At 67.9% G+C, this 56270-nt stretch carries 54 protein-coding genes and 2 tRNA genes (1 of these 56 running past the window's edge); 26 read left to right on the top strand and 30 right to left on the bottom strand.

Annotated elements, in window-relative coordinates; genetic code table 11:
• The 4 genes in view from ACL9RL_RS14590 to ACL9RL_RS14575 are tightly spaced (at most 7 nt apart) and all read left to right on the top strand, a layout consistent with a single transcriptional unit that may run on beyond the window.
• Window positions 1-553, top strand: the final stretch of a protein-coding gene (locus tag ACL9RL_RS14590) for an ABC transporter substrate-binding protein (protein ID WP_422780999.1). The gene continues 1109 nt to the left of window position 1, outside the view; only the last 553 of its 1662 coding nucleotides appear in the window; its start codon lies off the left edge, out of view; its stop codon occupies window positions 551-553.
• Window positions 554-560: 7 nt separating this feature from the next.
• The gene (locus ACL9RL_RS14585) at window positions 561-1538 is read left to right on the top strand and encodes an ABC transporter permease (protein ID WP_422780998.1); all 978 of its coding nucleotides are present in this window, start codon (window positions 561-563) and stop codon (window positions 1536-1538) included.
• Window positions 1535-2395 carry an ABC transporter permease gene (locus tag ACL9RL_RS14580; RefSeq protein WP_422780997.1) on the top strand — a complete coding sequence of 287 codons (861 nt, stop codon included), beginning with the start codon at window positions 1535-1537 and terminating at the stop codon, window positions 2393-2395. Before ACL9RL_RS14585 ends, ACL9RL_RS14580 begins: the two co-directional genes overlap by 4 nt.
• The gene (locus ACL9RL_RS14575) at window positions 2395-4125 is read left to right on the top strand and encodes a dipeptide ABC transporter ATP-binding protein (RefSeq protein ID WP_422780996.1); all 1731 of its coding nucleotides are present in this window, start codon (window positions 2395-2397) and stop codon (window positions 4123-4125) included. The genes ACL9RL_RS14580 and ACL9RL_RS14575 overlap by 1 nt, the downstream gene beginning before the upstream one ends.
• On the opposite strand, the gene ACL9RL_RS14570 is transcribed toward ACL9RL_RS14575, so the two are convergent.
• On the bottom strand, window positions 4112-6325 hold the full coding sequence (locus ACL9RL_RS14570) for an acyltransferase family protein (protein WP_422780995.1): 2214 nt from the start codon (window positions 6323-6325) through the stop codon (window positions 4112-4114). The genes ACL9RL_RS14575 and ACL9RL_RS14570 overlap by 14 nt on opposite strands.
• A 112-nt stretch (window positions 6326-6437) precedes the next feature.
• Between ACL9RL_RS14570 and valS the strand changes: the two genes are divergently transcribed.
• From valS to ACL9RL_RS14555, 3 genes are read left to right on the top strand one after another with little or no spacing between them, the layout of a single operon-like run.
• The gene (gene valS / locus ACL9RL_RS14565; protein ID WP_422780994.1) at window positions 6438-9029 is read left to right on the top strand and encodes a valine--tRNA ligase; all 2592 of its coding nucleotides are present in this window, start codon (window positions 6438-6440) and stop codon (window positions 9027-9029) included.
• Window positions 9026-9472 carry a GNAT family N-acetyltransferase gene (locus ACL9RL_RS14560; protein ID WP_422780993.1) on the top strand — a complete coding sequence of 149 codons (447 nt, stop codon included), beginning with the start codon at window positions 9026-9028 and terminating at the stop codon, window positions 9470-9472. The genes valS and ACL9RL_RS14560 overlap by 4 nt, the downstream gene beginning before the upstream one ends.
• Window positions 9472-9732 (top strand): hypothetical protein, encoded by a 261-nt coding sequence (locus tag ACL9RL_RS14555; protein ID WP_422781178.1) that lies wholly within the window; start codon window positions 9472-9474, stop codon window positions 9730-9732. The genes ACL9RL_RS14560 and ACL9RL_RS14555 overlap by 1 nt, the downstream gene beginning before the upstream one ends.
• Window positions 9733-9772: 40 nt before the next feature.
• Here the strand turns inward: ACL9RL_RS14555 and ACL9RL_RS14550 are convergent, their stop codons facing one another.
• Window positions 9773-10579, bottom strand: coding sequence for a methyltransferase domain-containing protein (locus ACL9RL_RS14550; RefSeq protein WP_422780992.1), 807 nt, complete (start codon window positions 10577-10579; stop codon window positions 9773-9775).
• A gap of 139 nt (window positions 10580-10718) precedes the next feature.
• On the opposite strand from ACL9RL_RS14550, the gene ACL9RL_RS14545 reads away from it, so the two are divergent.
• A complete protein-coding gene (locus ACL9RL_RS14545; RefSeq protein ID WP_422780991.1) occupies window positions 10719-12758 on the top strand; it encodes a M3 family metallopeptidase in 2040 nt (679 codons plus the stop codon).
• Here the strand turns inward: ACL9RL_RS14545 and ACL9RL_RS14540 are convergent.
• From ACL9RL_RS14540 to ACL9RL_RS14505, 8 genes are all read right to left on the bottom strand, one after another.
• A complete protein-coding gene (locus ACL9RL_RS14540; RefSeq protein ID WP_422780990.1) occupies window positions 12715-13710 on the bottom strand; it encodes a hypothetical protein in 996 nt (331 codons plus the stop codon). The genes ACL9RL_RS14545 and ACL9RL_RS14540 overlap by 44 nt on opposite strands.
• Before the next feature lie 215 nt (window positions 13711-13925).
• The gene (clpX, locus tag ACL9RL_RS14535) at window positions 13926-15203 is read right to left on the bottom strand and encodes an ATP-dependent Clp protease ATP-binding subunit ClpX (protein WP_422780989.1); all 1278 of its coding nucleotides are present in this window, start codon (window positions 15201-15203) and stop codon (window positions 13926-13928) included.
• A 110-nt stretch (window positions 15204-15313) separates the two neighbouring features.
• Window positions 15314-15979, bottom strand: a complete 666-nt coding sequence (locus tag ACL9RL_RS14530; protein ID WP_422780988.1) for an ATP-dependent Clp protease proteolytic subunit — start codon at window positions 15977-15979, stop codon at window positions 15314-15316.
• Between the two features lie 5 nt (window positions 15980-15984).
• Window positions 15985-16596, bottom strand: coding sequence for an ATP-dependent Clp protease proteolytic subunit (locus tag ACL9RL_RS14525; protein WP_422780987.1), 612 nt, complete (start codon window positions 16594-16596; stop codon window positions 15985-15987).
• A gap of 80 nt (window positions 16597-16676) precedes the next feature.
• The gene (locus ACL9RL_RS14520) at window positions 16677-17582 is read right to left on the bottom strand and encodes an EamA family transporter (RefSeq protein WP_422780986.1); all 906 of its coding nucleotides are present in this window, start codon (window positions 17580-17582) and stop codon (window positions 16677-16679) included.
• A gap of 243 nt (window positions 17583-17825) precedes the next feature.
• Entirely contained in the window at window positions 17826-18344 is a 519-nt protein-coding gene (locus ACL9RL_RS14515) for a tetratricopeptide repeat protein (protein WP_422780985.1), read from the bottom strand.
• A 130-nt stretch (window positions 18345-18474) separates the two neighbouring features.
• Entirely contained in the window at window positions 18475-19920 is a 1446-nt protein-coding gene (gene tig / locus ACL9RL_RS14510) for a trigger factor (RefSeq protein WP_422780984.1), read from the bottom strand.
• Window positions 19921-19970: 50 nt separating this feature from the next.
• Window positions 19971-20047, bottom strand: a tRNA-Pro gene (locus ACL9RL_RS14505).
• A gap of 248 nt (window positions 20048-20295) precedes the next feature.
• Here ACL9RL_RS14505 and ACL9RL_RS14500 point away from each other — a divergent pair.
• Both ACL9RL_RS14500 and ACL9RL_RS14495 read left to right on the top strand, forming a co-directional pair.
• Window positions 20296-20366 (top strand) — tRNA-Gly (locus ACL9RL_RS14500).
• Between the two features lie 154 nt (window positions 20367-20520).
• Window positions 20521-20694 carry a hypothetical protein gene (locus ACL9RL_RS14495; RefSeq protein ID WP_422780983.1) on the top strand — a complete coding sequence of 58 codons (174 nt, stop codon included), beginning with the start codon at window positions 20521-20523 and terminating at the stop codon, window positions 20692-20694.
• Between the two features lie 109 nt (window positions 20695-20803).
• Here the strand turns inward: ACL9RL_RS14495 and ACL9RL_RS14490 are convergent, their stop codons facing one another.
• Window positions 20804-21328: a gamma carbonic anhydrase family protein gene (locus ACL9RL_RS14490; RefSeq protein ID WP_422780982.1), complete on the bottom strand. Its 525-nt coding sequence runs from the start codon at window positions 21326-21328 to the stop codon at window positions 20804-20806.
• A gap of 160 nt (window positions 21329-21488) precedes the next feature.
• Between ACL9RL_RS14490 and ACL9RL_RS14485 the strand changes: the two genes are divergently transcribed.
• Window positions 21489-21974, top strand: a complete 486-nt coding sequence (locus tag ACL9RL_RS14485; protein ID WP_422780981.1) for a Dps family protein — start codon at window positions 21489-21491, stop codon at window positions 21972-21974.
• Between the two features lie 123 nt (window positions 21975-22097).
• Here ACL9RL_RS14485 and ACL9RL_RS14480 read toward each other — a convergent pair whose 3' ends face one another.
• The 7 genes from ACL9RL_RS14480 to ACL9RL_RS14450 form a co-directional block, all read right to left on the bottom strand.
• Window positions 22098-22769, bottom strand: a complete 672-nt coding sequence (locus ACL9RL_RS14480; RefSeq protein ID WP_422780980.1) for a response regulator — start codon at window positions 22767-22769, stop codon at window positions 22098-22100.
• A gap of 4 nt (window positions 22770-22773) precedes the next feature.
• The gene (locus ACL9RL_RS14475; protein WP_422780979.1) at window positions 22774-24318 is read right to left on the bottom strand and encodes a sensor histidine kinase; all 1545 of its coding nucleotides are present in this window, start codon (window positions 24316-24318) and stop codon (window positions 22774-22776) included.
• Between the two features lie 111 nt (window positions 24319-24429).
• Window positions 24430-25965: an amidohydrolase gene (locus tag ACL9RL_RS14470; protein ID WP_422780978.1), complete on the bottom strand. Its 1536-nt coding sequence runs from the start codon at window positions 25963-25965 to the stop codon at window positions 24430-24432.
• The gene (locus ACL9RL_RS14465; RefSeq protein ID WP_422780977.1) at window positions 25962-26582 is read right to left on the bottom strand and encodes an FMN-binding negative transcriptional regulator; all 621 of its coding nucleotides are present in this window, start codon (window positions 26580-26582) and stop codon (window positions 25962-25964) included. Before ACL9RL_RS14465 ends, ACL9RL_RS14470 begins: the two co-directional genes overlap by 4 nt.
• Before the next feature lie 69 nt (window positions 26583-26651).
• Window positions 26652-27662, bottom strand: a complete 1011-nt coding sequence (locus ACL9RL_RS14460) for an Fpg/Nei family DNA glycosylase (RefSeq protein ID WP_422780976.1) — start codon at window positions 27660-27662, stop codon at window positions 26652-26654.
• 56 nt (window positions 27663-27718) lie between these two features.
• Window positions 27719-28207, bottom strand: a complete 489-nt coding sequence (locus ACL9RL_RS14455; RefSeq protein ID WP_422780975.1) for a ribose-5-phosphate isomerase — start codon at window positions 28205-28207, stop codon at window positions 27719-27721.
• 54 nt (window positions 28208-28261) lie between these two features.
• Complete coding sequence (locus tag ACL9RL_RS14450; protein ID WP_422780974.1) at window positions 28262-28870, bottom strand: DsbA family protein; 609 nt, start codon at window positions 28868-28870, stop codon at window positions 28262-28264.
• A 181-nt stretch (window positions 28871-29051) separates the two neighbouring features.
• On the opposite strand from ACL9RL_RS14450, the gene pepN reads away from it, so the two are divergent.
• From pepN to ACL9RL_RS14410, 8 genes are all read left to right on the top strand, one after another.
• The gene (gene pepN, locus ACL9RL_RS14445) at window positions 29052-31595 is read left to right on the top strand and encodes an aminopeptidase N (RefSeq protein WP_422780973.1); all 2544 of its coding nucleotides are present in this window, start codon (window positions 29052-29054) and stop codon (window positions 31593-31595) included.
• A gap of 96 nt (window positions 31596-31691) precedes the next feature.
• Window positions 31692-32603, top strand: a complete 912-nt coding sequence (locus ACL9RL_RS14440; RefSeq protein WP_422780972.1) for an ABC transporter ATP-binding protein — start codon at window positions 31692-31694, stop codon at window positions 32601-32603.
• On the top strand, window positions 32600-33448 hold the full coding sequence (locus tag ACL9RL_RS14435; RefSeq protein WP_422780971.1) for an ABC transporter permease subunit: 849 nt from the start codon (window positions 32600-32602) through the stop codon (window positions 33446-33448). Before ACL9RL_RS14440 ends, ACL9RL_RS14435 begins: the two co-directional genes overlap by 4 nt.
• Window positions 33449-33458: 10 nt before the next feature.
• A complete protein-coding gene (locus tag ACL9RL_RS14430) occupies window positions 33459-34715 on the top strand; it encodes a sensor histidine kinase (RefSeq protein ID WP_422780970.1) in 1257 nt (418 codons plus the stop codon).
• Between the two features lie 80 nt (window positions 34716-34795).
• Window positions 34796-35479 carry a response regulator gene (locus ACL9RL_RS14425; protein ID WP_422780969.1) on the top strand — a complete coding sequence of 228 codons (684 nt, stop codon included), beginning with the start codon at window positions 34796-34798 and terminating at the stop codon, window positions 35477-35479.
• Window positions 35480-35551: 72 nt separating this feature from the next.
• Window positions 35552-36550 (top strand): mechanosensitive ion channel family protein, encoded by a 999-nt coding sequence (locus ACL9RL_RS14420; protein ID WP_422780968.1) that lies wholly within the window; start codon window positions 35552-35554, stop codon window positions 36548-36550.
• 1 nt (window position 36551) lies between these two features.
• Window positions 36552-36971: a globin gene (locus ACL9RL_RS14415; RefSeq protein ID WP_422780967.1), complete on the top strand. Its 420-nt coding sequence runs from the start codon at window positions 36552-36554 to the stop codon at window positions 36969-36971.
• A gap of 151 nt (window positions 36972-37122) precedes the next feature.
• Complete coding sequence (locus ACL9RL_RS14410) at window positions 37123-38799, top strand: FAD-binding dehydrogenase (protein WP_422780966.1); 1677 nt, start codon at window positions 37123-37125, stop codon at window positions 38797-38799.
• Between the two features lie 60 nt (window positions 38800-38859).
• Here the strand turns inward: ACL9RL_RS14410 and ACL9RL_RS14405 are convergent, their stop codons facing one another.
• The gene (locus ACL9RL_RS14405; protein WP_422780965.1) at window positions 38860-39549 is read right to left on the bottom strand and encodes a hypothetical protein; all 690 of its coding nucleotides are present in this window, start codon (window positions 39547-39549) and stop codon (window positions 38860-38862) included.
• Between the two features lie 138 nt (window positions 39550-39687).
• Here ACL9RL_RS14405 and ACL9RL_RS14400 point away from each other — a divergent pair, with 138 nt between their 5' ends.
• On the top strand, window positions 39688-40545 hold the full coding sequence (locus tag ACL9RL_RS14400; RefSeq protein ID WP_422781177.1) for an acyl-CoA thioesterase: 858 nt from the start codon (window positions 39688-39690) through the stop codon (window positions 40543-40545).
• Window positions 40546-40632: 87 nt separating this feature from the next.
• Here the strand turns inward: ACL9RL_RS14400 and ACL9RL_RS14395 are convergent, their stop codons facing one another.
• From ACL9RL_RS14395 to msrA, 5 genes are all read right to left on the bottom strand, one after another.
• Entirely contained in the window at window positions 40633-41106 is a 474-nt protein-coding gene (locus tag ACL9RL_RS14395) for an acyl-CoA thioesterase (protein ID WP_422780964.1), read from the bottom strand.
• An 80-nt stretch (window positions 41107-41186) separates the two neighbouring features.
• Window positions 41187-42869 (bottom strand): energy-dependent translational throttle protein EttA, encoded by a 1683-nt coding sequence (gene ettA / locus ACL9RL_RS14390; RefSeq protein WP_422780963.1) that lies wholly within the window; start codon window positions 42867-42869, stop codon window positions 41187-41189.
• Between the two features lie 5 nt (window positions 42870-42874).
• Window positions 42875-43438 carry a DUF6993 domain-containing protein gene (locus ACL9RL_RS14385; protein ID WP_422780962.1) on the bottom strand — a complete coding sequence of 188 codons (564 nt, stop codon included), beginning with the start codon at window positions 43436-43438 and terminating at the stop codon, window positions 42875-42877.
• Window positions 43439-43491: 53 nt separating this feature from the next.
• Window positions 43492-44064: a single-stranded DNA-binding protein gene (locus ACL9RL_RS14380; RefSeq protein ID WP_422780961.1), complete on the bottom strand. Its 573-nt coding sequence runs from the start codon at window positions 44062-44064 to the stop codon at window positions 43492-43494.
• Window positions 44065-44313: 249 nt separating this feature from the next.
• A complete protein-coding gene (gene msrA / locus ACL9RL_RS14375; protein ID WP_422780960.1) occupies window positions 44314-44841 on the bottom strand; it encodes a peptide-methionine (S)-S-oxide reductase MsrA in 528 nt (175 codons plus the stop codon).
• Window positions 44842-44982: 141 nt separating this feature from the next.
• Here msrA and ACL9RL_RS14370 point away from each other — a divergent pair, with 141 nt between their 5' ends.
• Both ACL9RL_RS14370 and ACL9RL_RS14365 read left to right on the top strand, forming a co-directional pair.
• Window positions 44983-45210, top strand: a complete 228-nt coding sequence (locus ACL9RL_RS14370) for a hypothetical protein (RefSeq protein ID WP_422780959.1) — start codon at window positions 44983-44985, stop codon at window positions 45208-45210.
• A gap of 130 nt (window positions 45211-45340) precedes the next feature.
• Window positions 45341-46111, top strand: a complete 771-nt coding sequence (locus ACL9RL_RS14365) for a hypothetical protein (RefSeq protein WP_422780958.1) — start codon at window positions 45341-45343, stop codon at window positions 46109-46111.
• A 7-nt stretch (window positions 46112-46118) separates the two neighbouring features.
• On the opposite strand, the gene nadE is transcribed toward ACL9RL_RS14365, so the two are convergent.
• From nadE to ACL9RL_RS14350, 3 genes are all read right to left on the bottom strand, one after another.
• The gene (gene nadE, locus ACL9RL_RS14360) at window positions 46119-46949 is read right to left on the bottom strand and encodes an ammonia-dependent NAD(+) synthetase (protein WP_422780957.1); all 831 of its coding nucleotides are present in this window, start codon (window positions 46947-46949) and stop codon (window positions 46119-46121) included.
• A gap of 28 nt (window positions 46950-46977) precedes the next feature.
• Window positions 46978-48402: an NAD(P)-binding domain-containing protein gene (locus ACL9RL_RS14355; protein ID WP_422780956.1), complete on the bottom strand. Its 1425-nt coding sequence runs from the start codon at window positions 48400-48402 to the stop codon at window positions 46978-46980.
• A gap of 180 nt (window positions 48403-48582) precedes the next feature.
• On the bottom strand, window positions 48583-48744 hold the full coding sequence (locus tag ACL9RL_RS14350) for a hypothetical protein (RefSeq protein WP_422780955.1): 162 nt from the start codon (window positions 48742-48744) through the stop codon (window positions 48583-48585).
• A gap of 345 nt (window positions 48745-49089) precedes the next feature.
• Between ACL9RL_RS14350 and ACL9RL_RS14345 the strand changes: the two genes are divergently transcribed.
• From ACL9RL_RS14345 to ACL9RL_RS14330, 4 genes are read left to right on the top strand one after another with little or no spacing between them, the layout of a single operon-like run.
• Window positions 49090-50121 (top strand): iron-siderophore ABC transporter substrate-binding protein, encoded by a 1032-nt coding sequence (locus ACL9RL_RS14345; RefSeq protein WP_422780954.1) that lies wholly within the window; start codon window positions 49090-49092, stop codon window positions 50119-50121.
• The gene (locus tag ACL9RL_RS14340; protein ID WP_422780953.1) at window positions 50118-51209 is read left to right on the top strand and encodes a FecCD family ABC transporter permease; all 1092 of its coding nucleotides are present in this window, start codon (window positions 50118-50120) and stop codon (window positions 51207-51209) included. Before ACL9RL_RS14345 ends, ACL9RL_RS14340 begins: the two co-directional genes overlap by 4 nt.
• The gene (locus tag ACL9RL_RS14335; RefSeq protein WP_422780952.1) at window positions 51206-52267 is read left to right on the top strand and encodes a FecCD family ABC transporter permease; all 1062 of its coding nucleotides are present in this window, start codon (window positions 51206-51208) and stop codon (window positions 52265-52267) included. The genes ACL9RL_RS14340 and ACL9RL_RS14335 overlap by 4 nt, the downstream gene beginning before the upstream one ends.
• Complete coding sequence (locus tag ACL9RL_RS14330; protein WP_422780951.1) at window positions 52264-53067, top strand: ABC transporter ATP-binding protein; 804 nt, start codon at window positions 52264-52266, stop codon at window positions 53065-53067. Before ACL9RL_RS14335 ends, ACL9RL_RS14330 begins: the two co-directional genes overlap by 4 nt.
• A 41-nt stretch (window positions 53068-53108) precedes the next feature.
• Here ACL9RL_RS14330 and ACL9RL_RS14325 read toward each other — a convergent pair whose 3' ends face one another.
• The 3 genes from ACL9RL_RS14325 to ACL9RL_RS14315 all read right to left on the bottom strand — a co-directional run bounded on the left by ACL9RL_RS14325 (window position 53109) and on the right by ACL9RL_RS14315 (window position 56070).
• Window positions 53109-53621: a GbsR/MarR family transcriptional regulator gene (locus tag ACL9RL_RS14325; protein WP_422780950.1), complete on the bottom strand. Its 513-nt coding sequence runs from the start codon at window positions 53619-53621 to the stop codon at window positions 53109-53111.
• 111 nt (window positions 53622-53732) lie between these two features.
• Window positions 53733-55136, bottom strand: coding sequence for a DUF222 domain-containing protein (locus ACL9RL_RS14320; protein WP_422780949.1), 1404 nt, complete (start codon window positions 55134-55136; stop codon window positions 53733-53735).
• A gap of 100 nt (window positions 55137-55236) precedes the next feature.
• Window positions 55237-56070, bottom strand: a complete 834-nt coding sequence (locus tag ACL9RL_RS14315; protein ID WP_422780948.1) for a hypothetical protein — start codon at window positions 56068-56070, stop codon at window positions 55237-55239.
• Window positions 56071-56270 lie beyond the last annotated feature (200 nt).

The raw sequence follows: 56270 nt of genomic DNA, 5'->3' as shown, positions 1-56270 counted from the left end.
CGGTTGGACGACGAAGGACGCCGACGGCTACCGGACGAAGGACGGTGTGCGGCTGAGCGTCCGCTTCCCCGTGAGCACCAACCAGTCGATTCCGGCCGAGCAGTCGCTCTTCGAGCAGATCCAGGCCGGCGCGAAGTCCGCCGGATTCGAGGTCAAGCTCGAACCCCTCGACCTCTCCAGCTGGTACGAGGCGCTCGGCACCAACGCCTACGACGCGGTGAGCGCGCCGTACACGAAGGTCGGGCCGGACGTCCTGCGCACCCTGTACGACTCCTCGGGCATCACACCGGCGCCGAGCGGCTACTTCGCCAACCACGCGCAGCTGAACGACCCCGCGCTCGACGCCCTGCTGGCCAAGGCGAGTGCAACGCTCGACACCGATGCCCGCGCGGACCTCTACAAGCAGGCGCAGAAGATCATCCTCGACGGCTACTACATCCTGCCGCTGTACGACCAGCAGAACCACTTCCTGCACAGCACGAAGCTGCAGGGCGTGCGTGCACTGCCGACCGTGTCGACGCCGACGTTCACGGACGCCTGGTTGACGAAGTAACCATCGGGTGACGTCACACCGGGGCACGCTGCGGGCGCACCCCTCGATCCTGCCGAGGATCGGGGTGCGCCTGTTCGGCGCGGTCGTTGTGCTCTGGGCGGTCGCCACCGTCACCTTCTTCGCCCTGCGCCTCATCCCCGGTGATCCGGCGCAGGCGATCCTCGGTGGGCCGGGATCGGAGGCGTCCCAGGAGGCGCTCGACCGGGTGCGGGAGCAGTACGGCCTCGACCAGCCGCTCCTCGTGCAGTACCTGCAGCAGCTCGGCCGTCTCGCCACCGGGGATCTCGGGGTCTCCTACGCGCAGCGGACCCCTGTCGCCGAACTGCTCGGGGAGCAGCTCGGGAACACGCTCGTCCTCGCGGCCTGCTCCCTGCTGCTCGCCTGGCTGCTCGCGCTCGTCCTGGTGGTCTGGTCGTCTCGTGGGGGCCGGATCGCGGCGTCCGTCGGGAACGGCATCGGCCTCCTCGCGGCCGCGCTGCCCCACTTCTGGCTCGCAACCGTCCTCATCTCGCTCTTCAGCACCTGGCTCGGCTGGTTGCCGCCGGTGAGCACCGGCGACGCGAGCGGACTCGTCCTGCCGGTCCTCACGCTCGCCATCCCGGTGGCCGGGTTCCTCGCGCAGGTGATGAGCGAGTCGCTCCTCGATGCGCTGTCGTCGCCGTTCGCCCTGTCGGCACGCGCTCGGGGCGAGAGCCGCCGGGGCGTGGTGTTCCGCCATGCGTTGCGGCATGCGGCCGTCCCGGCGATCAACCTGTCGGGCTGGGCGTTCGGCTACCTGATCAGCGGGGCCGTCGTCGTCGAGACGATCTTCGCCCGCCCCGGCCTCGGACGGACCCTGCTCGCCGCGGTCACGGTCCGAGACGTCCCGGTCGTGACCGGTGTTGTGCTGTTCTCGGCGCTGATCTACATCGTGGTCACCCTCATCGCCGATGCTGCGGCAGCGCTCGTCGACCCGCGGGACCGCGTCAGGGAGGACGCACGATGAGCGGACTCGCGATCAGCCGGTCCACGCCGGCGCCGGGTGGGCTCGCACGGCGGTCCCGTAGGTTCCCGGTCGCCGAGGTCGTCTCGGCGGTCATCGTGGCGTTCCTGCTCGCTGCGGCCATCTTCCCCGGGCTCCTCGCAACTGCAGATCCGACGCAGATCGCCCCGGCCGACGCATTCCAGCCGCCGTCGACCGCGCACTGGTTCGGTACAGACGAGTCGGGCCGGGACGTCTACAGCCGGGTGGTCTTCGGGACGGCGACGTCGCTGCTCATCGGACTGGCCGCGACCGCCATCGGGCTCGTCGCCGGAGCCGCGCTCGCCACCATCGCCGCCGTCGGCGGACGATTCGTCGATTTCACCGTCGGACGGGTGCTCGAAGTCCTCTTCGCGTTCCCCGGCCTCCTGCTCGCACTGCTCGTCATTGTGATCGCGGGCCCAGGGCCGGTCACCGCGACGATCGCCGTCGGCGTCTCGACCGCCCCTGGCTACGCACGCCTGATCCGCGGCCAGCTGCTCACCGTGCGATCGGCGGAGTACGTCGAAGCGGCCAGGGTCCTCGGGCACGGTCCGTGGCGCATCCTCACCAGGCACGTGCTCCCGAACGCCGTCGCGCCGCTCTTCGTCCTGGCGACCCTCGGCATCGGTCAGGCCGTCGTGTGGGCCTCTGCGCTCAGCTACCTTGGGCTCGGCGCACAACCGCCGGCGCCGGAATGGGGTGCGATGCTCGCAGCGGCCCGGACGTACCTCGCCACCGCCTGGTGGATGACGTTCTTCCCCGGTGCGATGACCGTCCTCACGACCCTGGCGACCACCGTGCTCGGGCGGGGCATGCAGCGTCGGACGAGGGAGTCGTGATGACCCGGAACATCGCCGCCCCCGCCACGTCGAACCGGAGCAGGGCACAACAGCCGGACGAGCCGCTCCTGGACGTCCACGGACTCACCGTGTCGTTCGGCGGCGCCGCCGTCGTCTCAGGACTCGACCTCGCGATCCGAGCGGGCGAGTGCGTCGCGATCGTCGGCGAGTCCGGCTCAGGCAAGAGCGTCACCGCGAGGTCGCTCCTCGGCCTGGCCGGCGACGGCGCGAGCGTCACGGCGACGGGCATGCGCTTCCGCGGCGCCGAGCTGACCGGACTCACCGAGACGCAGTGGCGACGAATCCGCGGTGCCGGCATCGGGCTGATCCTGCAGGACGCGCTCGTGTCGCTCGATCCGCTGCGCAGCATCGGCCAGGAGATCGACGACGCCCTGCGCATCGGCACCTCGCTCAGCCGCTCGGAACGCGCTGCAGCGGTCATCGACCTCCTCGAACGGGTCGGCATGCCAGACCCGGCCGGCCGGGTCCGATCGCGGTCGGGCGAGCTGTCCGGCGGCCTGCGTCAACGGGCGCTCATCGCCGCCGCCATCGCACTCGATCCGCCGCTGGTCATCGCCGACGAACCGACGACGGCACTCGACGTGACCGTCCAGGCCCGCATCCTCGATCTCCTGGCGACGCTCCGCGACCGCGGGACGGGCCTCCTGCTGATCAGCCACGACCTCGCGGTGGTCAGCGCGATCGCCGACCGGGTCGTCGTGATGCGGAACGGAGCCGTCGTCGAGACCGGCACGGTGCGCGATGTCCTACAACACCCCCGGCACGAGTACACGCGCGCGCTCATCGCGGCCGTGCCGACGGATCGCCCGCGCGGAAGCCGCCTGGTCGTCGAGTCGTCCCCGGAGGACGAACCGACGACGGCGACGGCGCCGGGACGAACGGAACCGCGCCAGGCCGCACCGCACCGGGCCACACCGCGGCAGTCGGTCTCTCCCGCATCGCCCGAGCCGATCCTCGACGTCCGCCACGTCTCGAAGTCGTTCGCCAGACGCGGCGAGCGCACACGGCTCGTCGCGGTGAGCGATGCCTCCGTGACCGTTGGCGCCGGCACGACCCTCGGCGTCGTCGGAGAATCCGGGTCGGGCAAGACCACGCTCGCCCGGATGGTGCTCGGGCTCACCAGCCCCGATGAGGGCGGCATCGTGTTCGACGGTCTGGACTGGACCGGCATGCACGAGCGGGAGCGCCGTGCGCACCGCCGCCGCATTGGCGCGGTCTACCAGGACAGTCTGAGCTCCTTCGATCCGCGGTGGCGCGTCGGCGACATCCTCCGTGACGCGCTGTCCGTCGCGCCGAGGGAGGGACGGGCGAGCGTCGAGGAGCTGCTCGACGCGGTCGCACTCCACTCCGACGTCCAGTCCGCCCGCCCGCGGACCCTGTCCGGCGGTCAGCGCCAGCGGGTCGCCATCGCGCGGGCACTCGCACCTCGGCCTGAGCTGCTTGTGCTCGACGAACCGGTCTCGGCACTCGACGTGACCGTGCAGGCCCGCGTCTTGGATCTCCTGGACGAGCTGCAGGCGGACCGGGGGCTCACCTATCTCTTCGTCTCCCACGATCTGGGCGTCGTGCGTCACATGAGCGACCGCGTCATCGTTATGCGGCATGGACGGATCGTGGAGGCCGGCGACGCCGAGGCGGTGTTCACCGATCCGAGCGACCCGTACACGGCGGCCCTGGCCGCCGACGCGCCACGCCTCATCGTGCGCTGAGGATCGCGTCCAGCCGGTTCGCGAGCGTCGGCGCGGTCGTGGCCGCGTACACCCAGGTGAGGTGGTGGCTGTCGCGATAGACGAGCACACCGCCGACGACCGGTGCGCAGGTTGCGGCGGCGCAGAACAGGTCGCTCAGGTCGAGCGGGGTCACACGATCGGTTCCGATGACCGGTTTCCCAGGTGCGACAGCAGTCGCCTTCGTCGCCCGCAGCGCCGCGTCGAACTGCGGGTCGTCCTCGAGCGCCGCTCGGCGCGCACGCGCGCAGTCCGCAGCAGGATGCGCGGCGTCGCGGACGCACGCGAGCGTCGAATCCGTCATGCGCGGCGTGTCTCGGAGCACCACGATGTGTCGCACCGACGACGGCACCTGCGCCCAACGGTCGAGGTACGCACCCTCGGCCGTCTGCCGCCACGTCTCCCCTGGCCCAGGGACCACCGGATTCCGCCCGCGCGCCGCGACCAGGACGGTCGTGATCTCCCGGTGCGCCGCGAGGTATCGCATCGTCTCGTCGTTCCACCGGCGGCAGCTGTCGTTCATCGTGGACTGCACGGCGGCCGACATCCCGGGCTCCGTGCGGACCGCGTCGCTGAACGGGCAGGAGCTCTTGGTCATCACGATCACACGCCAGCGCTCCGCAGTTGCAACCGCCGACATCGCCGGCAGCCATTGCTCGGCGTGGGAGTCGCCGACGAGCGCGACGGTCCTGACGGCGTCCTTCTGCGCCGCCCCGTACGCGCAGACGTCGAACGAGTCGTCTCGTGTGCCGGCGATGCAGCGCTCCGGCGGGTCGTCGGCGAGCGAGGGGTCCGGAACCGACGATGCTCCCGCCGGGGAATCGGGATCGCTCGTGGCGCACGCCGCTTCGGCGAGCGCCGCGGCGCCGAAGCAGGCCGGTGGATCGGCGATGACCGCTGTCAGCTCGTCCTGCGCCTGGATCACCCGACTGCCTGCGACCGGGAGGCCTGCGACGGTCACGGCCACCACCACGAGCATCGCGGCCCCTGCTGCCGCGAGCGCCCGGGCGGGCGATATCCGGGAGAGCGCACCGAACCTGATCGGCCGCTCGATCCACCTCGTCGTCACGGCGGCGAGCACACCCGTGGCCACGAGCATCCCGAGCTGCTGGAGGAGCGTGGCGTCCCGGCCGAGCGCGAAGCCGCCGAGGACGATGATCGGCCAGTGCCAGAGGTACACGGCGTAGGACTGGTCGCCCAGCATCCGCACGGGTCCAAGACCGAAGATCCGGTCTGGTGACACATGACCCGTGGGACCGGCCGCCCAGATGACGAGCAGCGTTCCGACGACGGGCAGCGCTGCCGTCCATCCGGGGAACGGGGTCGACGCCGAATAGGCCGCAGCGGATGCGACGATCGCCGCGACACCGATCCATGCCGCCCAGACGCGCACCCCGTTCGGCGCCTTCGTGCGTCCGGCCGTCCCGGCTGCGACGACCGCGAGCAGCCCGCCGGCTCCGAACTCCCAGGTCCGCGTCGTCGTCGCGAAGTAGGCGGGAGCAGCATCGGCGGCCGTGTACACGACCGACCAGACGAGCGACGCCAGCACCACGGCGCCGAGCAGTGCACCGACGACGACGCGGAGCGGGGCGCCGCGTCGCCTCGCGATCCACACGCCCGCGAGCAGCACAACCGGCCAGAGCAGATAGAACTGCTCCTCGACCGACAACGACCAGAAGTGCTGCACAGGCGAGGCAGACGCCTCGGCCGCGAGGTAGTCGACTGCGGAGCCCGCGAGCACCCAGTTCTCCACGTACAGCGTGGACGCCAGGACCTCGTGCAGGAAGCGGTCGACGTACCCGACCGGCGCGAACGCCCAGACGCCCACGACGGTCGCCACGAGCACTGTGAGCGCAGCCGGCAGCAATCGTCTGGCGCGCCGCGCCCAGAACCGGCCGAGACGGATGCCGCCAGTGCGCTCGGCCTCGCGCAGCAGATGCGCCGTGATGAGGAACCCGGACAGCACGAAGAAGACGTCGACGCCGACATACCCGCCAGGCAGGACCCTCGGCCAGAGGTGGAAGACCACCACGAGCGTGACCGCGAGCGCACGCAGGCCCTGAATATCCGTGCGGACGCCGTCGGCGCCGCGATCTACCGCGGCGAGCGATGCACCGGCAGCAGCACCGGTGACAGCACCAGCGGCACCAGCGGCACCAGCACCAGCGGCGGACGAGGACATGCGCCGATGCTACCGGCGGAAGCCACCCTCAACCCTTGGGATAGACTCTGAACGACCCCCACACACTCAGGCACGTACACACGGTGCCGCCAATATCGAGCTGGAGACCGCCATGACCGCTGCCAACATCCCCGAGAAGCCCGCCCTCGAGGGCCTCGAGCAGAAGTGGGGCACCAGCTGGGAGTCCCAGGGCACGTACCGCTTCGAGCGTGAGGGTGCCACGAAGGAGTGCATCTACTCGATCGACACCCCGCCGCCCACCGCGTCCGGGTCGCTGCACATCGGGCACGTGTTCAGCTATACCCACACCGATGTCATCGCCCGCTTCCAGCGGATGACCGGCAAGCGCGTCTTCTACCCGATGGGTTGGGACGACAACGGCCTCCCCACCGAGCGACGCGTCCAGAACTACTACGGCGTCCGCTGCGACCCGAGCCTCCCCTACACGCCGGACTTCGTCCCGCCGTTCGAGGGTGGAGACAACAAGAGCACCAAGGCCGCAGACCAGCAGCCCATCTCCCGTCGCAACTTCATCGAGCTGTGCGAGCGCCTCACGGTCGAGGACGAGAAGCAGTTCGAGGCGGTCTGGCGTGCGCTCGGCCTCTCGGTCGACTGGACGCAGAGCTACCGCACGATCGGCGAGGAGGCGCTCTTCACGAGCCAGCTCGCGTTCCTGCGCAACATCGAACGCGGTGAGGCCTACCAGGCCATGGCGCCGACGCTGTGGGACGTCACCTTCCGCACCGCCGTCGCCCAGGCCGAACTCGAGGACAAGGACCAGCCCGGCGCGTACCACCGCCTGTCGTTCCACAAAGCGGACGGCGGGACGATCGAGATCGAGACGACCCGCCCCGAGCTGCTGCCGGCCTGTGTCGCCCTCGTCGCGCACCCCGACGACGAGCGCTTCACCGACCTCTTCGGCACCACGGTGACGACGCCGGTGTTCGGCGTCGAGGTCCCGATCCTCGCCCACCACCTGGCACAGCCGGACAAGGGTGCAGGCATCGCGATGATCTGCACCTTCGGCGACCTGACCGACGTCGTCTGGTGGCGTGAACTGGATCTCCCGAACCGCGCGATCATGGGCTTCGACGGCCGCATCATCTCCGAGGCGCCTGAGGCGATCACCTCCGAGGCCGGCCGTGAGGCGTACACGAAGCTCGCCGGAAAGACCGTGTTCAGCGCCAAGCAGGCCGTCGTCGAGCTCCTCACGGAGTCCGGCGACCTCATCGGCGCCCCGAAGCCCATCACCCACCCGGTGAAGTTCTTCGAGAAGGGCGACAAGCCGCTCGAGATCGTGTCCACGCGTCAGTGGTACATCAAGAACGGCGCCCGCGACGAGGTGCTCCGGTCCCGACTGCTGGAGCTCGGTTCAGAGCTCGAATGGCACCCCGACTTCATGCGCGTGCGCTACGAGAACTGGGTCGGCGGCCTGAGCGGCGACTGGCTCATCTCCCGCCAGCGCTTCTTCGGTGTGCCCATCCCGCTGTGGTACCCGCTCGACGCCGACGGCAACCCGGTCTTCGACCAGCCGATCGTCCCCGCGCGCGAGTCGCTGCCCGTCGACCCGTCGAGCGACACCGCTCCCGGCTACGACGAGTCCCAGCGCGGCGTCGCAGGCGGCTTCCAGGGCGAAGTCGATGTGATGGACACGTGGGCCACCTCCAGCCTGACGCCGCAGCTCGCCGGCGGTTGGGAGCGCGACCCTGAACTCTGGGACCTCGTGTTCCCGTACTCGCTGCGCCCGCAGGGCCAGGACATCATCCGCACGTGGCTCTTCTCCACGATGCTCCGCTCCGTGCTGGAGTACAACGAGAAGCCATGGGCGCACGCAGCCCTGTCCGGATTCATCGTGGACCCCGACCGCAAGAAGATGTCCAAGTCGAAGGGCAACGTCGTGACCCCGGCGGACATGCTCGAACAGCACGGCTCCGACGCCGTCCGCTACTGGGCCGCCTCGAGCCGCCTGGGCACCGACGCGGCCTTCGACCCGCAGAACCCGACGCAGATCAAGATCGGCCGCCGCCTGGCCATCAAGATCCTCAACGCCTCGAAGTTCATCCTCGGCTTCGCAGCGACCGAGGACGCCCAGGTGACCGAGCCGCTCGACCTGAGCATGCTCGAGACCCTGCGCCAGACCGTCGCAGACGCGACCGCTGCGCTCGAGTCCTACGACCACGCACGCGCCCTCGAGACCGCAGAGGCGTTCTTCTGGACCTTCTGCGACGACTACCTCGAACTCGTCAAGGAGCGCGCCTACGCAGACGTCTCCCCCGAGCAGGCATCGGCCGTCGCAGCACTGCGCACCGCCCTCACGACCCTTTTGCGCCTGTTCGCGCCGTTCGTGCCGTTCGCGACGGAGGAGGCCTGGTCGTGGTTCAACGAGCAGTCGATCCACCTCGTGTCCTGGCCGACCGAGGCCGAGCTCGCCGGCACCGCAGGCGGAGACCCGCGTCTGCTTCGTCTCGCGAGTGAAGCACTCACGGGCATCCGTCGCGCCAAGACCGACGCCAAGGCGTCGCAGAAGACCCCGGTCCAGTCCGCGGTCATCGCCGGCCCGGCGGAAGACACCGTCCTGCTGGAGTCCGCCGCTGCCGACCTGCGCGCCGTCGGCCGCATCGAGTCCCTCGAATTCACGACTGGTGAAGCGTTGGCGGTGACGGGTATCGTGTTCGCACCCGTCGAGAGTGAGGAACGCGCATGAGCGTCACCATCCGTCCAGTGACCGAGGGCGATTTGTTCGCCTGGCACGCCCTGTCGACCGGGTACGGCGAGTTCTACTCCGTCGCCATGACGGATGAGAAGGCTGTCCGCGTGTGGGGTTGGCTGAACGACGCCGAGCACCCGTTGCAGGCGATCGTGGCGGAGAACGAGGCCGGCGAGCTCGTCGGTCTCGCGCACTACCGCGTGTTCCCCCGCCCCCTCGCCGGCAACACCGGCCTGTACCTCGACGACCTCTACGTGTCCCCGGACGCCCGCAAGCAGGGCGTCGGCGAGGCGCTCATCGCTCAACTGCGCACGATCGCGCAGGAGGGCGGCCACAGCGTGGTCCGGTGGATCACGGCGAGCGACAACGACGAGGCGCAGCGCCTGTACGACCGGGTCGCGACGCGCACCTCGTGGGTCACCTACGATCTGGAGCCGTGATGCAGCTGGGGACGCGATGGGCGGTCGGCTCGCCGGCTCCTGAAACGCTGCCGGCGGCAGTGGCGGATGCGGTTTCGGCCGAGGAGGCGGTGCTCGCGACGCTGGAGGCCGACACGTCGAACTGGCGTTGGACGCTCACGTGGCTGGAGCGTCGCCCGATCGTGGAGCTCGACGACGGCACCCGCATCGTCCTCGGCGCCGACGGCAGTGTGTCGCTGTCACGCCCGGACGACGAGCCGACGGACGACGCCGAGCACTGATCGGGCTGGTGGCCGGATCCCCACCCGGCGCGGGGTTGAACTACACGATGGCGATGATCTCGCCGTGCGGGACAGCGAACCAGCCGTGCTCGTCGGCGACCCACTGCTCCCAGGCGGACCCGATCACATCGAGGTCCTCCGACGTCGCGATGCCGGTCTCCAGCGCCTGCGTGGCGAAGCTCGAACTCCTGGCCCGCTCTGCCCAGGCGCCTCCCCACCACTCGCGGTCCGTCTCGTCGGTGAAGCACCACACGCTCGCCGTGCTGACGACGTCCGTGAGTCCGGCTTCGAGCGCCCACGCCTTGAGTCTGCTGCCGGCGTCGGGCTCGCCGCCGTTCGCCCGCGAGAGCTCCTGGTAGACGTCCATCCACCTGGTGAGCCCGGGCTGCAGCGGATACCAGACGGCGCCGCCGTAGATGACGTCGCGGAGCGCGATCACCCCGCCGGGCTTGACCACACGATGCAGTTCCCGGATGACCGCCACGGGGTCCGCGAGGTGTTGGAGCAGTTGGTGGGCGTGGGCGACGTCGACACTGTCGTCCGGGAGGTCGAGCGCGTACGCGTCCCCCGTCCGGTAGGCGACGTTGACGACGCCGGCGTCCGCCGCGAGCTTCGTGGCGTGGTCGACGACGTCCGCTGACGCATCGACGCCGATGACGTCGCCCGGTGCCACGATTCGCGCGAGGTCGAGGGTGATCGTCCCCGGACCGCTGCCGAGGTCGAGGACCCGCTGCCCCGGTCGCAGGTGCGGCAGCAGGTGGGCCGCCGAGTTCTCGACCGTACGCCAGCTGTGCGTCCGGAGGACGCTGGGGTGATGACCGAGGGTGTACCGCTCACGCTGCTGCATACCGGACACGATACGCATCCGATGCGCGGCGCCGTCCCGTGTGACGACGGGGCCGGATTCGACCCCGGGATTCGCCGCTTTCGTCACATGCGCCCCGCGCACCCCCGCCCCGTGCAAGCACGACGCGTAGGGTATCGATATGGCAGACATCGCAAATCCGTTCCTCTCCCCCAGTCCGCTCCCGTATCAGCTGCCGCCGTTCGGCGAGATCACCGACGATCACTACCGGCCGGCGTTCGAGGAGGGATTCCGTGAACAGCTCGCCGAAGTCACGGCCATCACCGCACAACCCGATGCGCCGACGTTCGCGAACACCTTCATCCCGTTGGAGCGGAGCGGGGCGACGCTGCAGCGGGTCGCGGCCGTGTTCTTCAATCGCAGTTCGGCCGACAGTTCTGCGTTCACCAACGAGCTGGAGGAGGAGATCGCGCCGCTGCTCGCCGCTCACGAGGACGCCATCAGGCTCGACGCCGAGCTCTACTGGCGCGTCTCGGCCGTGCACGCGGAGTTGGACCGGCTGGACCTCGACCCGGAGTCCAGGTACCTCGTGGAGCGTTACCACACCGAGTTCACCCTCGCCGGCGCCGGCCTCGAACCGGCGCAGAAGGAGCAGCTGAAGGCGATCAACCAGCGGCTGTCCTCGCTCACGACCCGGTTCGAGAAGAACCTGCTCGCCGACACGAACGAACTCGCGGTCCTCGTCGACGACGTCGCACGCCTCGACGGACTCGGACAGGGCGAGATCTCGGCGGCGGCAGAAGCCGCCCGTGAGCGCGATCTCGACGGCTACCTCATCACCCTCGTCCTGCCGACCGGGCACCCGTACCTCTCTGACCTGACCGATCGTGCGCTGCGCGAGGAGATCATGACGGCCTCACGCAGCCGTGGCATCCGCGGCGGTGAGCACGACAACCGTGCGCTCGTCCTGGAGATCACCGCACTCCGCGCAGCACGTGCCGCGCTGCTCGGCTTCCCCTCACACGCCGCCTTCGTCACTGCCGACGAGACGGCCGGCACACCGGAACGCGTCGCAGACCTGCTGGAACGCCTCGCACCACCCGCTGCCCGGAACGCCGCGGTGGAACAGGCCGCGCTCGAACGGGCGCTCGGCGGGGAGCACCCGATCGAGGCCTGGGACTGGGCGTACGCCACCGAGCGTGTGCGGGTGGAGCGATTCGATGTGGACACCGCGTCGATGCGACCCTACTTCTCGGCGGAGCAGGTCCTCATCCAGGGCGTGTTCCATGCGGCGACGCTGCTGTACGGCATCACCTTCACCGAGCGCGACGATCTGCAGGGGTATCACCCGGACGTCCGGGTGTTCGAGGTGCACAACGAGGACGGTTCGCCGCTCGGGCTGTACCTGCTCGACCTGTACACCCGTGATTCGAAGCGCGGCGGCGCGTGGATGAACTCCCTCGTCTCGCAGAACACCCTGCTCGGTCAGCCGACGATCGTCGTCAACAACCTCAACATCCCGAAGCCGGCAGCGGGCGAGCCCACGCTCCTGACCTACGACGAGGTGAACACGTTCTTCCACGAGTTCGGGCACGCACTGCACGGCCTCTTCGCCACGGTCACCTACCCAAAGCTCGCCGGGACGAACGTGTTCCGCGACTTCGTGGAGTTCCCGAGCCAGGTGAACGAGATGTGGATGTTGTGGCCGGAGGTCCTCGGGAACTACGCCAAGCACCATGTCACTGGTGAGCCCATGCCGGAGGAACTCGTCGCGAAGCTGCGCGCATCGGAGGGGTTCAACGAGGGGTTCGCGACGAGCGAGTATCTCGGCGCGGCCCTGCTCGATCAGGCGTGGCACCGCATCGGGACGGCTGACGACGTGACGGACGTCGCGGCGTTCGAAGCGCAGGCCCTCGCGGCGGTCGGGCTCGACAACCCGGCCATTCCGCCCCGGTACTCGAGCACCTACTTCGCGCACACCTTCTCCGGCGGGTACGACGCCGGTTACTACTCCTACATCTGGAGCGAGGTGCTGGACGCAGACACGGTCGACTGGTTCACCGAGAACGGCGGCCTCACGCGAGCCAACGGCGACCGGTTCCGCGCTCGGCTGCTCGGTGTCGGCGGGTCCAAGGATCCGTTGGAGGCGTTCCGCGACTTCCGCGGGCGTGATGCCGCTATCGAGCCGCTGCTTCGCCGCCGGGGCCTCTGGGCGGACTGACCTCGTCGAGATGGGCGGTGATCGCGTACTCCGCGACCCGCTCCCTCGTTGTGTCGGCTTCGAGGGCGACGCTCGTCAGTCGGGCGTCGTCCTCCGCCGTGAGCACGATGGTGATGGTGCGGGCGTGTCCGCCTGCAACCGGATCGGTTCCGGGCACCGTCGCGAATGCTGTGCCTGTGGTGCCTGTGGTGCCTGCGGCGTCCGCGCCGTGGATGGGTGCCTGGGCGTCGCCACCGTCGGGTGAGTCGCCCGCTGCGTCGCGCAGGAACAGTGCCAGCACCGGAACGACGATCGTGCCGAGCGCATCGATGATGACGAAGACGCCGAACACCCGCCAGTAGTCGGCCGCAGCCGATCCGGGGACGTCGCCGTTGGTCAGGATCGGCAGGGTCACGAAGACGGCGACGATCACGATCACGACGATCGTGACGCCCAGGCCGATCCGGATGCTCCTGCGCCTCCTCCCCGCGAGCAGGAGGAGCAGACTCACCTGCGCGATCGACACCGCCCACACACCGGCGATCGCGAACCAGCGGAGCGCGTCCGACCAGAACGGGTCGCTCCAGTCCCGCCAGATCAGCACCACGCCGAGCACGAGCGCGATGCCGGAGACGACGAGCCCGACCGCCGAGACGATCCGGAGCGACCGGCCGGCGATCGCGAGGTCGCAGAGCGCCGTGATGCTGAACCCGGCGACCAGCAGCGCGGTCAGGAGCACCCGCCCCTGGACCTCGCCGAATCCGCCGGTGACGAGCACGAGGATGCCGACGAGCGCGGTGAGCGACAGTGAGACGATGATCGCGATCACCGCGATCCGACGCACTCCGGACACGAGCGCGGAGCGTCGACCGGGTTGCGGAGGAGCGCCGGACACGACCGGCTGGGCTCCCCTGGGACTGCCGGAACCGCCGCTCGACAGGGTCGGCTGGTTCTGTGCGGTGTTGGACGTCATCGTCGACTCCTTCGGCTGCTCGACCTGCGACGCCCACGGCGCGCTCTGCGCACATCGCGTCGGCACGGCAACCATAACCCGGTTGCGCCCGGACCTGGGCGCTTCCGCGGGCGATCCGTCACCCCAAGTCGGGGTGCACGCCGTTCCGCTCGGCTGCCGGACCGGCAGCCGACGTTGCCGCCGACCCGTCCATCCGGACGGTTCAGCGGGCCGCGCTACGCCGTCTTGTCGTGTCGGCGGATGTCGCGCGGGACGATCGTCGGCGCCGCGTTCTCCACAACGGATTCCCGCGTGACGACCACACGAGCGACCTCGTCCGTGGACGGGACCTCGAACATGATGGGTCCGAGGACCTCCTCCATGATGGCCCGAAGACCACGGGCGCCCGTCTTGCGGAGCACCGCGAGGTCTGCGATGGCTTCGAGGGCCGCCTGATCGAACTCCAGCTCCACGCCGTCCAGCTCGAACATGCGCTGGTACTGCTTGACGAGCGCGTTCTTGGGGACCGTGAGGATCTCCATAAGCGCGTGCTGGTCGAGCGGCGTGACCGTCGTGACGACCGGCAGACGACCGATGAACTCCGGGATGAGCCCGAACTTGTGCAGGTCCTCCGGCAGCACCTCGCCGAAGAGGTTCACATCGTCGCCCTTGCTGTGCAGCGGGGCGCCGAAGCCGATGCCCTTCTTGCCGGCCCTGGAGGAGATGATCTCCTCGAGTCCTGCGAAGGCGCCGGCCACGATGAACAGCACGTTCGTCGTGTCGATCTGGATGAACTCCTGGTGCGGGTGCTTCCGCCCGCCCTGCGGCGGAACGGAGGCGACCGTCCCCTCGAGGATCTTCAGGAGCGCCTGCTGCACGCCCTCACCGGAGACGTCCCTCGTGATGGACGGGTTCTCCGCCTTGCGGGCGATCTTGTCGACCTCGTCGATGTAGATGATGCCGGTCTCGGCCCGCTTGACGTCGTAGTCGGCGGCCTGGATGAGCTTCAGGAGGATGTTCTCGACGTCCTCGCCCACGTAGCCGGCCTCGGTCAGGGCTGTTGCGTCCGCAACGGCGAATGGCACGTTGAGGCGCTTGGCGAGCGTCTGGGCGAGATAGGTCTTGCCGCAACCGGTCGGACCGATGAGCAGGATGTTGCTCTTCGCGATCTCGATGTCGTCGTGAACGGTCTCGGCGGCCGCGAGCGTTCCACGGGCGCGGACGCGCTTGTAGTGGTTGTAGACGGCGACGGACAGTGCGCGCTTTGCGCCTTCCTGTCCGATGACGTACTCCTCCAGGAAGGCGAAGATCTCCTTCGGCTTCGGGAGTTCGAACTCGCTCACCGTCTCTTCGCTCGCCTCGGCGAGGCGCTCGGCGATGATTTCGTTGCACAACTCGACGCATTCGTCGCAGATGTACACGCCAGGGCCCGCGATGAGCTGCTGAACCTGCTTCTGGCTCTTCCCGCAGAAGGAGCATTTCAGCAGGTCGGCGCTTTCGCCTATCCGTGCCATGGTGTCTCTCTCTCGTCCTCGACCATCGGTGTTCCGAGCCTAGCCTGTCCCTCCGACGAAGCGGCGCACCTCCCCTGGCCGGGGTGGCGCGCCGCGTCGATGGAGTGTCCTCAGGCCGTGATCGCCGGAAGGTTCTTCCGGCTCGTCAGGACCTGGTCGATGAGGCCGTACTCGAGAGCCTCTGCCGCGGACAGGATCTTGTCGCGGTCGATGTCCTTGTTGACCTGCTCCGCCGTGCGGTTGGAGTGGTGGGCGAGGGTCTCCTCGAGCCACGTACGCATGCGCAGGATCTCAGCGGCCTGAATCTCGATGTCCGACGCCTGGCCGGAGCCTGCCTGGCCGACGGCCGGCTGGTGGATCAGGATGCGGGCGTTCGGGAGCGCGAGGCGCTTGCCAGGGGTTCCTGCGGCGGTCAGCACGGCTGCTGCCGACGCCGCCTGGCCGAGGACGACCGTCTGCACGTGCGGGCGGATGTACTGCATCGTGTCGTAGATGGCCGTCATCGCGGTGAACGATCCACCCGGAGAGTTGATGTACATCACGATGTCGCGGTCCGGGTCCATGCTCTCGAGCACGAGGAGCTGAGCCATGATGTCGTCGGCCGACGCGTCGTCGACCTGGACGCCCAGGAAGATGATGCGGTCCTCGAACAGCTTGGCGTACGGGTCCTGACGCTTGTAGCCGTAGGCCGTGCGCTCCTCGAAGCTCGGGAGGATGTAGCGTGCACCCGGCATCTGCAGGGACTGGCCTGCTGCAGCGAAAGTGGGGGTCTCCATGGTTCTCAGTTCCTGTCTGTCGCGGCCGAAGGTGCGTCTGCGGTTCCGCCGCCGCCCGAGACGTCGAGTGCGGAGTCGCGGATGTGGTCGACGAAGCCGTATTCGAGCGCTTCCTGCGCGGTGAACCAGCGGTCGCGGTCACCGTCCGCGTTGACCTGCTCGACGGTCTTGCCCGTCTGGGATGCGGTGATCTCGGCGAGGCGCTTCTTCATGTCGAGGATGAGCTTCGCCTGCGTCTGGATGTCGCTCGACGTTCCGCCGAAGCCGCCGTGGGGCTGGTGCAGCAGCACACGCGCGTTGGGCGTGATGTAGCGCTTGCCCTTGGTGCCCGCGGTCAGGAGCAGCTGCCCCATCGATGCCGCCATGCCGATGCCGACCGTCACGATGTCGTTCGGGACGAACTGCATGGTGTCGTAGATCGCCATGCCGGCGGTGATCGAGCCACCTGGCGAGTTGATGTAGAGGTAGATGTCGCGCTTGGGGTCCTCGGCTGCGAGCAAAAGGAGCTTGGCAGCGATCTCGTTGGCGTTCTCGTCGCGGACCTCCGCGCCGAGCCAGATGATGCGGTCCTTCAGCAGTCGGTCAAAGACACTGGGCGAAAGTAGTGGTTCGGCCATGGTCGCTCCGTTTCGGTTGTGCAGTGATTCGAATCTATCGGAGCCGCAGCCCCAGCATCGCCCTGTTCGCCCTCGGCAGACTACGCGAGTGCCAGCATCGTGACTCCGCCGAGGACGACGACCGCGCCGCCGAGCCGCTTGAGCGGCTCCGGTTCCTTGAGGAGCAGCCAGCCGGCGACGCTCACGAGCACTACGCTCATCTCCCTGGCGGGGGCGACGAGCGACACGGGGGCGATCGTCACGGCGTACAGGACGAGGATGTACGACAGCGGCGACAGGACGGCCAACGTCCACACCTGGACGCGGAACCGCCGCCAGACCTCCCGAACCTCAGCACGTCTGCGCCAGGCGACCGGCGCGATGAGGATCGATTCGCCGAGGGTGCACCCGACCATCAGCAGGATGGGCGATGCTCCCAGGTCGCCGACGACGTAGGCGTCCCAGACGGTGTACACCGCGATCGAGACGCCCGTCGCGAGTCCGAACAGCGCCCCGGCGCGCTGTCTCATACGAACCGGTCTCGGCACGACCGCGCCCGGGAGGCTCCGCGCACGTCCAGTCAGCCCGATGCCGACCACACCGGCGACCACCAGAGCGGCCCCGATGAGGCCGAGCATCGTCGGTTCCTCGTGGAAGACGACGATCGCGAACACGACGGAGAGCAGTGGCGCCGTGCCGCGCGCCATCGGGTACACGACCGAGATGTCACCGCGCGCGTACCCGGCTTGGAGCAGGACCATATACCCGACGTGGAGCACGGCGGAGACGCTGGCGCCGAGCAGCACCGCGCCGAGCGCAGACGGTGAGATCGCGGACGGTGCTGCGAACGCCTCGACGGCGGCCACCGGCAGGTAGACGACGGTCGAGGCGACGGCGCCGAGCCAGATGAACGGCAGGCCGGATGAACTGGCGCGTTTCGACGCGAGGTTCCAGCCGGCGTGGGCGAAGGCTGCGAGGACAACGAGGAGCAGGGCGATGGGCGACACGGGATCCGGTTTCTCCGGCGCTGGCGCGCCGAACGGGATCCTCCGGGCTTTTGTCCTGTCAGATGACGGTCTGGCGGGGTGCCGTGACCGTGGCGCCGCTCGGACCTGTCCCGCGCACCCTCATTGTGACGTGCGTCATCGACCGGGGCCTCTGACGACGGGTGCGGGCGGAACCCTAGGCGCTGTCGAGATCAGACTATCCGGCGAGGCCCGCGCGGCACGAACACGGGCGGCAAGATTCGCTCAGTGTTCACCGGTGAGGAGTTCGGTGGCGTACGCGCCGACTGAACGGCGGTAGCGCGGGAGGTGGCCGGAGAGTACACCGAGAGCGACGGAGGTCGCTTCGAGCGTGTCGCCGCGGGTAGCGAGCGACAGGGCGAGGAAGGCGAAGGCCGCATCGATGAGCGGCCCGTCCGGGTGGGTCGCGATCTCGGCGCGCAGCATATCGATGCTCTCCTCGACCCTCCCGAGGTTCCGGAGCGTGCTGGCGAGCTGGATGACCGCTTGCGGCCGACGGTCATCGTCCAGTCCGGCGGCCAGAGCCGCACGATAGAGCGGCTCCGCCTCGGCTTCCAGTCCAGCGGAGTCACGCGCGCCGGCCGCCTCGAAGAGCCCGGCGGCATCACCGGCCGGCCGCTCCGCCACGAGCGCGTCGATGAGCGTGATCGTCTCGAATTCGTCGCCGTCGACCGCTGCCTCCCAGACCGCCGCGATCCGCGACTCCCACTCGGCGGACGGCGAAGTGTGATCGAACTCGGTCATGGCGACTCCTTCAAGCGATCGTGATGGCGCATCCGGGGCCAACCGCTCATGGCGAACCACGGCCCGGGTACAACAGAAGGGGACGGAATCGCTTCCGTCCCCTTCCGGGTGATCTGTGTCAGGTCGAGAACTACTCGGCTGCTGCCTCGTCTGCCGCTGCCTTCTTAGCCGGAGCCTTCTTGGCTGCTGCCTTCTTGGCCGGAGCCTTCTTGGCGGGCGCTTCCTCGGCTGCTGCTTCCTCGGCCGGAGCCTCGTCCGCTGCGTCCTCAGCCGAAGCCTCGTCTGCTGCCGGTGCGTCCTCGACGACGGCGACGAAGTCGCTCAGGTCGACGGACTTGCCGTTCGAGTCGACGACGACGGCCTTGCCGAGGGCGATCGCGATGGCCTTGTTGCGGGCGACCTCGCCGACCATGGCGGGGATCTGGCCCTGCTGGCCGAGCGCCTCGATGAATTCACCCGGCTCCATGCCGTACTGCGAGGCACTCTGGATGAGGTATTCGGTCAGTTCGTTCTGGTTGACCTGGACGTTGAGCGACTCCGCGAGTGCATCGAGCAGGAGCTGCGTGCGCAGCGACTTCTCGCTGGACTCGGTGACCTCTGCGCGGTGGACCTCGTCCTCGAGACGGCCTTCGCCTTCGAGGTGACGGTGCACCTCGTCCTCGATGACGGCTTCCGGAACGGGGATCTCGGACTGCTCGAGGAGCGTGTCGACGAGCTTGGTGCGAGCATCGCGACCCTGCGTGATGACCTGCTGGCGTTCGACGACCTCGCGGAGCTGAGCCTTGAACTCCTCGATCGTGTCGAACTCGCTGGCGATCTGCGCGAAGTCGTCGTCGGCCTCGGGGAGCTCGCGCTCCTTGACGGCGGTCAGGGTGACGGTGACCTCTGCGTCTTCGCCCTCGTGCTCGCCGCCGAGCAGCGGGGAGGTGAAGGTCGTGGTCTCACCAGCGGTGAGGGAGTCGAGTGCCCCGTCGATGCCGGCGAGCAGCTCGCCGGAGCCGATCTCGTAGGAGACGCCGGTCGCGGAATCGACGTCTTCGCCGTTGATCTTGGCGACGAGGTCGAGCTGAGCGAAGTCACCGGTCTTGGCGGGGCGGTCGACCGTGATGAGCGTGCCGAAGCGCGCACGGATGCGGTCGAGCTCGTCCTGGACGTCGGCTTCGCCGGCTTCCTGCGCGTCGACGGTGAGCTCGAGGCCCTCGTACTTCGGCAGGGTGATCTCCGGGCGGACGTCGACCTCGATGTTCACGAGGAGGTCGCCCGAGAAGTCCTTCTCGTTCGGCCACTCGACGATGTCGGCCTGCGGACGACCGAGGGGACGGAGCTCGTTCTCTTCGAGCGCGGTGCGGAAGAAGCCGTCGAGGCCCTCGTTCACTGCGTGCTCGATGACGGCGCCCTTGCCGACGCGCTGATCGATGATCGCGGGCGGGACCTTGCCCTTGCGGAAGCCGGGGATGTTGATGTCCTCAGCGATGTGACCGTATGCGTGAGTGATGCTGGGCTTCAGTTCCTCAGGCGTCACCGCGATGGCGAGCTTGACGCGAGTGGGGCTCAGCTTCTCGACCGTGGTTTTCACGTGTTACTTCTCCTGTGTTGGGGATTCTGCCTCAGTTGAGGTCGCTGACATGGTCGGGGCGACAGGATTCGAACCTGCGACCTCCCGGTCCCAAACCGGGCGCTCTACCAAGCTGAGCTACGCCCCGGATCGGTGTCAATCCGGTGTGTCGACGCGTCCGACTGGCGGCACGCGAAATGACCTCGGTCAGTCTAGCCCAGTTTCTGGGTGCGTCCTGTGCGATGACACGACGACGACTCGCGCGGGCGCATCGTGTGTTCGAAGCGACTGCCGGAATGCAGTAGGCTCGTATGGTGGGTTTCCGGCGCCTCACTGCGCCGAGGTCCAGAACCACACAACTGAATACTCGAATTCCGGCACACATCCGCCGGATTCGGGGCTGTAGCTTAGTGGTAAAGCCTTAGTCTTCCAAACTAATGATGCGGGTTCGATTCCCGTCAGCCCCTCTCCCGTCTGCTCGTCGGACACCTGAAACCCTCGGCATCACGCCGAGGGTTTTCGCGTTCCGGCCGCTTCCCCTGTTGCTCGCTGCGGCCAGACGATAGCGTTGGGCCGAGCCATCGGTGATCGGTTCACGATGACCGACGACGAGGAGACCGCATGCGCATCGCCCAGCTGTGGACGATCATCGGCGCCGTCGTGTTCGTCCTCGGCGGTCTGAGCTTCGCCTTCGGCCGGTTCGGTGTCGGAGTGATGCTCATGGTCGGCTGTGTCGTCTGCCTCGGCGCATCGCTCGCCGCCCAGCGCCGCGCCCGCAAGCGCACGCGCAGCTGACCCGCCACCCCGCCTCCCCGCCAACCCCCACCCTCGACAGCCCGCGAGCTGTCAGTCGTGGCTGGCATGGGGCGTGTCAGAGCAGCCAGGAGTGACAGTTCGCGGGCTGTTACTCGGAGCGGTGCAGTGCGGCGTTGGCGATGTAGTTGGCTGCGTTGGAGCGGATGGATGCCTGCTCCTCAGGCGTCAGGGGCCGACGGACCTTGGCCGGGACGCCGGCCACGAGGGAGCCGGGCGGCACGACGAAGCCCTCCAGGACGACGGCTCCACCCGCCACGAGCGATCCGGCGCCGATGACCGCGCCACTCAGGACGACGGATCCCATACCGATGAGGCAGTCGTCCTCGACGGTGCATCCGTGCACGACCGCATTGTGTCCGACCGACACGTTACGGCCGATGACGGTCGGGAACCCGGCGTCGACGTGCACGGCGACGCCGTCCTGGAGGTTGCTGCCCTCCCCCACCGCGATGGTGTTCGAATCGGCGCGGAGGACGGCGTTGTACCAGACGCTCGTGTTCGCTGCGAGCGTGACGGCGCCGACGATCGCCGCCCCCTGCGCGACGAAACTCGTCCGATCGAGGTGCGGCTCCCGGCCGCCTGGCAGGGACTTGATGATCGCTCCGTCAGTCATCCGCCAACGCTAGCGCAGCCGTCCGATGGGTGTCCCCAACGGGTGAGCACTCGGGTGAGCTGAGCCTCAGCTTCGTAAGTACAGCCTTGACTTGCTTGCGGAATTTCAGGGGCTGAGTAGCGTTGTACCCAACAACGAAGCATGAAGGGGAACCCAACACATGAGCAAGATCACCACCGTCCCGGAGACCATCGCCAACCCGGACGTCGCCGCAGGCGTCGCCCAGTTCCTCAGCCCGGTGGTCGTCGACCTCACCGCCATCGTCGTGAACGGCAAGCAGGCGCACTGGCACGTGCGCGGCGCCAACTTCATCGGTGTGCACGAGCTCCTCGACACCGTCGTTGCCCACGCACAGGATTGGGCCGACACGGCCGCTGAGCGGATCGTCGCCCTGGGCCTGCCCGTCGACGCTCGCCTCAGCACGGTCGCAGCCAAGGCCACGACCCCGCAGATCAGCGAAGGCTTCCAGCAGTCCGACCGCACCATCGCCGAGGTCATCGCGCTCCTCGACGCCGCCGCCGTCTCGGTCAAGACCGCCGTCGACGAGCTCGACGACCTCGACCTGGTCAGCCAGGACGTCGCCATCGAGATCGCCCGCGGCCTCGAGAAGGACCGCTGGTTCCTCTTCGCACACATCAGCCAGTAGGGCGCCCGCGGCGACGCGCCGCACCTCTCCTGAAGCATCAGCACAACAGCGGGACCGCACATGCGGTCCCGCTGTTGTCGTCTGTGGACACGATCAGTCGGATCGCGCGCGGCAGCCGGGTGCTCAGCCCGGCTGTTGCAGGAACGCGAGCACGGCAAGCACCCGGCGATGATCCGTACCGGAGTCTTCGAGTCCGAGCTTCTGGAAGATCGAACCGACGTGCTTCTCGACGGCGCCGACGCCCACGTGCAGCGCGGAGGCGATGCCCTGGTTGGTTCTGCCGGCCGCCATCCGCTCGAGGACGTCCCGTTCGCGCGCCGTCAAGGAGCCGAGCGGATGCTGGCGTCCGGCCAGCAGCTCCCCCACCACGATGGGGTCGAGCACGGTTCCACCGGCAGCCAGCCGTTCGATCGCATCCTGGATCTGCTCAAGGGAGGTCACCCGGTCCTTGAGCAGATATCCGACGCCGCCGGAGCCCTGCGCGAGCAGCTCCTGCGCATAGACGGTCTCCACGTACTGGCTGAGCAGGAGCACTCCGACACCCGGCCTCGTGCGTCGGATCTCGATCGCCGCGCGCACACCCTCGTCACGGAAGCTCGGCGGCATCCGCACGTCCATCACCACGACGTCAGGGGCGTCGGCATCGATCGCGCCGACGAGCGCATCCGCGTCGCCGTAGGCGCCGACGGTCGTGAACCCGGCCTCGTCGAACAGCCGGAGCAGCCCCTCGCGCAGGAGGGTCGAATCCTCGGCGATCGCGACCCGCAGGCGGTGTGACGGTGCTTGCTCTTCCACGAGGTCAGGATACGGGTTCGGCGGGCGGCACCGTCCGCGCGGCCGGGGGCACGGCTGCGGAGCGGCTCGTACCGGCCGGGAGCGGGATCGTCACGGCGACGGTCGTCGGCCCACCGATCGGGCTGTCCAAGGTGAGGGTGCCGTTCAATCCTCTGACGCGGTCGTCCAGACCGGCGAGCCCGTGTCCGAGGACGGGCGCAGCTCCCCCGCGTCCGTTGTCCGTCACGGTGATGACGAGGAGCGAACCTGCAGCCCTGGCGCCGTCGGACCGCTGATCCGACACGGTCGCGGTGAGGAACGCCGATGTGGCCTGCGCGTGCTTCGCGACGTTCGTCAGCAGCTCCGCAGCGATGAAGTACGCGCTTCGCTCGACCTCAGGCGGCAGGACACGCCCCGTGAGGTCGGTGAGGTGCGTGGTCGTCGGGACGACGGAGCGGGCGGAGAGCGACTCGAGCGCCGGGACGAGTCCGCGGTCCTGCAGCAGCGGCGGCGCGAGGCCCTTCGAGAGCGCCCTGAGTTCGTCGAGGGCGTCCTTCGCGTGGGTCGACGCCTCCGCCAGGAGCGTCCTGGTCGCCTCCGGATCGCTGTCGAGACGTCGTTCGGCTGCGGCGATGTCCATCTGCAGGCGGATGAGGCGCTGCTGCGGTCCGTCGTGGATGTCCCGTTCGAGCCTGCGGATCGAGGTGTCCTCCGCGGCGAGTGCTGCGGTGCGCGCCGCCTCGGCGACATCGAGCTCCGCCCGGAGTCCTTCCGAGGCCCAGGCACCGATCATGCCGCGGGCGATGCCGTGGTGGATGAGCACAAGACCGCGGACGACGAACGGCAGCGTCGCCAGGAAGACGAGTCCGATCACCGCGTACACGACGGCGACGAAGACCGGCGAGATCACGGGAGCCGTGCCGGCTTCGAACGAGCCGGGGTTCGCCCACTCCCAGATGAGATCGGGCAGGGAGTGGTTGCCGTCCGAGTCCGGCAAGGACCACGCCCACAACCAGTAGGTGACGCCGGCCAGGGCTGTGGAGAGCCACGTGATCGTGATCGACCATGTCACGGTGCCGACCACGGGGTTCACCACGAGCGTGTGGACGAGTGCAAGCCACCATCGACCGTTGGCGAGCGGTTGGAGAAGGCGGCCGAGGAAGCCGCGGTCGACCGCTGCGACGCGCGGGTCGTGCCTGTCCCAGGCAGGCGCCGCGATCGGCGGGAGCGAGGTGGTGCGGAGTCGGATGCGCTCGGTCTCGGCGAAGAACCGCGACAGCCACAGTGCGCCGACGACGATGGGGATCCCGATGCCAAGCACGGCGAGCCCGATGCCGGTGGAGAACACACTGGAGACGATGCTGAGGCCGATCACCACGATCGGGAGCAGAGGGAGGAGGAATGCCAGGCCGCCGGGGACCGCGGCCCACAGCGCGCGGTACCCGGTCCTCCCGTGGGTCGACGCGTCGTGCGGGACGGGTGCGAACCCTCCGGGGAAGTCACCGTCCCGGAGCGGGACGGTACCCTGCGCGTCTCGGTAGTGCATGTCGGTGAGGCTATCGGATGTCATGACCTCAGACTCTCGGATCCCCCCAGCATCCGACATCCGGCGGCCGCCCGAGCATACCCGGGGGTTATCCCCCGGTATGCGTTCGATGGGCGCGGCTTCGAAGTGTGACGCTCACGCGCGGTGCGTGACGGCTCCACCGAGCAGCGTGAGCCGGACGGGCATCGTGCGCAGCTCATCGGCCGTGGCGGTGAATGGATCCCGGTCGACGACGATGAGGTCTGCTGGTTGCCCGACGCCCACGTACTCGAGTCCGGTGCGTGTGGACGCCTCGATGGCTTCGTCGATCGTCAGCGCCTGCTCGGGGTGCCACGGCTCGCGGCCGTCCCTCGACCGCCCGACGGCTGCAGAGATCGACACCCAGGGGTCGAGCGGGGCCACGGGCGCGTCGGAGCCGAGGAGCACCCTGGCGCTCGCATCGAGCAGGCTGCGCAGGACGAACGCCCGGTCGGTGCGCCCGGCCCACTGGACGTCGGCGACGTCGCGGTCGTCCATCGCGTGCTCCGGCTGCACACTCGCAGCGATCCCGAGCTCCGCGAAACGCGGGACGTCGACGTCGCGCACGAGTTGCGCGTGCTCGATCGAACCGGCCGCGCCCGTCTCGGCTATCGCGTCGAGCGCGAAGCTGTTGGCGCGATCTCCGATCGCGTGGACGGCGCAGCGGAGTCCGGAGGACGTCGCGACCCGGAGCAGCGCGGTCAGGTGCTCAGGATCGACGCTCAGGATGCCGTGGGCGCCGCGTGTGCCTTCGAGGCCGGGATACACGTCGTCGCAGTACGCCGTTCTGGTGTTGAGCGAGCCGTCCGTGATCACCTTGAACGGACCGACCTCGATGAGCCCGTCCGTCCCGGCGAGGATCGCACCGCTCGCGAGACCGGCGCCGATGGCGCGGTCCAGGTGTTCGGGATAGATGCCGAACTCGACCCGGAGGGACCGATGACCTGCCGCGGCGCGCCGGAGCCAGTCGCCCGCGTTCCACCGCATCTCCAGATCGACGATGCCGACCACGCCGCGCGCAGCAGCGGCCGCGGCTGCATCGGCGACCCACCGGTCCGACACCTCCTCCGGCACGGAGTCGAGCTGCTTGAGCATGGAGAACGACTCCTCCTCTCGCAACAGACCCGTCGGATGGTCGCCGATGCCGAGCGCGACGAGGGCGGCCGAGTTGAGCCACGAGCAGTGCAGGTCGGCGCTCACGAGGACGACTTCGCGATCGGGCGCGACCGCATCGAGGAGCGAACGATGCGGTGCGTCGGACCAGAGGGCGTCACGGAACAGGGCGCCCTCGATGCGGCCGCTGCCCGCCCCTGCACGCTCGCCGACGATTCGAGCCGCGTCAGCGGCGGACGTCGCGCCAGACAGGTCGATGCGGCGCGAGGTCTGCGCCCACTGGGTGAAGTGCACGTGGTGGTCCCACAGACCGGGGAGCACGTAGCCGCCCGCTGCATCGATGATGACGGCGTGCGGTCCGGTCGTCGAGGTGCCACTTAGCGCGATCTCCACGATCTCGCCGTCGCGCAGGACGATGTCGACCGGCTCCGCACCGGAGACCCCGCCCTGATGAGGCCCGCTCACTCTGGCGCCGCGCACGACGGTGACGAGCGCATCCAGCGCCGGCTGTGACGCGGTGTGCGCCGATTCGCCCGTCATCGCTTGGCCCGGCGCATCTCTGCCGCGAGCTCCGGATTGCGGTACTGCTCGCCCTCCTCCAGTTCGAGGATGATGCGATCGACGACTTCCGGCGCCTTGTTCTGGCTGAGCTTGCGCTTGGCGACGACCTTCGTCGGCGTCAGGCGGAATCCGACGGTACCGCCGCTGATCCGCTGCGCATACGCCGCATCGTCCGCGGTCCCCTCCATCAGGCGAGGCTCCGGCATCCGCGCTTCGAAGTGCTCGACGAGCTGCCCGAGCACGGCGTAGTTCTCCTCCGCGCTGAGGATCTCCGGGGTGCCGGTGAGGTGCGCCGCGACGAAGTTCCAGGTCGGGACTGCCGGATTCGCGTCGTACCATCCTGGCGAGATGTAGCCGTGCGGCCCCTGGACCACGATCATGATCTCGCGTTCCCCGAGGCCGTGGATCGCTTCGTCCGGTCGTCCGACGTGGCCGAGGACGGTGAGGTCGTCGCGTTCAGGGTCGAGCACAACGGCGTAGTGCGACGCGACCAGGCCGTCCTCGGTGTCGCTCACGATCGTGACCCACGGATTCCGTTCGATGAGGCGACGGACTTCCTGGACGTCACCGAGCACAAAGCTGGGGTTCTGCCGCATAACGGTCTCCTTCTCGGCTGCTCAGGTTCTCGGCTGCTCAGGTTGTCGACAGCTCAGGTGCTCGACAGCTCAGCGCTGGCAGTTCGGGCACCAGTAGAGCTTCCTGGCGCCCATCTCCTCCAGGACGATGTTCGTGCCGCACACCCGACACGGCAGGCCCTCGCGCTTGTACACCCAGTGCCGGTCGGCCCGGTTGGCCATCGCGAGGCGGTACTCCGCCGGTTCGAGGTCGTCCATCGTCATCATCTGGCCGGTTTCGACGCCGATCCCGAGCAACACGACCCAGTCGCGCCAGATCTCGCGCAGCGTCTCGACCGGAACGTTCTTGCCGGGCTTGTGCGGGTCGAGCCGCGCCCGGAAGAGCATCTCGGCGCGGTAGACGTTGCCGATGCCGCTGATGATCTGCTGATCCATCAGGAGCAGGCCGATGGGCGAACCCTTCTTGTGCGCCCTCGTGACGAACCGGTCACCCGCCTCATCACTCGGGTCGAGGAGCGGGTCCGGCCCCAGCCGATCGATGACCGCCTGCACACCGGCGTCGTCGATGACCTCGCACGCCGTCGGTCCGCGGAGGTCGGCGACGGTCGTGTCCGTCAGCAGCCGGACACGGACCTGGCCGACCGGCTCAGGCGGGAACGTCTCGTCCGCGGAGTCGTCGAGCGCCTTCGTCTGCTCCGACATCCGCACACGTGCTCGCCTCGGCGCGCCGATGCTGTGCACCGAGTTCTCACCGTCCGCATCGTGGATGACCTCGTCCAGCACCTCGGCATCGAGCACCGTGCCGCGCTGATTGGTCTGCCCCATCCGGCCGTTCGCCGAGGCGATGGTGGGGTCGGACACGATCTCCCCCGCGAAGTCCCACGCTCCGTAGAGTCCGAGGTGCACACGGAGCCAGACGCCATCGCCGAACTCCATGAACATCTGCTTGCCCACCGCCATCACCCGCGTGACGGTTCGGCCGTCCAGCAGGGTCGCCCCCTCGGCGAACCGCCCCTGCGGCGACGACACGGCGACCTGCTTGCCGACGAAGTTCGCGCTGAACTGCCTGGCGATGCGGTGGACGGAGTGACCCTCTGGCACCGTGACTCCTTCAGTGGGGTTGGCGGTCAACGGCCTGGACTGGCCGCGCGTTCAGTTCAGGCGTCGACGCCCTTGCCAGCGATCGTGCCGGTCGCCTCGTACTCTGCGAGCTGGGCGATGCGACGGACGTGACGCTCTTCGAGGGAGAACGGCTCGGCGATGAACGCGTCGATGAAGGAGACGGCCTCCTCGATCGTGTGCTGGCGGGCGCCGATCGAGATGACGTTCGCGTCGTTGTGCTGGCGCGCGAGTTCGGCCGTGCTGAGGTTCCAGACGAGCGCTGCACGGGCGCCGACGACCTTGTTGGCCGCGATCTGCTCGCCATTGCCCGATCCGCCGAACACCACGCCGAGCGCCTCGATCCCGGCCTGCTGGTCGCGGACGACCGCCTTCGCGGCGTTGATGCAGAACGCCGGGTAGTCGTCGAGCGCGTCGTAGGCCGTCGGCCCGTGGTCGACGACCTCGTGACCGTTGCCCCGCAGGTGGTCCTGGAGGTGCTGGCTGAGTTCGAGTCCGGCGTGGTCGGTGGCGATGTGGATGCGCATGGATCCCATCCTATTGATCTCCGGACGCGGCCGATCCGCGTCCGGAGACCTCGTTCAGTCGAAGATCGGACCGACGGTGCGGCTGCGCTTCAGCTCGAAGAACCCGGGGTAGTTCGCCGCCGCGACGACGCCGTCCCAGAGCGCGAGCGCCTGCTCGCCCTTCGGGGCAGGTGAGACGACCGGGCCGAAGAAGGCGATGCCGTCGACCGCGATGACGGGTGTCCCGACATCCTGGCCAACCCGGTTGATGCCGTCGAAGTGGCTTGCGCGCATCGTCGTGTCGTGGGCATCGGTCTCGGACAGCGCGGCGAGGTCAGCCGGGAGTCCGACTTCGGCGAGCGCCTCTGCGATGATCTCGTCGACGTCGCTGCGTCCGCCCGGGTGGATGCGGGTGCCGAGTGCGTCGTACAGCGGCTTCACGACGTCCTGACCGTGCAGGTCCTTCGCTGCTGCGACGAGTCGCGTGTATCGGAGCGCCCGGGGGAAGAACGCGCGGTACTCCTCCGAGACGTCGTTGTCCTCGTTGAGCACGGCGAGGCTCATGATGCTCCACGTGACGTCGAGGTCGCGGTGCGCCGACACCTCGTCGACCCATCGGGAGGTCATCCAGGCCCAGGGGCAGGAGGGATCGAACCAGAACTCGACGCGCGTTGTGTTAGCCATGCATCCAGCCTAGAGGCGCTTCCGAACCACTGGTTCCTTACGCATTGCGACAGGTCGCTCGGATAGGGTTGACGGGTGCACCGGGGTCGCCACGAGCACCCGGTCGCACGTCACATCGCGTCCAGTCGACGCGCCACACCAGTCGACTCATCCAGTCAGCATCCAGTCGCAAGGAGCAGCAGTGCCAGGAGAGAACCTCACCCGTGTCGAAGCCCAGGAGCGCAAGTCGCTCGTGGACACCGCCAGCTACGAGGTCGTGCTCGACCTGACGACTGGCCCGGAGACCTTCCGCAGCACCACGACCGTCCACTTCCAGGCGAAGCCGGGCTCGTCCACGTTCATCGACGCCATCACGAAGACCGTGCACCGCGTCACCCTGAACGGCGTCGACCTCGACCCGGCCGTGGTGAACGACGGCGTTCGCATCCAGTTGGACGGCCTCGCGGAGCACAACGAACTCGTCGTCGACGCCGACGCCCTGTACACGAACACGGGCGAGGGCCTGCACCGCTTCGTCGACCCGGTCGACGGCGAGGTGTACCTGTACAGCCAGTTCGAGGTGCCGGACTCCCGCCGCGTCTTCGCCGTGTTCGAGCAGCCCGACCTGAAGGCGACGTTCGCGTTCACGGTCACGGCTCCGACCGCTTGGCAGGTCGTCTCCAACTCACCGACGCCCGAGCCCGTCGAGGCATCTGACGGAGCGTCGACGTGGTCGTTCGAGCCCACCCCGCGCATCTCCTCGTACATCACCGCGCTCGTCGCCGGCCCATACGACGTGGTGCGCAGCGAGCTCACCTCACGCGACGGCCGCATCGTGCCGCTCGGCGTGTTCACGCGCAAGAGCCTCACGGAGTACCTCGACGCGGACTACATCTTCGAGAAGACCCGTCAGGGCTTCGCATACTACGAAGAGAAGTTCGACTACGCGTACCCCTTCGCCAAGTACGACCAGCTCTTCGTGCCCGAGTTCAACGCCGGCGCGATGGAGAACGCAGGCGCGGTGACGTTCACGGAGACCTACGTCTTCCGTTCGAAGGTCACCGACGCCATCAAGGAGCGTCGTGTCGTCACGATCCTGCACGAGCTCGCCCACATGTGGTTCGGCGACCTCGTCACCATGAAGTGGTGGAACGACCTGTGGCTGAACGAGTCCTTCGCGGAGTGGGCATCCACGATCGCCACGGCCGAGGCCACCGAGTGGACCGAGGCGTGGACGACGTTCAACGCCATGGAGAAGACCTGGGCGTACCGCCAGGACCAGCTGCCCTCCACGCACCCCGTCGTCGCCACGATCAACGATCTCGAGGACGTCCAGGTCAACTTCGACGGCATCACCTACGCGAAGGGCGGCTCGGTCCTCAAGCAGCTCGCCGCGTGGGTCGGCATCGAGGCGTTCTTCACGGGCGTCGGCAACTACTTCAAGAAGCACGAGTTCGGCAACACCGAGCTGTCGGACCTGCTGGTCGAGCTCGAAGCCACAAGCGGTCGTGACCTGCGCGAGTGGTCGAAGCTGTGGCTGGAGACCGCCGGCGTCGGCACCCTGACGCCGGAGATCGCAACCGACGAGCAGGGCGTCATCACGTCGTTCTCCGTCACGCAGACGGTCGAGGTCGACTACCCGACCCTCCGCCCGCACCGCCTCGCGATCGGTTTCTACACGCTCACGGACGGCAAACTCGTGCGCACCCACCGCGTCGAACTCGACGTCGACGGCGCGAGCACGGACGTCGCAGAGCTCGTCGGCCTCACGCGGCCCGACCTCGTCCTGCTGAACGACGACGACCTCGCGTACGCGAAGATCCGTCTCGACGAGCGCTCGCTCGCCACGGCCATCGAACACCTCGCGTCGATCGAGGACCCGCTGGCCCGCTCGCTCGTGTGGGGTGCGGCCTGGGACGCCACGCGCGACGCAGAGACCAAGGCGTCGGACTACGTGGACCTCGTCCTCGGCAACATCGCCACGGAGACGGAGTCGACGACGCTGCGCACCACGCTCGGGCAGCTGGGCCTCGCCGCACGCAGCTACGTCGCACCCGCCGCCCGCCAGGCGACGATCGAGCGCGTCGGCGACAGCCTCTGGGCCCTCGCCCAGGCGGCGGAGGCCGGCACGGACGCGCAGTTCCAGTTCGTGAAGTTCTTCGCAGCGCTCGCGTCCACGCCGGAGCACGGCGCAGCACTGCAGGGCCTCCGCGACGGCGGCATCGCCCTCGACGGTCTGACGATCGACACCGACCTGCGTTGGGAGCTCCTCGAGGGTCTTGTGCTCCTCGGCCTCGCAAGCGCAGACGACATCGATGCAGCGCTCGCCGCAGACAACACGGCCAACGGACAGCAGGCGGCGGCTCGCGCCCGCGCGACCATTCCGACGGCTGCGGGCAAGCGCGCGGCGTTCGCCTCCGTCGTGGACGCCGACGACCAGCCGAACGCCATCGTGCGCAACATCGGTCTCGGTTTCCAGCGTGTGGCGGACCCCGAGCTCATCCGTCCGCTCGTCGCGCCGTACTTCGCGTCGCTGACGACGGTGTGGGAGAGCCGCAGCTACAAGATCGCCGAGTACATCGTCGAGGGCTTCTACCCGTCCGCGCTGGCCTCGCCGGCGCTTCGCGACGAGACGCAGGCGTGGCTCAACGCGAACGACGGCGTCCCAGCGCTCCGTCGTATGGTCGTCGAGAGCCTCGCCGGTGTTGACCGTGCACTCCGCGCTCAGGCGAAGGACGCCGAGTAGCCGGACAGCCGTAGTACCCGGGTACCAACCCGCGCTTCGCTGAAACCCCTCCCGGGCATGATCCGTCCGGGAGGGGTTTCTCCGTACCGTGGAGTCATGATCCAGGCAGAACACCTCAGCAAGCGCTACGGCGAGAAACGAGCCGTCGACGATGTCGGCTTCACGATCCGCCCCGGCCAGGTCACCGGGTTCCTCGGGCCGAACGGCGCAGGCAAGTCCACGACCATGCGGATGATCGTTGGCCTCGACCGCCCGACGAGCGGAACCGTCACGATCGGCGGCAAACGGTACGACCAGCTCAAGTCCCCGCTGCGGGAGGTCGGCGCGCTCCTGGACGCGAAGGCCGTCCACACGGGACGCACGGCAAGAGACCACCTCCGCGCGATGGCTGCGACGCACGGCATCGCCTCGTCCCGCGTGGACGAGGTCATCGGACTCACGGGCCTCGACGCCGTCGCCGGCAAGCGCGTCGGCGGGTTCTCGCTCGGCATGGGGCAGCGTCTCGGCATCGCCGCAGCCGTCCTCGGCGACCCGCACACACTCATCCTCGATGAACCGGTCAACGGCCTCGATCCGGAGGGCGTCCTGTGGGTGCGCACCTTCGTCCGGCATCTCGCGGCCGAGGGCCGCACGGTGTTCCTGTCCTCGCACCTCATGAGCGAGATGGCCCTCACCGCCGACCACGTGATCGTGCTCGGGAAGGGTCGGGTGCTCGCGGACGGACCGCTCGATGACCTCGTCCGGCAGTGGACGGCGACGAGTGTGCTCGTGCGCACACCGCACGCCACTCAGCTCGCGGCGCTCTTCACCCGCGAGAACGTCTCGATCACCCGCTTGGAGGAGCACCTCCTTGAGATCACCGGCGTCAGCTCGGCAGAGGTCGGCGTCGCAGCGGCCGGAGCTGCGTTGGTCCTTCACGAACTCACGCCGAAGTCCGGCTCGCTGGAAGACGCGTACCTGAGTCTCACCGGCGATTCCGTCGAGTACCGCACAGGGGGCGTCCGATGAGCGACACGAAATTCTCGACCACCACGACGGAAGCCGTCGATCGGGCACAACACCGCGTGGCGGAAGCCCTCGGGGGCCTCTCCTTCGCGCGGATCCTCCGCTCCGAGCAGATCAAGCTCTTCAGCCTTCGGTCCACCTGGTGGGCCCTCGCGACGATCGTGTTCCTGCAGGTCGCCGTCGGCACGCTCATGTCGTTCGGCATGGTCTCCTCCTTCCGCGGCGAGACCCCGCCCGGCGCAGACGGCGCGGCGATCGGCATGCAGGTCGCGACGTTCGGCGTCTTCCTCGCCCAGCTGATCGCCGCGGTGCTCGGTGCGCTCGCGATCACCGGTGAGTACTCGACCGGCATGATCCGCTCGACGCTCACCGCGGCTCCCGGCCGGCTGTCGACCCTCTTCGCGAAGGCGATCGTCGTCGCGACGGCGTTGTTCGTCACGGGCATCGTCGGAGTCGCGGCGACAGTCGCTGCGACGACACCGATCCTCGCGCCGTCCGGTCTCACGATCGACGCGTCCTCGATCGGCCCGCTCACCCTGTCGGCGCTGTATCTCGCCATGATCGCGGTGTTCTCACTCACGATCGGCTTCCTGCTCCGCAGCGGCGCCGGTGCGATCGGTGCCGGCCTCGCGGTCATCCTCGTCGCCCCGATCATGGTCTCGATGATCCCGGGCGAGGTCGCCCAGACGGTCGCGACGATCCTGCCATCGAACGCCGGGCAGTCGATGTTCACCCATCCGATGAGCGGGAGCGGCCTCGAACCGTGGCAGGGCTTCCTCGTCCTCCTCGCCTGGATCATCGTGGGACTCGTCGCCGCCGGTACGGCCCTGCGACGACGGGACGCGTAGCATCGGCTCTATGAGTGCAGAGCAGAACCTCCTCCGGCGGGACGGCCTCCCGTCGGAGGAGGATTTGATGCTCCCGAAACCTCCCGGCGTGATCCGGCAGTGGTGGGCGAGGCACCCGTGGGTGGCGGATTCGCTCATCGCGGGCTTCTACCTGCTCGTCGCGCTCCTCGGCACCGTCACGGTGTATGTCGTCGGACCGGAGGGCGATGGCGCGCAGCTGCACCCGTTGCGCGCAGTGCTCTCCGTCATCGCGGTCCTCGTCACGACGGTCGCCGTCCTGTTCCGCAGACACCGTCCCGTTGCGATGCTCGCGATCAGCCTGATCACAAGCATCATCGCGGTGAACCCGGAGGGCGGATTCGACATCCTCGTGGTGCCTGTGCTGCTGTACAGCATCGCCGTGTACCGCTCTGTGAGGCACGCGTGGCTGGGGTTCGCCGCGACATTCGTCAGCACCGTGATCACGCCGTTCCTCCCCTGGTCAGGCAGCGCGGGGACAGGCGCCGGGTACCAGTCGGTCATCGGGATCACCGGCCTCGCCCTCTTCGGGCTCCTCATCGGCATCAACATCGGCAACCGCAAGCGGTACGTCGCCGCGCTCGTCGACCGTGCGGCGCAGCTCGCTCGCGAACGGGATCAGCAGGCGCAACTGGCGGCCGCCGGCGAACGCACCCGGATCGCCCGGGAGATGCACGACATCGTGTCCCACTCCCTCACCGTCATCGTCGCCCTGTCGGAGGGCGCCGTCGCCACGAAGAACCAGGACTCGGCGAGGGTCGCGATGGAGGCCGTCGCCCAGGCGGCACGGACCTCCCTGACCGACATGCGCCGGATGCTCGGCGTCCTCCGCGAGGACGGCAGCGCTCCACTCTCCCCACAACCGGACGCCGAGTCCATCCCGGCGCTCGTCGAGACGTTCCGCACCACCGGGCTCCCCGCGAAGCTCACCACGACAGGGCCCGCCATCGAGGACCCCTCCGTCCAACTGGCGGTGCACCGCATCGTGCAGGAGGGACTCACCAACGCGCTCCGCTACAGCACGCAGCCCACCAGGGTCGACGTGTCGATCACCAACCGCGGCTCCGACGTCGAGGTGCGGGTCGAGAACGACGGCGCGATCGTCGACGCGCCCTCCGTCGGCGCCGGCCAAGGACTCATCGGACTGCGCGAGCGCGTCGCGTTCCAGGGCGGTAACGTCGAGGTCGGGCCGATCGGCAACCGGACCTGGCGGGTGCATGCGACGCTGCCCGTTCGGTTGTCACCCTGACCGCCACCTCGCGTCCGACGGTTCCCGCTTCACAGCACTTCGTCCCATACCAGCACACCGATCCCTCAGGAGCAGTACAGATGACCACCTCGCCGATCCGGATCCTCCTCGTCGACGACCAGCAGCTCATCCGGCTGGGATTCGGCCTCGTCCTCGGCGCCGAGGACGACCTCGAGGTCATCGGAGAGGCTGCAAGCGGAGAGGAGGCGGTCCGGCTCGCAGCGGAGCTGCGCCCCGATGTGATCCTGATGGACGTGCGGATGCCCGGCCTCGACGGCATCGGCGCCACCCAGCGCATCGTCGCAGAGCAGCCGGACAGCCGGATCATCATCCTCACGACCTTCGACCTCGACGAGTACGCCTTCGCAGCGCTCAGAGCCGGAGCGAGCGGTTTCCTCCTGAAGGATGCGGTGCCGGCCGAACTCACCTCCGCGATCCGCTCGGTGCACTCCGGCGACGCCGCAGTCTCCTCCCGAGTCACCAAGCGCATGCTCGAACTCTTCGCGGACGAGCTCCCCGCGGACACGGACGCAACAACGGCCGACGCTGACCAGAACTCGGAACTGGACGAGTTGACGCCACGAGAGCGCGACATCCTGATCGCGATGGCAGAGGGCCTCAGCAACGCGGAGATCGCCGCGCACTTCGTCCTGTCGGAGTCGACCGTGAAGACGCACGTTGGCCGCGTACTTATGAAACTGCAGCTGCGCGACCGTGTGCAGGCCGTGATCTTCGCCTACCGTCACGGACTGGTCCGTCCGTAGACGGTGCGCCTGAACACACGGTCAGGTGGCACTCGGGCGTCCCACACCCGTCGTGGATAGACTTCCCGATATATGGAATGGGAAAAGATCTGGACCAACGTCCTCGCCTTCCTCGCCGAAGCCGGACTGAAGCTCGTGATCGTCGCGGTCATCATCGTCGGCGCGTTCTTCGCCGCGTGGATCCTGCGCTACGTCATCCGGCGTGTCGTCGGCCGGATCGTGAGCGGGGTCAAGAAGAACGCGAACGTCGAGGACACGCAGTCGCTGCTCGCCTCACCACTCGCAGCCGTCCGTCTTGTGCAGCGCACCAGGACGCTCGGGACCGTGCTGAGCAACATCGTCAACGTCACGATCGTCATCATCGCGGTGATCCTCGTGGTGTACGCGCTCAACCCCGGCATCCTCGGCTCCTTCGCCCTGCTGTCCGCTGCGATCGGCGCCGGCCTCGGTTTCGGCGCCCAGAACATCGTCAAGGACATCCTCAACGGACTGTTTATGGTGATGGAGGACCAGCTCGGCGTCGGTGACGTCGTCGACCTCGGACCCGCAACGGGCGTCGTCGAGACGGTCGGCATCCGCATCACCCAGGTCCGCGACGTCAACGGAACGCTCTGGTTCGTCCGCAATGGCGAGATCCTCCGCGTCGGCAACATGTCCCAGGGATGGTCTCGGGTCATCATCGACCTCGCCATCCCGTACGACGCCGACGTCGACGACGTCCAGGCGAAGATGCTCGAAACCGCCACGGCGCTCGCCCACGACCCCAAGTGGCGCTCTCGCATCCTCGACAAACCGGAGCTCTGGGGACTCGAGTCCATCTCAGGCGACGCGCTCGTGATCCGTCTCGTGATGAAGACCCGCTCGAGTGCGAAGGACGATGTCGCCCGAGAACTCCGCAGCAGACTCAAGCGGGCGATCGACGAGATGGGCGTGCACCTGCCGTCGCTCAACAGCATCGTGCTGTCGGGTTTCGAAGGCGCAGCGAGCGTCTCGGGCGCACGACCGCCTCGCACGAGACCGACGAACGTCGTCCCGCCGGACGCACCCACCACGAAGAAACCGAAGGCCTGACGTGACCGACGACACCCCCACCACCTTCTACGAACAGGTCGGCGGGCACCCCACCTTCCAGAAGCTCGTCGACGAGTTCTACCGCGGCATCGCATCGGATCCTGTCCTGAAGCCCATGTACCCGGAGGAGGACCTCGGTCCGGCGGCGGAACGCATGACGATGTTCCTCGAACAGTACTGGGGCGGCCCAGGCACCTACAGCGAACGCCGTGGGCACCCTCGCCTCCGCATGCGGCACATGCCGTTCGCGGTCAATCCGGATGCGCGGGACCGATGGCTGTCGCACATGCGCGCCGCGGTCGACTCGCTCGAGCTTTCGCCGCTGCACGAAGCGACGCTCTGGGACTATCTGGAACGCGCCGCTCAAGCAATGGTGAACACGTTTGACGATGGCGGACAAACGAGGTCGAGCCTCCTCTGAGGCGCGTCGACCCGGGCGGGACCCCGCGGTCGGCACGATATTCGCCCGAGCATCACTCAAGATCCTGACGGGACTTCCACCCGCAATGTGGGACGATCGTCCCACTCTGCTCTACGATCGTTGACAACCCCAGTGCCGAAGGAGTCACAGGATGTCAGGATCGCCGAAATCGCCAGGAACAGCAACGCAGGCCGACGCCCTCGTCGTCGGCGCCGGTCTCGCCGGCCTCGTCGCGACAGCTGAGCTCGTCACAGCCGGAAAGCGCGTCATCCTGCTCGATCAAGAGCCGGAGTCGAGCCTCGGCGGGCAGGCGTTCTGGTCCTTCGGCGGACTGTTCCTCATCGACTCCCCCGAACAACGCCACCTGGGTGTGAAGGACTCCCTCGAACTCGCCAGGCAGGACTGGTTCGGCACAGCGGGCTTCGACCGCGCAGAGGACTACTGGCCGAAGCAGTGGGCGGAGGCCTACCTGCAGTTCGCCGCCGGCGAGAAGCGCGCGTGGCTCAAAGAGCGCGGCGTCGGATTCTTCCCCGTCGTCGGCTGGGCGGAGCGCGGCGGCTACGGCGCGATCGGTCACGGCAACTCCGTCCCCAGGTTCCACATCACCTGGGGCACCGGACCAGGCGTCATCGCACCATTCGTCGATGCCGTGCGCGAGGGCATCGAACGCGGCCTCGTCACCGCGCACTTCCGACACCGCGTCGACGCACTCGTGGTGACGGACGGGGCCGTGACCGGCGTCACCGGAAGCGTCCTCGAGCCATCCCACGTCGCGCGCGGGGTCGCATCGTCGCGAACCGTCACCGGAGACTTCGAGTTCTCGGCCGGCGCGGTGCTCGTCTCGAGCGGCGGGATCGGCGGCAACCACGATCTTGTGCGGAAGGCCTGGCCGAAGCGACTCGGCACCCCGCCGGCGCACATGCTGTCCGGCGTCCCGGCGCACGTCGACGGACGGATGCTGGAGATCAGCGGCCGCGCCGGCGCCAACCTCATCAACGGCGATCGGATGTGGCACTACGTCGAGGGCATCACGAACTGGGATCCGATCTGGCCGCAGCACGGGATCCGGATCCTGCCGGGGCCGTCATCGCTGTGGTTCGATGCGACCGGCAAACGACTCCCGGTCCCGCTCTTCCCGGGGTTCGACACACTCGGCACGCTCGAACATCTCCGCTCCACCGGGCACGACCACAGCTGGTTCGTACTCACCCAGAAGATCATCGAGAAGGAGTTCGCCCTCTCCGGAAGCGAACAGAACCCGGATCTGACCGGCAAGGACATCGGTCTGCTCGCCAAACGGGTCGGCCCCGGGGCACCGGGGCCGGTCGAGGCGTTCAAGCGGCACGGCGTCGACTTCGTCGTCGCGGACACACTGACCGAGCTCATCGCCGGGATGCAGGATCTGAGTCCGGACGTGCCGATCGACGGCGCCAGGATCACGGCAGAGGTCGAGGCGCGTGATCGGGAGATGGACAACCCGTTCACCAAGGATCTGCAGGTCACCGCGCTCCGCGGCGCCCGCAACTACCGCGGCGACAAGCTCATCCGGGTCGCGTCGCCCCATCGCCTGCTCGACCCGAAACAGGGGCCCCTCATCGCCGTCAAGCTCCACGTCCTCACCCGCAAGAGCCTCGGCGGCATCGAGACCGACCTCGATGCGCGGGTGCTCGATGCGAACGGCGCCGTGATCGATGGACTGTATGCGGCCGGCGAGGCGAGCGGGTTCGGCGGCGGCGGCGTGCACGGGTATCGCGCGCTGGAGGGCACGTTCCTCGGCGGCTGCCTCTTCAGCGGACGAACGGCCGGACGGGCGATCGCCGCGAGGTGACGGCTTCGTGATCCCTGCACAGCTCGGTCGTGACCGCGTCGCGGCAGGGATGGACGTCGCTCAGAGGGTCGCCGTGCGCACCAGGACGTGCCCACGATCGGTCGTCAACCGCAACCAGGATCCGGACGCGAAGACCCGTGCCGATTCCGGTGCACCCAGGAAGCCGAGTCCGACTGCCGCGAACGCAGCGCCCGTCGGCAACCCCTGGCCGTTGTCGAACAGGCGCGACCACACGCCGGAACGGACCTTCTGCACGATGTGGTCCCCCGCCGCCTCCGGAAGGGCCGCTGCGACCTCGCTCGCACCAGCCTTGGCCACGCCCTCGAGCAGCGCGGAGTCCACCGTGCCGGTCTGGAGCCAACCGCCCCGAGGCGCCGACTGTCCCGCCCAGCTGACCGCCTTGGATGATGGCGGCAGAACGAGTCGGAGCCCGTCGGTACCGGTCCCGGCGGCGCCGGCTTCGACGTCCGCTCCGGTCCCGGTCAGGCGTGCGAGACGGTCGAGGATCTCTTGCGGCGCGACCACCTGGTCGACGTCCGCGGACTCTGCGAGGGCGAAGGTGCGGAACCCGATGATCGTGGGAGCCCGATCGAGGATCCCCCGCGGATACAGGACCGGCGCGGAGACGGCCAGCACACGCCCGGTCACCACGAGTCGGATCGCGGAGTCGTCGAGCCTCGCCGCGCGAGCGACGAAGACCTGGAGGTCTGAGCGGGTGTGGGCGTCTGCGAGGATCAAAGAGGAAGTCATCTCCTCTCTAAACTACTTGATGGGCCCGTCTTCCCTGAGACGAGGCCCGGCTGTGAACGGAAGGCGATGCACGTGACGGACTCCATCGAATCACCCGGTTCCACCGGTCCAGACGCCGCCGCCGAATCGTCCAGCGCGATCGAGTCGTTCCTCACGGCCCTCGACCTGAGCGACACGGGTGCGAGGACGAACGAGGACATCTTCACGGGACCCTCCCAGTGGATGCCGCACGGACGGGTGTTCGGCGGCCAGGTCCTCGCGCAGTCCGTCGTGGCGGCGACGAGGACGGTCGACGATGACCGACCGATCCATTCGATGCACGGGTACTTCCTGCGCCCCGGGAACGTCGACCTGCCGATCACCTTCGCGGTCGACCGCATCCACGAGGGTCGATCGTTCGCGACCAGACGCACCCAGGCCTATCAGAACGGTGTGCCGATCCTCTCGATGATCGCCTCGTTCCAGACGCGCGACACCGGCCCTGAACACCAGGTGGACATGCCGACGGACCTGCCGGATCCGGAGACGCTCCCCTCCGCGGCGCAGCTGCTCGACGGCATCGACCACCCGGCCGCGAAGGCGTGGGGCACCGGCCGGCCGTTCGACATGCGTCACATCCCGTCACCCATCTATCTGAGCGTCGAGGGCGGGCGGACGGCGCACCAGGCCCTCTGGTTCCGGGCGACGGCGACGCTGCCGGACGATCCGACGCTGCACCGCGCAGCACTGGCCTACGCGAGCGACTACACGATCCTCGAGCCCATCCTCCGCCGCCACGGTGTGCCGTGGGCGACGCCAGGGATCAAGGTCGCAAGCCTCGACCACGCGATGTGGTGGCACCGGCCGGCACGCGCCGACGAGTGGCTGCTGTACGTGCAGGAGTCCCCGAGCGCGACGGGTGGACGCGGATTGTCGCTCGGGAAGATCTTCAGTCGTGACGGCGTGCTCGTCGCCAGTGTTGCCCAGGAGGGCATGGTCCGTATTCCGGAGTTGTGAGCGTCGGGCCCTTCGACAGGCTCAGGGACCGGGCGTGGTCGGGGCCGCGCGTGGCCCGGTCGCTGAGCTTGTCGAAGCGCACCGCGCTCAACGCCGGCTGAACTGCACCGGCTCCTCGAGGTACGGCTCCCACGCGGCGCGCTCGATGTCGCCGATGCGCCGCGGCGCCATCGTCCTCGAGTCCACGAGCACTACGGTCGTCGACGCCTTCGCGTACAGCACCTGCGGCGTGGCGCCGAGGGGGCTGTAGACCTCGTAGCTCACCTGCATGCTCGCGCCGCCGATCTTGCCCATCCACAGTTCGACGTCCAGCGGATCCCGCTGGTACGGGATCGGCGCGAGGTACTCGATCTCCTGGTGGGCGACGAGGGTCAGCGTGTCCGCGTCGAGGCGCGCTTCGATCACCGCCGTCGGCGGGGCTTCCTCTCCCGGAACGGTCGGCTTCCAGAACACACGAACGCGTGCTTCTTCGAGGAGCTTCAGCAGGGTCGCGTTGTTGACGTGGTTGAATGCGTCGAGGTCGCCCCAACGCAGCGGGATGGGGACGTGGAGTCTCGTCATCGTTGTCCTTCGATGTCGTGGGGTGCGCCGCGGACGGAAACGGCCGCTCCTCCGCGCAGTGCGGAGAAGCGGCCGGATGCTCAGTCGCGGGTCAGGCGGCGGTGGGCCGAACGGTGCGGCTTGGCCGCGTCCGGACCGAGGCGCTCGATCTTGTTCTCCTCGTAGGCTTCGAAGTTGCCCTCGAACCAGTGCCAGTTGGACGGGTTCTCCTCGGTGCCCTCGTAAGCGAGGATGTGCGTGGCGATGCGGTCGAGGAACCACCGGTCGTGGGTGATGACCACGGCGCAACCGGGGAACTCGAGGAGGGCGTTCTCCAAGCTGGAGAGCGTTTCGACGTCGAGGTCGTTGGTCGGTTCGTCGAGGAGCAACAGGTTGCCGCCCTGCTTGAGCGTGAGCGCGAGGTTCAACCGGTTGCGCTCACCACCCGAGAGGATGCCGGCGCGCTTCTGCTGGTCCGGTCCTTTGAACCCGAACGTGGACACGTAGGCACGCGAGGGGATCTCCTGGTTGCCGACCTGGATGTAGTCGAGACCGTCGGAGACGACCTCCCACAGCGTCTTGTTCGGGTCGATGCCACCACGGGTCTGGTCGACGTACGAGATCTTGACCGTCTCGCCGATCTTCAGATCGCCGCTGTCGAGCGGTTCGAGACCGACGATCGTCTTGAACAGGGTGGTCTTACCCACACCGTTCGGGCCGATGATGCCGACGATGCCGTTGCGCGGCAGCGTGAAGCTCAAGCCGTCGATCAGGATGCGCTCGTCGAAGCCCTTCTTGAGGTTCTTGGCGTCGAGGACGGTCGAACCGAGGCGCGGACCCGCTGGGATGGTGATCTCTTCGAAGTCGAGCTTCCTGGTGCGCTCGGCCTCCGTGGCCATCTCTTCGTAGCGTGCGAGACGGGCCTTCGACTTCGCCTGGCGACCCTTGGCGTTGCTGCGGACCCACTCGAGTTCGCTCGCGAGGCGCTTGGCGAGCTTGGCGTCCTTCTTGCCCTGGACTTCGAGGCGCTCGCCCTTCTTCTCCAGGTAGGTGGAGTAGTTGCCCTCGTAGGGGTACAGGCGGCCGCGGTCGACTTCACAGATCCACTGTGCGACGTGGTCGAGGAAGTACCGGTCGTGGGTGACGGCGAGGACGGCGCCGGGGTAGGCGGCGAGGTGCTGCTCGAGCCACAGCACGCTCTCGGCGTCGAGGTGGTTGGTCGGTTCGTCGAGCAGCAGGAGGTCGGGCTTCTGCAGGAGGAGCTTGCAGAGTGCGACACGTCGCTTCTCACCACCGGAGAGGTTCACGACGAGCGAGTCGGACGGCGGGCAGCGGAGCGCGTCCATCGCCTGCTCGAGCTGGGAGTCGAGGTCCCAGGCGTCTGCGGCGTCGATCGCTTCCTGCAGCACGCCCATCTCGGCGAGCAGCGCATCGAAGTCGGCGTCAGGCTCGGCCATCGCGAGCGAGATCTCGTTGAAACGGTCGATCTTGCCCTTGATCTCGCCGACGCCCTCCTGGACGTTCTCGAGAACCGTCTTGGTCTCGTCGAGTTCCGGCTCCTGCATGAGGATGCCGACACTGAATCCGGGCGTCAGCTTCGCTTCGCCGTTGCTGGGGGTGTCGATGCCGGCCATGATCTTGAGGATCGTGGATTTACCGGCACCGTTCGGCCCAACGACGCCGATCTTGGCACCGGGGAGGAACGCCATCGTGACGTCGTCGAGGATGAGTTTGTCGCCGACCGCTTTGCGGGCGCGAACCATCGAGTAAATGTATTCAGCCATGTCGTCTACCAGTCTATTGGCCGGGTCGCGCCGACGAGGCAACGTCCGGTGTCGAGGAGGGGTGCGACCTCGGAGTGGTAGCCGATGTTCGCTCCGTGCTGACCGATGATGCAGGAACCGTTCCACTTGACGGAGAACTGGATCGAGTCCGCCGCGAGGTCGATGCTCGTGGTGTCCGGTGTGACCTCCATGTCGGCCTTCGGGAACCCTGCCGTGACGAGTCCGTCGATGAAGTCGCGGCCGCCCGCATCGGCCTTCGCCGTGAGGGTCTTGTTGTTCACGAGGTCGAAGAACGGCAGGTTCTCCGCGGCGGTGCCCTCGGGCACGAGCACCGGCGGTCCGGCGACCGTGGACGTCGGAGTCGGGGTGGCGGTCGGGGTCGGCTTGGCGCTCGGCAGCAGGCTGCAGGCCGAGACGAGGAGCATCGCCGTCAGTCCGATGACGGCGAAACCGACCCTCCCAGCTTTCCTGGAGCGCCCGGAGCTGCTCGCTCCGGAGCTGCTCGGTCCGGCGTTCCTACGGAGTCGATGACGGCGCGGGGAGACGTCCCCTTCGAGGCTGTTGTGCACGGGACGCATTCTACGGGGGCCGCCCTGGGGATCGCCCAAGACCGGGTGCGATCTCAGAACGGTGTCGGTTCGAGCGACTCGTCGAACCCGACGGCACCTGCCGCGTCACGCCCGCCGCCGACCGACTCGTGCGCACCTCGGTCGTCGCTCAGCGCTACTGGCGCATCGTCTCCGGCAACTGAACCAGGACCGAGCGCCCATCCGGCAGCGTCGACCACTGCGCGCGGGGATCCGCCATCCGGCCCGGCGTCCGAGACGCCGGCCTCTGCGCCGCGCTCCCCCGGTTGATGTCTGGACAGCCAACCGATGTCGACGCCGACGACGTCGGCATCGATCTCAACGCTGGTCCCGCGACGTTCGCCGTTCTCCCAGTCGCGCACGCGCAGCTTGCCGCCGACGACGACACGCTGCCCCTTGTGCACCGTGTGCTGTGCCGCCGCGGCGAGGCGCCGGAAGCACGAGACGGTGTACCAGCTCGTGAGTCCCTCGGTGAACTCCTTCGTGGCCGGATCGAACCGCCACTGCGTCGATGCGAGCCGGAACGAGACGACGTCGAGATCGTCCGTGATCCGACGGTGGTTCGGGACGGTGGCGACCGTCCCGCTCAGGGTGATGCTGTCTGCCATGGCGTCCTCCAGACGTCGTCTCGGGAGGACTGTCCGCCCGAGCGGCTCGGAGGTGTGGTTCGTGCCGATGGATCACGCCTCCGAGCCGCACGTCCAGCCTCGTGTCCGGCGGGCCACGATGGTGGCGATCTCGACGATCGGTGGACAACACGACGGGGTCGGCAGGTTGTGGAGGAAGCCTGCCGACCCCGTCGACCGATCTGGATCCCGGCGCCGCGCCCTGTGCGGGTCACGCGCGCCGGAACGGCGCTACACCGTCGCGTACTCGGCGAACCGGCGACGAACCTTCGTCACCTTGGGAGCGGCGACCGCGAGGCAGTACCCCTGACCAGGGTTCTTCGCGAAGAAGTCCTGGTGGTAGTCCTCAGCGACGAAATACTCGCCGAGCGGCTCGATCGTGGTCACGATCTGACCGTCCCACCACTCGCGTGCGCGGTCGATCGCCGCCTCGAAGACCTCGCGCTGCGCGTCGTTCTTCGGGAACATCGCCGAACGGTACTGCGTGCCGATGTCGTTGCCCTGACGGTTGAGCTGGGTCGGGTCGTGCAGCGTGAAGAACGCGTCGAGGATGATCTCACCCGGGATCACCTCCGGGTCGAAGGTCACCGCGACGGCCTCAGCGTGCCCGGTACGACCCGTGCAGACCTGCTCGTAGTTCGGGGACGGCGTCGAGCCGCCGGTGTAGCCGCTCACAACGGCGGAAACACCTCGAAGTGTGCGATACACGGCATCCAGACACCAGAAGCATCCTCCGGCCAGCACGTACGTTTCAGTCATCGTGTGTCTCCTCACTCACATGGCGCGATCGCCTCACGATACAACCGCTGCCTGAACGCGGGCATTCCCTCGCGGTGTCGGTGGTTGCTCGTACGCTCGAATCATCGGCTGATCGGGTCGAATCATCGAGGGAGGGCTCACATGTCCGGTACCACCACTCGGGCTCTCAGCCCGATCGCTGCACACATCCGTCCCGGGTACTGGCGCATCACGGCTACCGATGGACGCGTCATCGGCAACATCGAGGAATCCGCTTCCACCGAGGGCGGGCCGTTCCTCGCCAGGCGGTTCGTCGCCGCCTCCGTCAGCTATGCCCAGCTGGGGCGCTTCCATGACATGTCTGACGCCATCGACGCCTTCCGGGCCTGAACCGGGCCGTGCACGGATGATGCGGATCGGATCCTTCGATCTCCGCCTCCCGATTCCGTCGCGATCACGATCCCCAGGACCCCGGAGCGTCGGCCTGGGATGCACCCCGTCGGAGGGTAGTCTGCGGCACATGCACTGGTGGAATGACTTCGTAGAGTGGGTGACCTCGTCAGAGGCTCGCCCCGTGCTGTTCGCTGCGGCCATCTTCGTTGTGGCCGTCGTGGTGTCCGTGCTCCTGGCCGCCGGCGTGAGCCGTCGTGCGCTCAAGGGCATCGTGGACCAGCGCGATCGTGAGCAGAAGAATGCCTCGATCGCCGCCCTCATCGATGCAGCCACCGAAGCGAGCGTGTGGAACTCCCTCACTCCGCAGGAGCAGGTCCTGAACGACCGCGCAGTCGCGCAGGCCGACATCCTCGTCCGGCTGAGCCCGGTGAAGGGTGCCGCCGTCGCAGCCGACTGGGCGAACCACCAGCTCCACGAGATGAAGCGCAACTCAGCGACGTTCGGGTACGAACTCGACCCGGTCGTGCAGGAGTTCCGTGATCGCCTCATCGACTGGACCAAACGTCCGTCGCGTGCGAAGAAGATCTTCGAGAACGACCTGCGCACCTGGACGCTCGACGCAAGCGAGTCCGACAAGGCGCTCATCGCCGACCAGGATGCCTGGGTCGCCCAACAGCACCACAACGCGTACAGCAACGGTGCGCAGGGCGCTCCCGTCCAGCCTGCCGCGTACACGAAGCAGGCACGCTCGATCGACACCGGTACGACGCAGCGCATCCTCGACGACGTCGCAGTCCTCGAGGCCGAGCGCGCAGCGAAGGCCGCGAGTGGTCAGCGTCCGCCTGTCGCGCCGGACCCGGTGAACGCGAACAGCGCGGTCAACGCTCAGAACTCCTAGCCCGTCGTCATCCCTCCGCGCGCCACCAGGCGTCGAACTTGTTGACGGGCACCTGACGTTTGTGCTCCGTCGCCCGGTAGCGGGCTTCGATCGCCTCGGCAACCGCCTGGTCGACGTCCTTCCCCTCCAGGAAGTCGTCGATCTGCTGGTAACTGAGACCGAGGTTCGCCTCGTCGGTCTGGCCGGGATTCTCGTCGAGCAGGTCCGCGGTCGGGGCCTTGAGGTAGAGGCGCTCTGGAGCGTCGAGCGCTTCCAGGAGTGCGCGGCCCTGACGCTTCGTGAGTCCGCTGAGCGGGAGGACGTCCGCTCCCCCGTCGCCGAACTTCGTGAAGAATCCGGTGACGGCTTCCGCCGCGTGATCGGTTCCGACGACGAGGAGCCCCTGCTGACCCGCGATCGCGTACTGCGCCATCATGCGGGCCCGCGCCTTGGTATTGCCCTTGACGAAGTCCGTCATGCGGGTGCCGGTCGCGTCAGCGTATTCGGCTTCAAAACCGTCCACGGCACGCTGGATGTTGAACGTGACCGACTGGTCGGCGCGGATGAAGGACAGCGCGAGCTGCGCATCGTCCTCATCGTGCTGCACGGAGTACGGCAGCCGAACGGCGACGAAGACGGCGTCGCCCTGCTCCGCCCGCAGTTCCTCGGCCGCGAGCTGGCAGAGCCGCCCGGCGAGCGAGGAGTCCTGACCACCGCTGATGCCGAGGACGAAGCCTCGTGCACCGGTGGTGGTCAGGTACTCCTTGAGGAAGTCGATCCGAGAACGGATCTCCCCGGCAGGATCGATGGCCGGGGTGACGTTGAGTTCCGCGATGATGCGGGCCTGGGTCTCGCGCATACCCCAAGGCTACTCGCTCAGTCTGACCTCAGGCGCTCGCGAGCGGCGCCTGATCGACCCCGTCCTGCTCCGGGTCCGGCGTGGACAGGTATCGCGTGAGCGAGTCGTCGAGTTCACGCAGCCAGCTCGTGTGATGTGTCTGCGCGATCGTGCCAGTGATCACCGAACGGTAGGTGCGATCCCGGTAGCCCAAGATGTCGTCCTGCTTGTCGTGCTTCCACGCGAGGAAGATCTCCACCACCTCGTCCAGATCGAACATCGGGTAGTCGGTGGCGTTGATCAGGTCCCTGATGTAGTCGGCCTGGAACCGGATCTCGTCGGCCGGTGATGCGATGGCGTTGAACCGTTCGAGCCACGCGTCGATGTCGCGCTGACGCTCATCCGCTGCGGGGAGCTGGAGAGTGCCGTCGATCACGTCGCGGACGAACCAGGCCTGCGCATCGAACATGTTGAAGGTGAACCACTGGTCCTGCGCGCCCAGGTAGAAGACGTGCGGGTTGTCCTGCCAGACGACGCCCTGGTAGAGATTCGCCGGGTAGACGCAGTTGCGGGAGTCGAGCGCGAGGTCGTCCGGGAGGAACGGGTACTTGTGGAGGTAGCCGGTGCAGAGGATCACGGCGTCGAACCGGCGGGACGTGCCGTCCACGAAGTGGGCCGTGGAGCCCTCGAACCGCTCGACGATCGGGACCTCCTCGATGCCTGCGGGCCAGTCGTATCCCATGGGTGCCGTGCGGTAGCTGATGGTCACGGAACGGGCGCCCATCTTGTGGGCCTGGACGCCGATGTCCTCGGCGGAATAGCTCGAACCGACGAGCAGCACGTCCTGGCCTTCCAGAGCCTCCGCTCCACGGAAGTCGTGCGCGTGGCACAGACGGCCGGGGAAGGTGTCGAGGCCGGCGAGATCCGGCAGGTTCGGGAAGGAGAAGTGCCCGGTGCTCACGATGATGTCGTCGAACGTCTCGACGATCGTGCGGTGCGCCTCGAGATCCTCGCTCGTGACCGTGAACATTCCGGTTTCGGAATCCTGTTCGACCCAGCGGACGACGGTGTTGAACCTGACGTACTTCTTGACGTCGCTGCGCTGCACACGACCGTCGATGTAGTCCCAGAGCACCTCGCGCGGCGGGTACGAGGAGATGGGACGGCCGAAGTGCTCATCGAAGCTGTAGTCGGCGAATTCGAGGGCTTCCTTCGGACCGTTCGACCAGAGGTTGCGGTACATGCTCGAGTGGACGGGTTCACCGTGCTGGTCGAGTCCCGTGCGCCAGCTGTAGTTCCACTGGCCGCCCCAATCGGCCTGCTTCTCGAAGCAGACGATGTCCGGGATGGGACGCCCGTCTGCCTGTGCCAATTCGAAGGCCCTCAGCTGCGCCATGCCGCTGGGTCCTGCTCCGATGATTGCGACTCGCTTCGTCAAATTCTTCACTCCGATTTCGTATGTCGCTGTGCGCATGTTCGTGGAGAACACGCGCACTGGATACCGCGGAATGACGGGTGAAACAGGCCCTCAATACAGAAGAAGCCCTCAGAAGCTGACGCTTCGAGGGCTGTTGTCTGCATTCAATTCCGCGGTATACATATGCACCGAGGCTAGCATGAGGCTGATTTTCGCTCGGTCGGCCGAGGGCCGCCATCATCGTTTTCGACGAATCCAGAGGTAGGCGACCGCGCCGATGACCACCGTGATGAGCAGGAATCCTACAAGCAGCAGCGGCCGATGCTCCGACTGGTCGTCCGTCGCCGCGAGCGTCGTCGCCTGGTTCAACGCATCGCTGTAGACGTCGTGCAGTTTCACCGTGTTCTCCTCGGGATCCAGGTCGGCGAAACACTCGCGCACACGTCGATCAGGACGTCGTTCGAAAACTCGACCGGGACGATGCTACGTGATCAATACGTAATATGTGCGGACAATCGCAGTGGGTCGCACGAGATTCACAACGCGTGTCCAGGGGCGGCACGGCGTCGCGCAAGGCGCCATCATCCCGTCAACTTTCATTTCATTTGAAAGATGCTCGTAGGTAAGGCTAGGCTTACCAATCAGGTCGCTGGAGATCCACGCGACGGGCCCACAGCATCCGGCCCCGGCGTCCGGCCATCCAGCATCCCTCCCGCACCACCCTTCCCCATCGAAAGGGCCACCATGCCTGCTGTCTTCACGCGCGCCACCCGGCGCGTGGCCGCGATCGCAACTGTCATCACCGGGGCACTCCTGCTCAGTGCGTGCAGCAGCGGCGGAGCCTCGACGTCCGCCGGCTCAAGCGATTTTGGGACCGTCACGATCAAGCATGCCCTCGGCACCGCGGTCATCACCGAACAACCGAAACGGGTCGTCACCCTCGGCATGGGATCAGCCGAAACGGCCATCGCCCTCGGCACGGTCCCCGTCGGTATCGAGGAGTACCCCTGGGGCAGCGACGACACCGGCTACCTCCCCTGGATCCACGAGGCGTTGGAGGCGGAGGGCGAAGCGTTGCCACCGCAGTTCACCGGCGGTGCGGAACTCGACATCGAAGCCGTCCTCGACCTCGACCCCGATCTGATCCTCGCCCCCTGGTCCGGACTCACGCAGGACCAGTACGACATCCTGAGCGACATCGCACCGACGGTCGCCTACGAGAAACTCCCCTGGACGATCACCTGGCAGGACCAGATGTCCGTGATCGGCCAAGCGCTCGGGAAGAGCGACGAAGCGACGCGGCTGATCGACGGCATCTCCGACACCTTCGCCGAGGCGACGGCCGCGCACCCCGAGTACCGCGACGTCAGCTTCTCGTACACCTACAACACCGGTCCGGGTACGCTCGGCGTCTTCCTCGCGGACGAGCAGCGCGTCGCGATGGTCCGCGGGCTCGGACTGCAGGTCGACCCGGTCGTCAAGACGCTCGATGAGACCGAGGGCACCGATTCCTCGCTCATCGGGCTCGAGAACGGTGACCTCCTGAACGGCTCCGACCTCATCTTCACCTTCTACTCCGATGCGGCGAACCGCGCGGAGATCGAGGCGCAACCGCTCTACCAGCAGATCCCGGCGATCGCCCGCGGTTCCGTCGTCGCGCCGGAGGAACAGGCATTCGTGACCGGTTCGTCGATCATCAACCCGTTGACCGTCCCCTGGACTCTCGAGCGGTACGTGCCCCTGATCGACGCTGCCATCGCCAAGCTCGGGAAGTGATCGACGCGCACGGCGGCGACCGTCCGACCGCGCCAGCCGGCGTCGTCGAACGGCCTGCCGTCGTGCGCGGATCCGAACGAGGAACATCCCGCGCGGCCGGCTCCACCCCGCGAAGTCTGCTGGTGCTCGCACTCGCGATCGTCGCCCTCGCCGTCGTCTGCTGCATCAGTCTCGTCGCCGGCGGCAAAGTCACGAGCATCGGCCAGGTCCTCGATGCACTGAGCGGCGGGGGCGATGCGCACGTGCGCGCCGTCGTCGAGAGCCGGATCCCACGCACCATCCTCGGTGCGATCGTCGGCGCGAGCCTCGCGGTCGCCGGTGTCATCATCCAGGGCATCACCCGGAATCCGCTCGGTGATCCCGGGCTGCTCGGCATCACCGTCGGCGCATCGGCCGCCGTCGTCACCGCAACCGCGTTCCTCGGGTTCGCCGGTGGCGCGGGGACGGTGTGGATCGCACTGCCCGGGGCACTCGTCACCGTCATCCTGGTGTACCTCGTCGGCGGTCGCGGCTCCGGCGGCAGCACCATCCCGCTCGTTCTCACTGGTGCCGTGGTGTCGGCGGTACTCGGCGCCTACATCGAGGCCATGACCCTCACGATGCCGACGGTGTTCGACTCGTATCGGCACTGGGTCATCGGTTCGCTCGCCGGACGCGGACTCGACACCGCAGCGACCGTTGCGCCCGTGCTCGTCCTCGGCTTCCTGCTCGCGTGCGCGCTCGCTTCCGGACTCAATGCGCTCGCGCTCGGCGACGACGTCGCTTCATCACTCGGCGTGCGGGTCCCCGTTGTCCGAGCAGGTGGCATTCTCGCCGCCGCACTTCTGAGCGCCGGGGCCACCGCCGCGGTCGGGCCGATCGCCTTCGTCGGCCTCGCAGTACCGCACCTCGTCCGCGGACTCGTCGGGACGGACCACCGCTGGCAGCTCCCGATGGCCGTCACCCTCGGAGCGGCGCTGCTCATCGCCGCCGACATCGTCGGCCGGGTGATCGCGCGTCCGGGCGAACTGATGGTCGGTGTTGTGACGGCGTTCATCGGCGCTCCCTTCCTCCTCGTGGCGGTCCGACGCGGATGGGTCGCCCGATGACCGGCGCCTTGGCACGCTCGGCGGCTCCAGCCGTGCGTGTGCTCACGATCGGTCGATGGATCGCCGTGCCCGTGCGCCGGCGAGCTATCCTCGGCTGCATCGCCGTGGCCCTCCTCATCCTGATCACCGGATTCATCACGCTGACCGCCGGGAGACTCGGTGTGCCGCCTGCCGAACTCGTCGGTGCGCTCTTCTCCCCGCCGTCGGGGAAGACCGGGTTCGTCCTCGAACGGCTTCGTGGGCCGCGTCTCGTCACCGCGATCGGCGTCGGTGCGGCGCTCGGGCTGGCCGGCACCCTCTTCCAGACAGTCACCCGCAACCCGCTCGGCAGTCCGGACATCATCGGCCTCGGTGCTGGCGCCGGCGCCGGTGTCGCAATTGCGACGCTGCTGTGGCCGGGGATGATTCCGACGCCGCTCGGTGCGCTGCTCGGCGGTGTGGCGGCGATCGCGCTTGTGCACGTGTCGACGGGTCGGGGCTTCAGTTCGCCCGCCAGGGTCGTGATCGCCGGCATCGGGGTGTCGGCGATGGCCTACGCCGTCACCCAGTACGTCGTGAGCGTCGGGCTGAGGGATCATTCGGTGCAACTCGCCGCCTACCTCGCCGGGAGCGTTTCGGCGAGCGACTGGGGCGACGTCGGCGTCCTCGCCGTGACACTGGCGATCGTCTTCCCGGCGGCCGCGTTGCTCTCCGGGCGGCTGCGATTGATCGAGATGGGCGATGATCTCGCCGAGTCGCTCGGTGGGCGAGTCGACCGCACCAGGACCGTTGCGATCGTGCTCGCGGTGATCGCCGCGGCGGGTGCGGTGACTGCGGCGGGTCCGATCTCCTTCGTCGCGTTGACGGCACCGCAGATCGCCCGTCGGGTGACGGGCTCCCCCGGTGCGAACCTCGTCGCGTCGGCGCTCTTCGGCGCGCTCATCCTGGTGGTGGCGGATCTTGCGACGCAGCAGATCCCCTGGGCCAACGGGCTTCCGGTCGGTGTGCTCACCGCCGGCGTCGGGGGTGTGTATCTCGGCTCTCTGCTCGTTCGCGAGTGGACGAAAGGACGCGTGTGAATCAGCGATCAGGACAGCCAGGGCTTGTGGCGACGCGAGTGACGCTCGGGTACGACCGGCGGACGGTGTCGAGCGACCTCTCGTTCACGGTGCCGCGGGGAGAACTCACGGCGATCATCGGACCGAACGGGTGCGGCAAGTCGACGCTGCTCCGCGCGCTCGCGAAGACGAATCGCCCGTCGCAGGGCGCGGTGACACTCGACGGCCGTCCCGTCGCACAGTTCCGTCCGAAGGAGTTCGCGCGTCGTCTCGCGCTGCTGCCACAGGACCCGGTGGCCCCGGACACACTCCGTGTGCGCGATCTCGTCTCGCGCGGCCGTCATCCGCACCACTCGGTGCTGCGACAGTGGATGCCGGGCGATGCCGAAGTCGTCGACCGGGCGATGTCTGCGACCGGGGTCGCGGAACTCGCGGACCGGTTCGTGTCGGAGTTGTCAGGCGGCCAGCGGCAACGGGTGTGGTTGGCGATGGTGATCGCCCAGGACACCGAGTACGTGCTGCTCGATGAACCGACGTCGTTCCTCGACATCGCACACCAGGTGGAGCTGCTCCACCTGTGTCAGGACATGCGCGATGCCGGACGGACCGTCGTGGCCGTCCTGCACGATCTCAATCAAGCGGCCAGGTACGCCTCGCAGCTCGTGGTGATGCACGAGGGGCGGATCGTCGCACAGGGCGAACCCAGAACGGTGCTGACCGCTGCACTCGTGTCGACGGTGTTCGGCCTGGAGGCAGAGATCGTGTCCGATCCGCAGACCGGTGCGCCGATGGTGGTGCCACTCGCCCGGGTGCGGGGCTGAGAGCTCGGCCGTCCTGCCCTCGTCTTGCCTCCAACCGATCATCACGGCGTGGGTCGGGCGGTGTCTCGGCCCGTGTCTCGATCGGTCTTGAAGCGCTCCCACTCGCTGCGGAGCATGCGGTTGTCGATGATCCATCCCATGTAGTCGCGCATGTTGAGGACGCGTTCGTGTGCTGCGCCTCCGGGAGCGGTGTACTCCAGCGCACGTGTTGCGAGGGCGCGCTGGCTTGCCAGGTAGTGCTGCTCTGTTTCGAGGAATCCGCCCCAGACGTCGCCGTCCATCACGAAGTAGTGGGCGCGGTCGCCCGGCTTGCGGACGAGTTTCACGAACCCTCGCGCGACGAGCCGGCGGGTGTAGGTGGAGACGGAACCGCGGCTGGCGCCGAGTGCTTCAGCGAGGTGTTCCGCGCTGACGCCGGCGGAGTCGTCGATGAGGAGGTAAGCGGCGATCCGACCTTCGATGCGCGACGCGCCGACCGTCTGCCAGTAGTCGGCGAACCGTTCGACGAACCACTCGGCGAAGTGGGTTGCGTCGCGGGGCCCTGGCTCACTCATGCTGTGTCTTTCCTCTCGGCTGATCAGTCTGCGCTGCGCTGTGCTGCCGGCCTCTGGCTTGCCCACCGTCGCGACGAGACGTCCATCTGATTCTGCCAGCGCACGCACGGGTCACCCCGCTCCCACAGATGAGTGCTGTCGTCGCGTGTCCGGCCGATGCGGTGCGAGCAACGGTTCCCAATCGGGTGGATCGGGCACGGAGACGTGGATTGAACCGCTGGGAGTGCGCCAGATGAGCGCACCGTTCTGATCCTGTGTCAGCGTCCACGGTGTGTCGTGCTTCAAGTGATGGTGTTTGGGGCAGAGATGCGCGAGGTTCGTTGTACTCGTTTCTCCGCCTGCTGCCCAGGCGGCCGTGTGGTCGATGTCGCAACGTTTGACGTTCCGATTGCAGGTCGGGAATCGACAGGTGCCGTCTCTGATGGCGAGCGCCCGTTTGAGGTCGGTTGGCGGCGTGTACCGGTCCCGACCGACGGAGAGCACCGCCCCGGTCTCAGGGTGCGTCAGGAGGCGGGTGAACGACGGCGCATGCGTGGTGAGCCGTTCCGCGGTCTCACTGTCGATCGGACCGTATCCGTCAAGCGACGCAGGCGCGTCATCGAGACCGAGCAGGCTGAGCACCGGGACGGTGATGTGCACCGTGGGCATGATCCGGTTGGACACCACAACCGGGTTGGGCAGAAGACCCATCCACGTCTCCTCGGGGAGCGGATCCGAAATCGATTCAGACGCGTCGAGCACGGGGCCGAGAGCCTCAAGCGCGGAGTGCGGCGCTTCGACGCGAGGACCGGCAACCGCGCCGCCCAGCAGCAGGCAGTTCGCGGCGTCGACCTGGAGCTGCGCGATCGTGCGGCCGTCGTCGATCTGTGACGCTTGGAGCGCCACTGCAAGGAGTCGATCTGCGGCGGCGGTCGCAACGACGCCAGTCGTGTACAGCGACAACCAGGCCATGCCGTCCGCAGCGGGCACCACTGACAGGTGGCGCTCGCTGACCGCGCGACGATGACGGACCGTGATGCTTTCGGGATGCACCCGTTCACGCAGACGGCGGAGGGTGGAACGCAGCTGGGATACCGTCTGCGTACGTGCGCGAGGCAACACCGCGCACTCGAACTCGGCTCGCGCAGCGGGATCCAAGGTGATGGTCTGCTCCGTGATCGCGCGGGCGTGAGCGGCGGAGATCTCCCCCGCCTCGAACGCGATCATCGTCTCCGGCAGCGACCCGACGAGCACTTCCGCCTCGCCGATCAATCTCGCGATCGTCTGCTCCGACACTCGCACACGGAGTGACAATTCAGCCTGCAGCGACCGCCTGGCCAGCTCCTGTGCCCGTGCCGGCGACGTTCCGACGGGCATCAGGGATTGGGCGGTTGCGTCGACGATCCGTGCCGCTTCGGCAAGGATGCGAACGCGTTCGGCCTCCAACGCGGCGATCTGTCGTGCGCGCTCGGCATACTCCTGCACCTGTTCGGTGATGAGCGCGGCAACCCGATCCGCAGTCGAAGGAATATCCATACTTCGAGCATACCCGAGGCCGGAACAATAGAACAGGTATTCTATGCAGTCTGTGGAAAACCACCATTGCGAGCGAAGCTAGCTCAGCAACAATCCGACCTCAGTCATCCACCGACCAGCGCTCCAGCGGCACGACCCGCACCGCGGTCAACCGCACGATCGGCAGCAGGACCGGAAAGCCCAGCGCAAGACTCCATCCCCGCGTATCGATGTCCACCCGAACGGAATTCTCCAGATCTCGGATCGCCACCTCGGGGCCGATCGAGAACTCTCCGCACGATGTGAGCATCGACCCGCCGCCGAAGCCGGTCGCGTAGCCCTGCAGCTCACAATCCTGACGGGTGCCCGGCACGAACTGGCTCACGACCAGCGCTACAGCCGCCACCGCTGCCACCGGAATCGCGATGCGACGAATTCGCCTTCGCCGCTTCCGCTCAGGCCCCGAGGGCCACTCCCGATCAGGTTCCCCCTGCGCCGACCGAACCATCTCGCGACGCATCATCAGCGCCGCGACGAACGCTCCGATCGACGCGAGCGCGATCCCCATGCCCACAACCATCTCGAACAGAAAGGCGGCGTCTCCAATCGCGATACAGACGATCCACACGAGCCCCAGAAGGAGAACGATCGATTGCCAGACGAGGTAGGTGCGGAATCGGCGCGGTCGCGGATTCGAGCTGGTGCGACTCGTCACGATGGCGGCATTCACCAGCGCGGAGGCGCCGAGGATCAGCGCGAATACGCTCGCCACACCCTGATGGAACAGCGCAGCAGTGAAGTCGCTGATGTGCTCGATACGAAGCGGCAGCATTTGGGCGAGCCCCCAGCCGACTGCAACGAGCGGCACGAGCAGCCATGCGAGCGTTCGCGGCAGATGCAATCGCACCCCCGCCCACGCGCGCTCAATTCGACCGAGTAGCTGTCCCCACATCACAGCCCCAATTGTGCCCGGCAGGCGAACCTGCGACCAAGAGATGAGAAGGCATCTCTTGCACACCTGATTGTGCCCCCGGCAGGATTCGAACCTGCGACCAAGAGATGAGAAGGCACCTCTTGCACACCTGATTGTGCCCCCGGCAGGATTCGAACCTGCGACCAAGAGATGAGAAGGCACCTCTCGAACACCTGATTGTG

This window comes from Plantibacter sp. Mn2098, from assembly GCF_049319745.1.
In the GTDB taxonomy this organism is placed as follows: domain Bacteria; phylum Actinomycetota; class Actinomycetes; order Actinomycetales; family Microbacteriaceae; genus Plantibacter.
The sequence above is the reverse complement of the archived record's forward strand: the minus strand, read 5'-3'. Positions and strand labels throughout refer to the sequence as shown.

What these genes read in the sequence shown, in the direction of transcription:
- ACL9RL_RS14580 (WP_422780997.1), top strand. Translation starts at nt 1,535, where the DNA reads ATGAGCGGACTCGCGATCAGCCGGTCCACGCCGGCGCCGGGTGGGCTC.
- ACL9RL_RS14575 (WP_422780996.1), top strand. Translation starts at nt 2,395, where the DNA reads ATGACCCGGAACATCGCCGCCCCCGCCACGTCGAACCGGAGCAGGGCA.
- ACL9RL_RS14570 (WP_422780995.1), bottom strand. Translation starts at nt 6,325, where the DNA reads ATGTCCTCGTCCGCCGCTGGTGCTGGTGCCGCTGGTGCCGCTGGTGCT.
- valS (WP_422780994.1), top strand. Translation starts at nt 6,438, where the DNA reads ATGACCGCTGCCAACATCCCCGAGAAGCCCGCCCTCGAGGGCCTCGAG.
- ACL9RL_RS14560 (WP_422780993.1), top strand. Translation starts at nt 9,026, where the DNA reads ATGAGCGTCACCATCCGTCCAGTGACCGAGGGCGATTTGTTCGCCTGG.
- ACL9RL_RS14555 (WP_422781178.1), top strand. Translation starts at nt 9,472, where the DNA reads ATGCAGCTGGGGACGCGATGGGCGGTCGGCTCGCCGGCTCCTGAAACG.
- ACL9RL_RS14550 (WP_422780992.1), bottom strand. Translation starts at nt 10,579, where the DNA reads ATGCAGCAGCGTGAGCGGTACACCCTCGGTCATCACCCCAGCGTCCTC.
- ACL9RL_RS14545 (WP_422780991.1), top strand. Translation starts at nt 10,719, where the DNA reads ATGGCAGACATCGCAAATCCGTTCCTCTCCCCCAGTCCGCTCCCGTAT.
- ACL9RL_RS14540 (WP_422780990.1), bottom strand. Translation starts at nt 13,710, where the DNA reads ATGACGTCCAACACCGCACAGAACCAGCCGACCCTGTCGAGCGGCGGT.
- clpX (WP_422780989.1), bottom strand. Translation starts at nt 15,203, where the DNA reads ATGGCACGGATAGGCGAAAGCGCCGACCTGCTGAAATGCTCCTTCTGC.
- ACL9RL_RS14530 (WP_422780988.1), bottom strand. Translation starts at nt 15,979, where the DNA reads ATGGAGACCCCCACTTTCGCTGCAGCAGGCCAGTCCCTGCAGATGCCG.
- ACL9RL_RS14525 (WP_422780987.1), bottom strand. Translation starts at nt 16,596, where the DNA reads ATGGCCGAACCACTACTTTCGCCCAGTGTCTTTGACCGACTGCTGAAG.
- ACL9RL_RS14515 (WP_422780985.1), bottom strand. Translation starts at nt 18,344, where the DNA reads ATGACCGAGTTCGATCACACTTCGCCGTCCGCCGAGTGGGAGTCGCGG.
- ACL9RL_RS14495 (WP_422780983.1), top strand. Translation starts at nt 20,521, where the DNA reads ATGCGCATCGCCCAGCTGTGGACGATCATCGGCGCCGTCGTGTTCGTC.
- ACL9RL_RS14490 (WP_422780982.1), bottom strand. Translation starts at nt 21,328, where the DNA reads ATGACTGACGGAGCGATCATCAAGTCCCTGCCAGGCGGCCGGGAGCCG.
- ACL9RL_RS14485 (WP_422780981.1), top strand. Translation starts at nt 21,489, where the DNA reads ATGAGCAAGATCACCACCGTCCCGGAGACCATCGCCAACCCGGACGTC.
- ACL9RL_RS14475 (WP_422780979.1), bottom strand. Translation starts at nt 24,318, where the DNA reads ATGACATCCGATAGCCTCACCGACATGCACTACCGAGACGCGCAGGGT.
- ACL9RL_RS14470 (WP_422780978.1), bottom strand. Translation starts at nt 25,965, where the DNA reads ATGACGGGCGAATCGGCGCACACCGCGTCACAGCCGGCGCTGGATGCG.
- ACL9RL_RS14465 (WP_422780977.1), bottom strand. Translation starts at nt 26,582, where the DNA reads ATGCGGCAGAACCCCAGCTTTGTGCTCGGTGACGTCCAGGAAGTCCGT.
- ACL9RL_RS14455 (WP_422780975.1), bottom strand. Translation starts at nt 28,207, where the DNA reads ATGCGCATCCACATCGCCACCGACCACGCCGGACTCGAACTCAGCCAG.
- ACL9RL_RS14450 (WP_422780974.1), bottom strand. Translation starts at nt 28,870, where the DNA reads ATGGCTAACACAACGCGCGTCGAGTTCTGGTTCGATCCCTCCTGCCCC.
- ACL9RL_RS14440 (WP_422780972.1), top strand. Translation starts at nt 31,692, where the DNA reads ATGATCCAGGCAGAACACCTCAGCAAGCGCTACGGCGAGAAACGAGCC.
- ACL9RL_RS14435 (WP_422780971.1), top strand. Translation starts at nt 32,600, where the DNA reads ATGAGCGACACGAAATTCTCGACCACCACGACGGAAGCCGTCGATCGG.
- ACL9RL_RS14430 (WP_422780970.1), top strand. Translation starts at nt 33,459, where the DNA reads ATGAGTGCAGAGCAGAACCTCCTCCGGCGGGACGGCCTCCCGTCGGAG.
- ACL9RL_RS14425 (WP_422780969.1), top strand. Translation starts at nt 34,796, where the DNA reads ATGACCACCTCGCCGATCCGGATCCTCCTCGTCGACGACCAGCAGCTC.
- ACL9RL_RS14420 (WP_422780968.1), top strand. Translation starts at nt 35,552, where the DNA reads ATGGAATGGGAAAAGATCTGGACCAACGTCCTCGCCTTCCTCGCCGAA.
- ACL9RL_RS14410 (WP_422780966.1), top strand. Translation starts at nt 37,123, where the DNA reads ATGTCAGGATCGCCGAAATCGCCAGGAACAGCAACGCAGGCCGACGCC.
- ACL9RL_RS14405 (WP_422780965.1), bottom strand. Translation starts at nt 39,549, where the DNA reads ATGACTTCCTCTTTGATCCTCGCAGACGCCCACACCCGCTCAGACCTC.
- ACL9RL_RS14395 (WP_422780964.1), bottom strand. Translation starts at nt 41,106, where the DNA reads ATGACGAGACTCCACGTCCCCATCCCGCTGCGTTGGGGCGACCTCGAC.
- ettA (WP_422780963.1), bottom strand. Translation starts at nt 42,869, where the DNA reads ATGGCTGAATACATTTACTCGATGGTTCGCGCCCGCAAAGCGGTCGGC.
- ACL9RL_RS14380 (WP_422780961.1), bottom strand. Translation starts at nt 44,064, where the DNA reads ATGGCAGACAGCATCACCCTGAGCGGGACGGTCGCCACCGTCCCGAAC.
- msrA (WP_422780960.1), bottom strand. Translation starts at nt 44,841, where the DNA reads ATGACTGAAACGTACGTGCTGGCCGGAGGATGCTTCTGGTGTCTGGAT.
- ACL9RL_RS14370 (WP_422780959.1), top strand. Translation starts at nt 44,983, where the DNA reads ATGTCCGGTACCACCACTCGGGCTCTCAGCCCGATCGCTGCACACATC.
- ACL9RL_RS14365 (WP_422780958.1), top strand. Translation starts at nt 45,341, where the DNA reads ATGCACTGGTGGAATGACTTCGTAGAGTGGGTGACCTCGTCAGAGGCT.
- nadE (WP_422780957.1), bottom strand. Translation starts at nt 46,949, where the DNA reads ATGCGCGAGACCCAGGCCCGCATCATCGCGGAACTCAACGTCACCCCG.
- ACL9RL_RS14355 (WP_422780956.1), bottom strand. Translation starts at nt 48,402, where the DNA reads ATGCGCACAGCGACATACGAAATCGGAGTGAAGAATTTGACGAAGCGA.
- ACL9RL_RS14345 (WP_422780954.1), top strand. Translation starts at nt 49,090, where the DNA reads ATGCCTGCTGTCTTCACGCGCGCCACCCGGCGCGTGGCCGCGATCGCA.
- ACL9RL_RS14335 (WP_422780952.1), top strand. Translation starts at nt 51,206, where the DNA reads ATGACCGGCGCCTTGGCACGCTCGGCGGCTCCAGCCGTGCGTGTGCTC.
- ACL9RL_RS14325 (WP_422780950.1), bottom strand. Translation starts at nt 53,621, where the DNA reads ATGAGTGAGCCAGGGCCCCGCGACGCAACCCACTTCGCCGAGTGGTTC.
- ACL9RL_RS14320 (WP_422780949.1), bottom strand. Translation starts at nt 55,136, where the DNA reads ATGGATATTCCTTCGACTGCGGATCGGGTTGCCGCGCTCATCACCGAA.